The organism is Paraburkholderia sp. HD33-4, from assembly GCF_021390635.1.
Classification (GTDB): Bacteria; Pseudomonadota; Gammaproteobacteria; order Burkholderiales; family Burkholderiaceae; genus Paraburkholderia.
On sequence record NZ_JAJEJS010000001.1, the window covers coordinates 3,328,300 to 3,384,943 of the forward strand.

Annotated in this window: 56 protein-coding genes and 1 other RNA gene (1 of these 57 cut by a window edge); 20 read left to right on the top strand and 37 right to left on the bottom strand. The window is 64.0% G+C overall.

The features are described 5' to 3' along the window. Positions 1–96: 96 nt before the first annotated feature. The 5 genes from L0U84_RS14750 (at position 97) to L0U84_RS14770 (ending at position 5,308) form a co-directional block, all read left to right on the top strand. Complete coding sequence (locus tag L0U84_RS14750) at positions 97–810, top strand: C39 family peptidase (RefSeq protein WP_233850788.1); 714 nt, start codon at positions 97–99, stop codon at positions 808–810. Between the two features lie 7 nt (positions 811–817). Then, positions 818–1,627 carry a peptidase C39 gene (locus tag L0U84_RS14755; RefSeq protein WP_233850789.1) on the top strand — a complete coding sequence of 270 codons (810 nt, stop codon included), beginning with the start codon at positions 818–820 and terminating at the stop codon, positions 1,625–1,627. A gap of 95 nt (positions 1,628–1,722) precedes the next feature. Continuing rightward, on the top strand, positions 1,723–3,159 hold the full coding sequence (locus L0U84_RS14760; RefSeq protein ID WP_233850790.1) for a hypothetical protein: 1,437 nt from the start codon (positions 1,723–1,725) through the stop codon (positions 3,157–3,159). Positions 3,160–3,183: 24 nt separating this feature from the next. Further along, the gene (locus tag L0U84_RS14765) at positions 3,184–4,746 is read left to right on the top strand and encodes a sigma-54 dependent transcriptional regulator (protein ID WP_233850791.1); all 1,563 of its coding nucleotides are present in this window, start codon (positions 3,184–3,186) and stop codon (positions 4,744–4,746) included. Positions 4,747–4,807: 61 nt separating this feature from the next. Beyond that, a complete protein-coding gene (locus L0U84_RS14770) occupies positions 4,808–5,308 on the top strand; it encodes a dihydrofolate reductase (protein WP_233850792.1) in 501 nt (166 codons plus the stop codon). A gap of 96 nt (positions 5,309–5,404) precedes the next feature. Here L0U84_RS14770 and pmbA read toward each other — a convergent pair whose 3' ends face one another. Beyond that, positions 5,405–6,775, bottom strand: a complete 1,371-nt coding sequence (pmbA, locus tag L0U84_RS14775) for a metalloprotease PmbA (protein ID WP_233850793.1) — start codon at positions 6,773–6,775, stop codon at positions 5,405–5,407. A 150-nt stretch (positions 6,776–6,925) separates the two neighbouring features. Between pmbA and yjgA the strand changes: the two genes are divergently transcribed. Beyond that, complete coding sequence (yjgA, locus tag L0U84_RS14780) at positions 6,926–7,543, top strand: ribosome biogenesis factor YjgA (protein WP_233850795.1); 618 nt, start codon at positions 6,926–6,928, stop codon at positions 7,541–7,543. Then, positions 7,524–8,165 (top strand): molybdopterin adenylyltransferase, encoded by a 642-nt coding sequence (gene mog / locus L0U84_RS14785; protein WP_233850797.1) that lies wholly within the window; start codon positions 7,524–7,526, stop codon positions 8,163–8,165. The genes yjgA and mog overlap by 20 nt, the downstream gene beginning before the upstream one ends. A gap of 46 nt (positions 8,166–8,211) precedes the next feature. Here mog and orn read toward each other — a convergent pair whose 3' ends face one another. Continuing rightward, complete coding sequence (orn, locus tag L0U84_RS14790; RefSeq protein ID WP_233850799.1) at positions 8,212–8,823, bottom strand: oligoribonuclease; 612 nt, start codon at positions 8,821–8,823, stop codon at positions 8,212–8,214. 227 nt (positions 8,824–9,050) lie between these two features. Between orn and L0U84_RS14795 the strand changes: the two genes are divergently transcribed. The 3 genes from L0U84_RS14795 to L0U84_RS14805 are packed head-to-tail and all read left to right on the top strand — an operon-like array spanning position 9,051 to position 11,618. Next, positions 9,051–10,310 (top strand): M48 family metallopeptidase, encoded by a 1,260-nt coding sequence (locus L0U84_RS14795; protein ID WP_233850801.1) that lies wholly within the window; start codon positions 9,051–9,053, stop codon positions 10,308–10,310. Beyond that, on the top strand, positions 10,307–11,296 hold the full coding sequence (gene rsgA, locus L0U84_RS14800) for a ribosome small subunit-dependent GTPase A (protein WP_233850803.1): 990 nt from the start codon (positions 10,307–10,309) through the stop codon (positions 11,294–11,296). The genes L0U84_RS14795 and rsgA overlap by 4 nt, the downstream gene beginning before the upstream one ends. Position 11,297: 1 nt before the next feature. After that, positions 11,298–11,618, top strand: a complete 321-nt coding sequence (locus L0U84_RS14805) for a putative signal transducing protein (protein ID WP_233850805.1) — start codon at positions 11,298–11,300, stop codon at positions 11,616–11,618. A 74-nt stretch (positions 11,619–11,692) separates the two neighbouring features. Here the strand turns inward: L0U84_RS14805 and L0U84_RS14810 are convergent, their stop codons facing one another. The 6 genes from L0U84_RS14810 to rpsP form a co-directional block, all read right to left on the bottom strand. Further along, a complete protein-coding gene (locus L0U84_RS14810) occupies positions 11,693–12,631 on the bottom strand; it encodes a CobD/CbiB family protein (RefSeq protein WP_018421341.1) in 939 nt (312 codons plus the stop codon). 158 nt (positions 12,632–12,789) lie between these two features. Beyond that, on the bottom strand, positions 12,790–13,548 hold the full coding sequence (locus L0U84_RS14815; RefSeq protein ID WP_233850807.1) for an NUDIX hydrolase: 759 nt from the start codon (positions 13,546–13,548) through the stop codon (positions 12,790–12,792). An 87-nt stretch (positions 13,549–13,635) separates the two neighbouring features. Beyond that, the gene (gene rplS / locus L0U84_RS14820; RefSeq protein ID WP_167050256.1) at positions 13,636–14,022 is read right to left on the bottom strand and encodes a 50S ribosomal protein L19; all 387 of its coding nucleotides are present in this window, start codon (positions 14,020–14,022) and stop codon (positions 13,636–13,638) included. 150 nt (positions 14,023–14,172) lie between these two features. After that, positions 14,173–14,940, bottom strand: a complete 768-nt coding sequence (gene trmD / locus L0U84_RS14825) for a tRNA (guanosine(37)-N1)-methyltransferase TrmD (RefSeq protein ID WP_233850809.1) — start codon at positions 14,938–14,940, stop codon at positions 14,173–14,175. Between the two features lie 25 nt (positions 14,941–14,965). Then, entirely contained in the window at positions 14,966–15,700 is a 735-nt protein-coding gene (gene rimM / locus L0U84_RS14830) for a ribosome maturation factor RimM (protein WP_233850811.1), read from the bottom strand. A gap of 134 nt (positions 15,701–15,834) precedes the next feature. Then, a complete protein-coding gene (rpsP, locus tag L0U84_RS14835; protein ID WP_013090118.1) occupies positions 15,835–16,089 on the bottom strand; it encodes a 30S ribosomal protein S16 in 255 nt (84 codons plus the stop codon). Between the two features lie 222 nt (positions 16,090–16,311). Here rpsP and L0U84_RS14840 point away from each other — a divergent pair, with 222 nt between their 5' ends. Beyond that, positions 16,312–17,445: a PQQ-dependent sugar dehydrogenase gene (locus L0U84_RS14840; protein WP_442794037.1), complete on the top strand. Its 1,134-nt coding sequence runs from the start codon at positions 16,312–16,314 to the stop codon at positions 17,443–17,445. A gap of 197 nt (positions 17,446–17,642) precedes the next feature. Beyond that, a complete protein-coding gene (locus L0U84_RS14845) occupies positions 17,643–18,110 on the top strand; it encodes an NINE protein (RefSeq protein ID WP_233850813.1) in 468 nt (155 codons plus the stop codon). A gap of 36 nt (positions 18,111–18,146) precedes the next feature. On the opposite strand, the gene L0U84_RS14850 is transcribed toward L0U84_RS14845, so the two are convergent. Then, complete coding sequence (locus L0U84_RS14850) at positions 18,147–19,298, bottom strand: PA0069 family radical SAM protein (protein WP_233850815.1); 1,152 nt, start codon at positions 19,296–19,298, stop codon at positions 18,147–18,149. Between the two features lie 145 nt (positions 19,299–19,443). After that, on the bottom strand, positions 19,444–19,932 hold the full coding sequence (locus L0U84_RS14855; RefSeq protein WP_062127950.1) for an Lrp/AsnC ligand binding domain-containing protein: 489 nt from the start codon (positions 19,930–19,932) through the stop codon (positions 19,444–19,446). 180 nt (positions 19,933–20,112) lie between these two features. Between L0U84_RS14855 and L0U84_RS14860 the strand changes: the two genes are divergently transcribed. Then, the gene (locus L0U84_RS14860) at positions 20,113–21,399 is read left to right on the top strand and encodes a D-amino acid dehydrogenase (RefSeq protein WP_129958117.1); all 1,287 of its coding nucleotides are present in this window, start codon (positions 20,113–20,115) and stop codon (positions 21,397–21,399) included. A gap of 136 nt (positions 21,400–21,535) precedes the next feature. On the opposite strand, the gene L0U84_RS14865 is transcribed toward L0U84_RS14860, so the two are convergent. The 6 genes from L0U84_RS14865 to L0U84_RS14890 form a co-directional block, all read right to left on the bottom strand. Further along, the gene (locus L0U84_RS14865) at positions 21,536–23,326 is read right to left on the bottom strand and encodes an acyl-CoA dehydrogenase (RefSeq protein WP_233850817.1); all 1,791 of its coding nucleotides are present in this window, start codon (positions 23,324–23,326) and stop codon (positions 21,536–21,538) included. Between the two features lie 98 nt (positions 23,327–23,424). Beyond that, positions 23,425–24,360: an electron transfer flavoprotein subunit alpha/FixB family protein gene (locus L0U84_RS14870; RefSeq protein ID WP_233850819.1), complete on the bottom strand. Its 936-nt coding sequence runs from the start codon at positions 24,358–24,360 to the stop codon at positions 23,425–23,427. Positions 24,361–24,437: 77 nt separating this feature from the next. Then, positions 24,438–25,187 carry an electron transfer flavoprotein subunit beta/FixA family protein gene (locus L0U84_RS14875; protein ID WP_233850821.1) on the bottom strand — a complete coding sequence of 250 codons (750 nt, stop codon included), beginning with the start codon at positions 25,185–25,187 and terminating at the stop codon, positions 24,438–24,440. A 236-nt stretch (positions 25,188–25,423) separates the two neighbouring features. Beyond that, positions 25,424–26,221, bottom strand: a complete 798-nt coding sequence (locus L0U84_RS14880) for a MetQ/NlpA family ABC transporter substrate-binding protein (protein ID WP_233850823.1) — start codon at positions 26,219–26,221, stop codon at positions 25,424–25,426. A gap of 49 nt (positions 26,222–26,270) precedes the next feature. Next, positions 26,271–26,924, bottom strand: coding sequence for a methionine ABC transporter permease (locus tag L0U84_RS14885; RefSeq protein ID WP_008924321.1), 654 nt, complete (start codon positions 26,922–26,924; stop codon positions 26,271–26,273). After that, positions 26,914–27,948: a methionine ABC transporter ATP-binding protein gene (locus L0U84_RS14890; protein ID WP_233850825.1), complete on the bottom strand. Its 1,035-nt coding sequence runs from the start codon at positions 27,946–27,948 to the stop codon at positions 26,914–26,916. The genes L0U84_RS14885 and L0U84_RS14890 overlap by 11 nt, the downstream gene beginning before the upstream one ends. 239 nt (positions 27,949–28,187) lie before the next feature. On the opposite strand from L0U84_RS14890, the gene L0U84_RS14895 reads away from it, so the two are divergent. Further along, the gene (locus tag L0U84_RS14895; RefSeq protein ID WP_233850826.1) at positions 28,188–29,093 is read left to right on the top strand and encodes an alpha/beta hydrolase; all 906 of its coding nucleotides are present in this window, start codon (positions 28,188–28,190) and stop codon (positions 29,091–29,093) included. Positions 29,094–29,120: 27 nt separating this feature from the next. Here L0U84_RS14895 and L0U84_RS14900 read toward each other — a convergent pair whose 3' ends face one another. Both L0U84_RS14900 and L0U84_RS14905 read right to left on the bottom strand, forming a co-directional pair. Then, positions 29,121–29,930: an enoyl-CoA hydratase gene (locus tag L0U84_RS14900; protein WP_233850827.1), complete on the bottom strand. Its 810-nt coding sequence runs from the start codon at positions 29,928–29,930 to the stop codon at positions 29,121–29,123. A gap of 79 nt (positions 29,931–30,009) precedes the next feature. Continuing rightward, a complete protein-coding gene (locus L0U84_RS14905; protein WP_233850828.1) occupies positions 30,010–30,933 on the bottom strand; it encodes a histone deacetylase family protein in 924 nt (307 codons plus the stop codon). Between the two features lie 337 nt (positions 30,934–31,270). On the opposite strand from L0U84_RS14905, the gene mltB reads away from it, so the two are divergent. Next, a complete protein-coding gene (gene mltB / locus L0U84_RS14910) occupies positions 31,271–32,449 on the top strand; it encodes a lytic murein transglycosylase B (protein WP_233850829.1) in 1,179 nt (392 codons plus the stop codon). 112 nt (positions 32,450–32,561) lie between these two features. On the opposite strand, the gene cysM is transcribed toward mltB, so the two are convergent. From cysM to gyrA, 17 genes are all read right to left on the bottom strand, one after another. Further along, positions 32,562–33,464, bottom strand: a complete 903-nt coding sequence (cysM, locus tag L0U84_RS14915; protein ID WP_129961444.1) for a cysteine synthase CysM — start codon at positions 33,462–33,464, stop codon at positions 32,562–32,564. A 237-nt stretch (positions 33,465–33,701) separates the two neighbouring features. Then, on the bottom strand, positions 33,702–34,076 hold the full coding sequence (locus L0U84_RS14920; RefSeq protein ID WP_233850830.1) for a ComEA family DNA-binding protein: 375 nt from the start codon (positions 34,074–34,076) through the stop codon (positions 33,702–33,704). A gap of 78 nt (positions 34,077–34,154) precedes the next feature. Continuing rightward, positions 34,155–35,147: an ADP-glyceromanno-heptose 6-epimerase gene (rfaD, locus tag L0U84_RS14925; protein ID WP_233850831.1), complete on the bottom strand. Its 993-nt coding sequence runs from the start codon at positions 35,145–35,147 to the stop codon at positions 34,155–34,157. A gap of 98 nt (positions 35,148–35,245) precedes the next feature. Continuing rightward, positions 35,246–36,253, bottom strand: a complete 1,008-nt coding sequence (gene rfaE1 / locus L0U84_RS14930; RefSeq protein ID WP_326491177.1) for a D-glycero-beta-D-manno-heptose-7-phosphate kinase — start codon at positions 36,251–36,253, stop codon at positions 35,246–35,248. Continuing rightward, complete coding sequence (locus L0U84_RS14935; RefSeq protein ID WP_233850832.1) at positions 36,219–37,622, bottom strand: UDP-glucose dehydrogenase family protein; 1,404 nt, start codon at positions 37,620–37,622, stop codon at positions 36,219–36,221. Before L0U84_RS14935 ends, rfaE1 begins: the two co-directional genes overlap by 35 nt. 126 nt (positions 37,623–37,748) lie before the next feature. Next, positions 37,749–38,924 carry a lipopolysaccharide assembly protein LapB gene (lapB, locus tag L0U84_RS14940; protein ID WP_233850833.1) on the bottom strand — a complete coding sequence of 392 codons (1,176 nt, stop codon included), beginning with the start codon at positions 38,922–38,924 and terminating at the stop codon, positions 37,749–37,751. 69 nt (positions 38,925–38,993) lie between these two features. Then, complete coding sequence (locus L0U84_RS14945; RefSeq protein ID WP_233850835.1) at positions 38,994–39,287, bottom strand: LapA family protein; 294 nt, start codon at positions 39,285–39,287, stop codon at positions 38,994–38,996. 297 nt (positions 39,288–39,584) lie between these two features. Next, positions 39,585–39,908 (bottom strand): integration host factor subunit beta, encoded by a 324-nt coding sequence (locus tag L0U84_RS14950; protein WP_129961450.1) that lies wholly within the window; start codon positions 39,906–39,908, stop codon positions 39,585–39,587. 21 nt (positions 39,909–39,929) lie between these two features. Continuing rightward, on the bottom strand, positions 39,930–41,663 hold the full coding sequence (gene rpsA, locus L0U84_RS14955; protein ID WP_008921410.1) for a 30S ribosomal protein S1: 1,734 nt from the start codon (positions 41,661–41,663) through the stop codon (positions 39,930–39,932). Positions 41,664–41,826: 163 nt separating this feature from the next. After that, positions 41,827–42,513, bottom strand: a complete 687-nt coding sequence (cmk, locus tag L0U84_RS14960; RefSeq protein ID WP_233850837.1) for a (d)CMP kinase — start codon at positions 42,511–42,513, stop codon at positions 41,827–41,829. A gap of 46 nt (positions 42,514–42,559) precedes the next feature. After that, a complete protein-coding gene (aroA, locus tag L0U84_RS14965; protein ID WP_233850839.1) occupies positions 42,560–43,864 on the bottom strand; it encodes a 3-phosphoshikimate 1-carboxyvinyltransferase in 1,305 nt (434 codons plus the stop codon). Positions 43,865–43,882: 18 nt separating this feature from the next. Beyond that, on the bottom strand, positions 43,883–44,824 hold the full coding sequence (locus L0U84_RS14970; RefSeq protein WP_233850841.1) for a prephenate dehydrogenase: 942 nt from the start codon (positions 44,822–44,824) through the stop codon (positions 43,883–43,885). A 61-nt stretch (positions 44,825–44,885) separates the two neighbouring features. Further along, positions 44,886–46,007, bottom strand: a complete 1,122-nt coding sequence (gene hisC, locus L0U84_RS14975; protein ID WP_233850843.1) for a histidinol-phosphate transaminase — start codon at positions 46,005–46,007, stop codon at positions 44,886–44,888. Between the two features lie 81 nt (positions 46,008–46,088). Further along, positions 46,089–47,168, bottom strand: a complete 1,080-nt coding sequence (gene pheA, locus L0U84_RS14980; RefSeq protein WP_233850845.1) for a prephenate dehydratase — start codon at positions 47,166–47,168, stop codon at positions 46,089–46,091. A gap of 63 nt (positions 47,169–47,231) precedes the next feature. Further along, positions 47,232–48,314 (bottom strand): 3-phosphoserine/phosphohydroxythreonine transaminase, encoded by a 1,083-nt coding sequence (gene serC / locus L0U84_RS14985; protein WP_233850847.1) that lies wholly within the window; start codon positions 48,312–48,314, stop codon positions 47,232–47,234. 204 nt (positions 48,315–48,518) lie between these two features. Beyond that, positions 48,519–49,124: a DUF2059 domain-containing protein gene (locus tag L0U84_RS14990; protein ID WP_233850849.1), complete on the bottom strand. Its 606-nt coding sequence runs from the start codon at positions 49,122–49,124 to the stop codon at positions 48,519–48,521. A 126-nt stretch (positions 49,125–49,250) separates the two neighbouring features. Then, complete coding sequence (gene gyrA, locus L0U84_RS14995) at positions 49,251–51,884, bottom strand: DNA gyrase subunit A (RefSeq protein WP_233850850.1); 2,634 nt, start codon at positions 51,882–51,884, stop codon at positions 49,251–49,253. Positions 51,885–52,359: 475 nt separating this feature from the next. Here gyrA and ompA point away from each other — a divergent pair, with 475 nt between their 5' ends. The 5 genes from ompA to L0U84_RS15020 all read left to right on the top strand — a co-directional run bounded on the left by ompA (position 52,360) and on the right by L0U84_RS15020 (position 55,802). Next, on the top strand, positions 52,360–53,007 hold the full coding sequence (gene ompA, locus L0U84_RS15000) for an outer membrane protein OmpA (protein WP_233850851.1): 648 nt from the start codon (positions 52,360–52,362) through the stop codon (positions 53,005–53,007). 229 nt (positions 53,008–53,236) lie between these two features. Next, positions 53,237–53,935: a bifunctional 2-polyprenyl-6-hydroxyphenol methylase/3-demethylubiquinol 3-O-methyltransferase UbiG gene (gene ubiG, locus L0U84_RS15005; protein ID WP_233850852.1), complete on the top strand. Its 699-nt coding sequence runs from the start codon at positions 53,237–53,239 to the stop codon at positions 53,933–53,935. 41 nt (positions 53,936–53,976) lie between these two features. After that, a complete protein-coding gene (gene gph / locus L0U84_RS15010) occupies positions 53,977–54,690 on the top strand; it encodes a phosphoglycolate phosphatase (RefSeq protein WP_233850853.1) in 714 nt (237 codons plus the stop codon). A gap of 143 nt (positions 54,691–54,833) precedes the next feature. Continuing rightward, positions 54,834–55,203: a transfer-messenger RNA gene (gene ssrA, locus L0U84_RS15015) on the top strand. A gap of 230 nt (positions 55,204–55,433) precedes the next feature. Continuing rightward, positions 55,434–55,802: a COG4315 family predicted lipoprotein gene (locus L0U84_RS15020; protein WP_233850854.1), complete on the top strand. Its 369-nt coding sequence runs from the start codon at positions 55,434–55,436 to the stop codon at positions 55,800–55,802. A gap of 115 nt (positions 55,803–55,917) precedes the next feature. Here L0U84_RS15020 and L0U84_RS15025 read toward each other — a convergent pair whose 3' ends face one another. After that, complete coding sequence (locus L0U84_RS15025) at positions 55,918–56,184, bottom strand: hypothetical protein (RefSeq protein WP_233850855.1); 267 nt, start codon at positions 56,182–56,184, stop codon at positions 55,918–55,920. Positions 56,185–56,314: 130 nt separating this feature from the next. Continuing rightward, positions 56,315–56,644, bottom strand: the end of a protein-coding gene (locus tag L0U84_RS15030; protein WP_233850857.1) for a substrate-binding domain-containing protein. 750 nt of this gene lie beyond the right edge of the window; 330 of the gene's 1,080 nt are visible here — the last part of the coding sequence; its start codon lies off the right edge, out of view — the gene reads right to left on this strand; the stop codon is at positions 56,315–56,317.

Genomic DNA, 56,644 nt, shown 5'->3' on the forward strand with positions numbered 1-56,644 from the left:
GCGACGGGCGCAGGCAAGCAGAAGAAGCACAAAGCAGTCGGAAGGACGCGCCGGCAGCCGCAGAAGCTGCCGGCGCAAATCGGGTGGGAGACCAGCATGACCGGGTCCAAGGGGTTTCCGGCGCTACCGTTCGCCGTAGCGCTGGCAGGCTGTGCGCTGTGCGCGGGTCACGCCGCCGCACAGTCGAGCATCGACACGTCCACGTTCGCCGGCGTGCCATTGACGAAGACGGTCCGGTCGATGAAGGACCTGCGCTACAACCACATCGTCAGTCAGCAGTTCGATTACAGCTGCGGCGCGGCGGCGCTCGCCACCCTCCTCAAGTACGGCTACGGCATCGATATTCCGGAGACCGAACTGATTCGCCGGATGATGGTTTTCTCGACGCCCGAAGTCGTCGTCAAGAACGGCTTCTCGATGCTAGACATGAAGCACTTCGTCGAGACCATCGGACTGCGCGGCCGCGGCTTTCGCGTCAACGTCGACGCGCTCCACCATCTGCAGATCCCCGTGATGGTCCTGATGAACATCGACGGCTACGAGCATTTCGTGATCGTCAAGCATGCGCAGGACGGCCGCGTGTTCATTGCGGATCCGGCGCTCGGCAATCGCATCGTGCTCGAAGAGGACTTCGCGAAGACCTGGAACGGCCTCGTGTTCGCGGTCCTCGGCAAACCCTTCAGGGAGGATTCACCGCTGTTGCAGGACAACGAGTCGCTTGCGCTGAAGCTGCGCGCCGCCGCGCTGGCGGCCGGCACCGCCGCGACTCCCTTTTTCGAGTACGGCTTGAACAAGGCAGACATGTTCTGATCCCGCCATGAAGTCACACTTCACACAGCTTGGGTTCGTGCTCTGCGCCATCGCCTGCGGCGCAAGCAGCGTTGCCCATGCTTCGGAGGGCGCCGCCTCGCCACCGGCCCCCGAACTTTCGATACCGCCCGAGCCAGGCGCCGCGCCGCTGCGGGTGCAGCTCGTCGGCGACGACGTGCTCGCGGCCCAGACCGGCAAATACGCCGGCGCGACGATGATCTCCGGCTTCGTGCTGAACGTCATTTCGCAATGGCAGCTGCCCAACGGCGCGAGCGCGCTCGCCCAGGGATCGCTGAGCGCGGTGCAGAACGGCAGCGGCCAGCTCACGAGCTCCGTCAGCACGTTCGCGAGCGTGAGCGGCGGCGCGCACGGCCATGCGGGCGATTCGGGCGCCAACCCGAATGCCCAGGCACGCGGCGGCCAGAGCATCGGCGTCAACGGCGTGTCGCAGGTCACCCAGGTCGCGGGCGATCGTAACAGCGGCAGCAACTCCGCGCTGATCGACTTCAACAACAGCGCCGTGACGCTGACGGGCACCGCCAACGCGCCGTCGGCATCGGCCAGCAATTCGAGCGGCTCCGTGAAGGCCGGCATTTCGTTCGGCAGCAACGGCGTGAACGTCGCGCTGCAAACACCCGCTGGGCTCGCCACCCAGACCATCGCGCCGAGCAACGGGCAGATCGCCCAGTTGCTGCAGATTGCAGGCAATAACCAGCAAGTCGCCAATGCCCTGCAACTGCATCTGCAAACCCAGCAGATGTCGGCTTCGATGCTTCGACAGTTGGGCGTACTGCAGGCACTGCAAAACAGGAGATAACGAGGCGGGCCGCCACCCGCCAACTGCATCACAAGCAGTAAAGAGACGGCCGCGCAGTCAGCACCGCGCGACCGGACCACCGGGGGAGCAAAAAAATGAAAAAAGTGTCATCGACCAGGGCGCCGCGCATGGCTCTCGCGGCCATCCCGGCCGCCGTCATGCTTTGGGCTCTTTCTCAGTCGGCGAACGCGCAGGCGCTCGCCGGTCAATCCGTGGAGGACCGTCTGAACACGCTGATGCGCGTCGTCGACGAGCAGCAGCGGCAGATCCATTCGCTCGAACGCCAGGTCACCGACCTCGAGATGGCGCAACGCGGACGCGGCGTGCCGGGTGCCGGCGCCCCAGCGGGCACCGACACGGTGGCCGAGCAGCCCGGCGCCGACGGCTTGCCGGTGCCGCTGCCGCCGCTCGCGCAGATCGTGCCCGGCGCGCCCGTACCGGGCGGCGCCACCGGCACCGCGACCGGCGTGCCGGTCAACCCGCCGACGCCGGACGGCAGCAACGCGGGCGGCCTGCCCGCCGCCACCGACGGCAGCGGCGCGGTCGGCCAGACCCAGCGCGCGAACGAACCGGTGCGCACCCAGGCCGAGCAGGCAGTCGTACAACGCGAGCATGCGCCGCTCTTCGACCATAAGCTGACGATGGACCTCGGCATCAGCGACACCTACTACGACCGTCGCCAGTTGCAGTTGTCGGGCTTCCTCGCGCTCGATGCGATTTTCCTCGGCAACATCAACCTCGGCCAGACCAAGGCGCACCAGGTGATGGCGGACCTCGACACGCGCTACGGCGTGTCCGACCGTATCAACGTCGACGTCGACGTGCCGTACGTGTACCGGCGCAGCAACTTCATCGTCGGCGGCGCGGGCGGCGCGGCGAGCACGCTGTCGGACGCGACGGTGTCGAGTCACGACATCGGCGACGTGAACTTCGGCATCTACTACCAGTTCGTCAGGGAAACCAATGCCATGCCGGACGTGGTCGGCAGTCTGCGCGTGAAGGCGCCGACCGGCAGCTCGCCGTTCGGCGAGAAAGTCGTGCAGGTCACCCCGGACAACACCAATCTGGTCGCGCCGACCACCCTGCCGACCGGCACCGGTTTCTGGAACATCACCGCGGGTCTGTCGATGCTGAAGACCTACGACCCGGTCGTGCTGTTCGGCAGCGTTTCCTATACCTACAACATCGCGCGTTCGTTCGCGGACATCTCGTCGGTGCAGGGACAAACCGAGCCGGCGACGGTCAAGCTCGGCGACATCGTGCAGTTCGGCGGCGGCGTCGCGCTCGCGTTCTCCGACAAGGATTCGGCCAGCGTGTCGTTCACGATGGCGCTCGAACCCGAATCGCAAACCAAGGCTCCGGGCGGCACCTACCAGAGGGTGCCAGGCAGCGAGACCACGGCCGCGGTGATGAATTTTGGCCTGAACCACGTCGTGAACAAGCATCTGACCATCAACGGCTCGGTATCGATCGGACTCACACCCGACGCGCCGAACTTCGTGGTCGGCATGCGCTTTCCGTACACCTTCTGACGTGCCAACGATACGAGGTCGAACGTGCGTGAATCACCTCATCTGACTAGTGTGGCTTCCGTCGCGGCAGCGGGATCGCATCTGTCGCTCGCGGTGCCGAAGCAGCACGCCGCCGTGTCATCCGCGGCGGCGCCAGCGATTGCCCCACCGGCAAGCAACGAAGCCGATGGCCCGGCGAGTGCCACGGTGCGCGGCCTCGAGCGACAGCTGCTGTACGTCGCGCGCACGCCCGACGAAACGCTGATCGCGCATCTGAAAAGCCGTGGCTGGCAGGTCGCGACCGCGCGCTCGGCGCACGAACTCGGGCGGCTCGTGAAGCCCGACATCGCGTGCGCGGGCATCGTCGATCTGGCGAGCTTCGCGCCGCGCGATATCGGCGGGCTCGAGGCAAGCCTGCGTCAGCAGCAGATCGGCTGGATCGCGCTCGCGACCGGCGAGCGGCTCAACGATCCGCTCGTGCGACGCCTCGTGCGCCACTACTGCTTCGACTTCGTGAAACAGCCCGTCGCGCACGCGACGATCGACTATCTGGCCTGCCACGCGTTCGGCATGGTCACGCTGTGCGACCCGGAACTCCCCCCGCCCGTCAGCGAAACGGGCGATGAGGAAATGGTCGGCACCTGCGAGGCGATGCAGCAGCTCTTTCGCACGATCCGCAAGGTCGCGAACACCGACGCGAGCGTGTTCATCGCGGGCGAATCGGGCACCGGCAAGGAGCTGACCGCGCTCGCCATTCACGAGCGCTCGCCGCGCCGCAAGGCGCCGTTCACGCCGATCAACTGCGGTGCGATTCCGCATCATCTGCTGCAATCCGAGCTGTTCGGCTACGAGCGCGGCGCCTTCACCGGCGCGAATCAGCGCAAGATCGGCCGCGTCGAGGCGGCCGACGGCGGCACGCTGTTTCTCGACGAGATCGGCGATCTGCCGCTCGAAAGCCAGGCGAGCCTGCTGCGCTTTCTGCAGGAAGGCAAGATCGAGCGGCTCGGCGGCCGCGAATCGATTCCGGTCGACGTGCGCATCATCTCGGCGACCCACGTCGATCTGGACGGCGCGATGCGCGAAGGCCAGTTCCGCGCGGACCTGTTTCATCGCCTGTGCGTGCTGCGCGTCGACGAGCCGCCGCTGCGCGCGCGTGGACGGGACATCGAAATTCTCGCGTACCACATCCTGCACAAGTTCAAGACCGACAACGCGCGCAAGATTCGCGGCTTCACGCCGTCGGCGATCGAGGCGCTCTACAACTACAACTGGCCCGGCAACGTGCGCGAGCTGATCAACCGCGTGCGCCGCGCGATCGTGATGGCCGAAAACAAGCTGATCTCCGCCGACGACCTCGACCTCGCCGGTTTCGCCGAGCAGGAGAGCATGACGCTCACGCAGGCGCGCGAGGCCGCCGAGAAGCGCGCGATCGAGGCGGCGCTGCTGCGCCATCGCCACCGCTTGAACGAGGCGGCGGTGGAGCTGAACATTTCGCGCGTGACGCTGTATCGGCTGATGGGCGTGCACGGTTTGCGCGAACCGGGTGCCGTCGACGACAAGGGAGCGTTCGCGGCGGACGGGCCGGCGCGGGGGGTGAGCGGTAAATGAGAGGCGGGTGAGCGTAGGCGCGTCGGGTAGAATCGTCGGATTACCTTCCACTTACCATTCGATGACGACGCTCACCCTGATCGTCGCTCGCGCCAGCAACGGCGTGATCGGCCGCGACAACCAGTTGCCCTGGCGACTGCCCGAAGACCTCAAGTTCTTCAAGCGCACGACGATGGGCGCGCCCATCATCATGGGCCGCAAGACGCATGAATCGATCGGCCGGCCGCTGCCGGGTCGCCGCAATATCGTCGTTACGCGCGATGGCGCGCGGCGCTTTCAGGGCTGCGACACCGCGACCAATCTCGACGAAGCGCTCGAGCTCGCCGCGCAGGACCAGGCGCCGCAGGCGTTTCTGATCGGTGGCGCGCAGCTGTACGACGAAGGCCTGCGCCATGCGGACAAACTGATCGTCACCGAAATCGCCGCCGACTTCGACGGCGACGCGACCTTTCCCGCGATCGACCGCCATGTGTGGGAAGAAATCGCGCGCGAGGCGCATCACTCGAATGCGCCGAACGACTTCGATTACGCATTCGTCACGTATCAACGCAAGGACGTCTGACGGGTCGCGCAACGCGGGCGATAAAAAACGCCACGCAACATGAGTTGCGTGGCGTTTTCGTTTGATACGGGGCGCCGTAGGAACGGGCCGCGGGGCTTACTGCCCTGCGATCGTCATCCGCTCGATCAGTACCGAGCCGGTCTGCTTGGTGCCGCGCGTGATCGTATCCGCGCCGATCGCGACGATATGGCGGAACATCTCCTGCAGCGTGCTCGCGACCGTGATCTCCTCGACCGGATACTGGATCTTGCCGTTCTCGACCCAGAAACCCGACGCGCCGCGCGAGTAGTCGCCGGTCACGTAGTTGACGCCCTGCCCCATCAGCTCGGTCAGCAGCAAGCCCGTGCCGAGCTTCTTCAGCATGGCCTCGAAATCGTCGTCGGCACGCGTGTTCGAACTGAGCAGCGACAGGTTGTGCGAGCCGCCCGCGTTGCCGGTGGTCTTCATGCCGAGCTTGCGCGCAGAGTACGTGGACAGGAAGTAGCCCTCGACGACACCGTCCTTCACGACCGAGCGCTGGCGCGTGCGCACGCCTTCCTCGTCGAACGGCGCGCTGCCCATCGCGCGCGCGACGTGCGGGTCTTCGACCACCTGCACGTGCGGCGCGAACACCGGCTTGCCGAGGCTGTCGACCAGAAACGAGGTCTTGCGATACAGCGCGCCGCCGCTCGTCGCCTGCACGAACGCGCCGAGCAGGCCCGCCGCGAGCGGCGCCTCGAACAGCACCGGCACCTTGCGCGTATCGAGGCCGCGCGCGCCGATGCGCGCAAGCGCGCGCTGCGCCGCGTAACGGCCGACCGCTTCAGGATCGGCGAGCTCGTCGGCACTGCGCGTCGACGTGTACCAGTCGTCGCGCTGCATGTTGCGGCCGCTGCCGGCGATCGGCGCGCACGCGATGTAGTGGCGCGAATACGGATAACCGGCGAGGAAGCCTCGCGAGGTCGCCAGCACGAACTGCGAATGCTGCGCCGACACGCTCGCGCCTTCCGAGTTCTTGATCTGCGGATCGGTCGCGAACGCGGCATCTTCGGAGCGGCGCGCAATTTCCACCGCTTCGTCGGCGGACAGATTCCACGGGTGATACAGATCGAGATCGCGCGGCGCGGTTTCAAGCAACTCGGCTTCGGCGAGGCCCGCGCAATCGTCCTCGGCGGTGAAGCGCGCGATGTTGTAGGCGGCCGCGACCGTGTCCTTCAATGCCTGCGGCGAGAAGTCCGAGGTGCTCGCGTTGCCGCGTTTGTTGCCGATGAACACCGTCACGCCGACCATCTTGTCGCGATTGTGCTCGATCGTCTCGACTTCGCCGCGCCGCACCGAGACGGACAGGCCGTCGCCTTCGGAGATTTCGGTTGCGGCGTCGGTGCCGCCGAGCGCCTTCGCGTGACGGAGGATGTCCGAGGCGATTTCCTTCAGCTCATCCTGGGTATGCGGAAAAAAGCGCTGCTTGACGTCCATGTCTGCTGCCATTGTGGTTGCCGTCCTGTTGGGGCCGCGCGGCCCTTGGTATGCGCACCGTATTCGGCGCGGGCGCACGGGTGCGGAATAAATGCATCCCGCGATCATAGCAAGGTACGCGCCGCCGCGGGTCGGGCCGGCGCGGCAAGTTACAATACCGGCATGACACGCAAAACCCGCATTCAACCGATCGAATCCGTCGTCACGGAAGTCGACGAAAACGGCTACGATCGTCCGAGCAAGTCTCAGGTCAAGCGCGAAATGCAAGCGCTGCAGGACCTGGGCTCGGAGCTCGTCGCCCTGCCGAAAGACGCGCTCAAGCGCATGCCGATGCCCGAAAAGCTCGACGAAGCCGTGCGCGAAGCACGCCGCATCACCGACTTCGAAGGCAAGCGTCGCCAGGTCCAGTATGTCGGCCGGGTGATGCGCTCGCTGCTCGAGACCGAAATCGCCGCTCTGCGCACCGCGCTCGACACCTACAAGGGCATCAACAAGTCGGAAACGGCGAAGCTGCACTGGATCGAGCGCACCCGCGAAAAACTGCTCGCCGACGACGCCGCGCTGACCGAATTCATCCGCCGGCACCCGGGCGCCGATCCGCAGCAGGGCCGCACGCTGATCCGCAACGCGCGCAAGGAAGCGGAGCAAAGCAAGCCGCCGCGCTACTTCCGTGAACTGTTCCAGTGGATCAAGAACGCTGCCGGCACGAACGACGAAGCCGAAGACGCGCACGACGCCGACCTCTCCGCGGAAGACGACGATGACGACCGCGACGCCTGATCAACGTCAGCAACGCAACCATCCCGACGAAATCGTGATCGGCCTCGTGTCGATCAGCGATCGCGCATCGACGGGCGTGTACGAGGACAAGGGCATTCCGGCGCTGCAGGAATGGCTCGGCGCGGCCTTGAGCTCGCCGTGGCAGGTCGTCACGCGGCTGATCGCCGACGACGCGCCAACCATCTCCGCGACGCTCGTCGAACTGGTCGACGCGGTGGGTTGCGATCTGGTGCTGACGACCGGCGGCACCGGCCCATCGCGCCGCGATGTGACGCCCGAGGCGACGCTCGCGGTCGCAACGAAGGAGATGCCCGGCTTCGGCGAGCAGATGCGGCAGATCAGCCTGAATTTCGTGCCGACCGCGATCCTGTCGCGCCAGGTCGCGGTGATCCGGGAAACTGAAAAGCACGCCGCGCTGATCATCAACCTGCCCGGTCAGCCGAAATCGATCCGGGAAACGCTGGAAGGTCTGCGCGATGACGGCACGGTCAAGGTGCCGGGAATTTTCGCGGCGGTGCCCTACTGCATCGACCTGATCGGCGGGCCTTACGTGGAAACCAACGCCGACGTGGTCAAGGCGTTCCGGCCGAAAAGCGCGCAACGCGCGCCGCGGCAGGACTGAGGTCGGTGGTCTGAGGTTCGAGGCCTGCGGTGTGCAGGCCAACGCTTTACTTAGCGCTCGCGGCGGCGTCCGGCGCCGACGGCACCAGGAAATGCTCGCGGTAGTACTTCAGTTCGTCGATCGACTCGTGGATATCGGCCAGCGCCGTGTGCATCGCGCGCTTCTGGAAGCCCTTGTAAATGGCGGGCTGCCAGCGCCGGCACAGCTCCTTCAGCGTGCTCACGTCGAGGTTGCGGTAGTGGAAGAAGCTCTCCAGCTCCGGCATCCAGCGCGCCATGAAGCGGCGGTCCTGGCAAATCGAGTTGCCGCACATCGGCGACTTGCCCGGCGGCACGTACTGACCGAGGAACTCGCGGATCTGCGCGGCCGCGTCGGCCTCACTGACCGTCGACGCCTTCACGCGATCGATGAGCCCCGATCGACCATGCGTGTTCTGGTTCCACTCGTCCATCTTCGCGAGCGTCTCATCGCTCTGATGAATCGCGAGCACCGGACCTTCGACCATCCTGTCGAGCGTCGAATTCGTCACCACCACCGCGATTTCGATGATGCGGTCGGTGTCGGGCTCGAGCCCGGTCATTTCCATGTCCAGCCAGACGAGATTCATGTCGCTGCGCACGAGCGGCGGCTGTTCGGTGGATGCGAGGATGTCAGTCATGAAGGCAACCCTGAGGGCCGCGCGGCGGGCTTCGCTGGAAACCCGTGCGACGCGGCATGTGTTCGTTTGAAATGGATTCGCGCGGTTCGAGCCGGGCCGGCTGCGCTGAAGCGACGCGTTGAACCGCTACCCGCAACCAATGCGTTGAACCGCTGCGTTAAACCGTATCTCCGCCGCGAGGCGGGAAGAAACATATAATTCTCGCATAGATACCACGGAATCCCCGGATGCCTACCCTGTACTTCACCGCCCTGTTCGTCATCGCCGTCGTCGCGATGGTCGGCACCAAACTCTGGCTCGCGTCGCGGCAGATCCGCTTCGTCGTCGCGCATCGTGAACAGGTGCCGAGCCAGTTCGCGAACACGATCGCGCTCGCCGCACATCAGCGCGCGGCCGACTACACCGTCGAGCGCACCCGGCTCGCGATGGTCGAGATCGTCGTCGGCGCGGCCGTGCTGATCTGGCTCACTCTGCTCGGCGGCGTGCAGACGCTCGATCTCGCGCTCTCCGACTGGCTCGGCCGCGGCTACCTCGGCCAGATCGCGCTGGTTGCCGCCGTGATCGCGATCACGAGCGCGATCGACCTGCCGTTCGATTACTACCGGCAGTTCGTCGTCGAGCAGCGCTTCGGCTTCAATCGCATGAGCAAAAGCCTGTTCTTCTTCGACCGTCTGAAGGGCGCGCTGCTCGGCATCGCGTTCGGTCTGCCGCTGCTGTTCGTCGTGCTGTGGCTGATGAACCGCGCCGGCAACCTGTGGTGGCTGTGGGCGTGGGTCGTGTGGGTCGCGTTCCAGATGTTCGGCCTGCTGATTTTCCCGACCTTCATCGCGCCGCTGTTCAACAAGTTCGAGCCGCTGAAGGATGAAGCGCTCGTGACCCGCATCGAGGCGCTGATGAAGCGCTGCGGCTTCGCCGCGAAGGGCCTGTTCGTGATGGACGGCAGCCGCCGTTCGGCGCATGGCAACGCGTACTTCACCGGTTTCGGCGCGAGCAAGCGCATCGTGTTCTTCGACACGCTGCTCGCGCGCCTGTCGGGCCGCGAGATCGAAGCGGTGCTCGCGCACGAGCTCGGCCACTTCAAGCGCCGTCACGTGATGAAACGCATGCTCGTCACGTTCGCGATCAGCCTCGCGATGCTCGCGCTGCTCGGCTGGCTGACGCAATGCGTGTGGTTCTATGAGGGGCTCGGCGTGCGGCCGTCGCTGGTTGGCGGCAATAGTGGACTCGCGCTCGTGCTGTTCTTCCTCGCGCTGCCGGTGTTCATGTTCTTCGTCACGCCGCTTGGCAGCCTCAGCTCGCGCAAGCACGAGTTCGAAGCCGACGCGTTCGCGGCGACGCAAACCGATGCGCACGACCTCGTCAACGCGCTCGTCAAGCTGTACGAGGACAACGCGTCGACATTGACACCCGATCCGCTCTACACTGCGTTCTATTACTCGCATCCGCCGGCCTCGCAGCGGATCGACCGACTGCTGCAGCACGCATGAGCAGCCGCGCCCCGAAGAAAGCGTCGCGCGGCACACAAGCCTCAGCGTCCAACCTGCATGGCGCGCGCATTGGCGGCCTCGTGGTGGCCGCGCACGGCCGCCACTATCTGGTTGCCCCCGAAGATGGCGGCGCAATGCTGCAATGTTTCCCGCGCGGCAAACGCAGCGAGGTGGCGGTCGGCGATCGCGTGATCTACGAGCCGACCTCGGCGGATCAAGGCGTGATCGTCGAGATCGGCGAGCGGCGCAATCTGCTGTATCGCTCGGATCAATACAAGTCGAAGCTGTTCGCCGCGAACCTCGATCAGTTGCTGATCGTGCTCGCGACCGAGCCGCATTTCAGCGAGGATCTGCTCGGCCGTGCGCTCGTCGCCGCCGAGGAAAACGAGCTGAAGCCGTTGATCGTGCTGAACAAGATCGACGTCACCGCTGCTTTGGACGGCGCGCGCAAGCGGCTCGAGCCGTATCGCGCGCTCGGCTATCCGGTGCTCGAAGTGTCGATCCGCATGCAGCCCGAGGCGGCACGTGCCACGCTGACCGAACATCTGCACGGTCACGCGACGCTGCTGCTCGGCCAGTCCGGCATGGGCAAATCGACGCTCGTGAACCTGCTGATTCCCGATGCCGAAGTCGCGACGCGCGAGATCTCGACCGCTTTGAACAGCGGACGCCATACGACCACGTTCACGCGTCTTTATCCGCTGCCGGAGTTGGATGGCACGGTCACCGTGAACGGCCCGGCAGGCGCGCTGATCGACTCGCCGGGCTTCCAGGAATTCGGCTTGCACCACCTGACCGAAGGCGGGCTCGAACGCGCGTTCCCCGAGTTCCGCCCGCTGCTGCCGAACTGCCGCTTCTATAACTGCCATCATCTGCATGAGCCTGGCTGCGCGATCCTCGAAGCGGTCGCCGACGGCCGCATCCGCCGCGAACGGCATGCGCTTTATGCGCAGCTCGTGCACGAGGCGAGCCAGATCGTCCGCTGACATGAAACTGATGCGCGCGCCAAACCTGATCATCGGACAGCATTGGGTCAACGTGCTGGAGACCGCGGGCATCGCGTGCGAGTTGCATAACCGCTATCTGAACGGCGCGCTCGGCGAGATTCCGGCCGATCAGTGCGCGCCGGAGCTGTGGCTCGTCGATGAACGCGATGAGGCGATCGCCCGGCGGTTGATCGAAGCGGCGTCGCGCGGACCGGCGCCGGGCGCGCCTCTATGGCAATGTCAGCAGTGCGGCGAGATGCTCGAGGCGCAGTTCACCGTGTGCTGGCAATGCGGGACGGTGCGCGATCCGTTGAAGGGCTGAAGCGCGGTCGGGAAATGAAAAAGCCGGGCGATCTGCCCGGCTTTTTCTTGTGCCGCTCGCGTGGCGTGGCCGCTTCAGGCGAGCCACACCGCGATGGTCAGCATCAACAGCAGGATCATCCACAGGACGACCGCACGCCACACGAGCCCCACCGCCGATTGCAGCGTGCGCGGCGTGCAGTCGTCGCCGACCTGCATCGGACCGCCGTCGCCGGTGGCGAGCGCGTCGAGGCTCGACGGCTCCGCGAGCGGTCCGGCCAGCCGAGCGCCGAGCGCTCCGCTGCCCGCGGCGAGCAACACGCCGTCGTTCGTGTCGGGCCACTGCCGCGCATGATTGCGCCACGCGTAAATCGCATCCTCGAAATTGCCGACGATCGCAAAGCCCAGCGACGTCAGCCGCGCCGGCACCCAGTCGATCACGAAGAACGCGCGCTGCGCGAAACTGGAGAACGCGACGGTGCGATCGTCGGCTGGCCGCGCCCACGCCCGAGCGAGATATTCCGCGCAACGATACAGCACCGCGCCGGCGGGACCGACCGGAATCAGGAACCAGAAGAACACGCCGAACACGTGACGATGCGAGGCCACCACCGCATGGATCAGCGTGTGACGCACGATCTCGCTGACCGGCATGTCGACGGTCTCGAGCCCGGTCCATTCATTGAGAATTTCGCGCGCGCGCGGCACGTCGTCGTTGTTCAACGCGAGATGGATGTCGGTGAAGTAATGGCTGAACTGCCGGAAGCCGAGCGTGAAGTACAGCACCACGACGTTCCACAGGAACGCGAGCATGAAGTGAATGTGATACAGCACGTAGTAGACGAGCGCGACAACGAGCGTCCAGGGCACCACCACCACGAGCCACGCGAGCAGGCCGTGACGTTGCTTGCCGGCATCGAATCCGTGCGCCGCCGACTCCGCATGGTATTGAAGCAACGCGGACACCGGATTGTTCGGCGACAGCGCGCGCACCTGTTCAATGATCAGAGCCAGCAAAACGGAGAAAAAAGTCATGCGATGCGCCGTGCTTTTTAAGTTTTTACGATTGTTTTATAACGATAGCACAGGGTCGGATGAGTCTGAACGCGGAAGCTGACAAAGGGCCGACAAGTGCGTCGTTCGCGCAACTGCGCATCGCTGGCGTGTCGATGCGTCGATGCGAGTCGTGTAACTCATGCGGCGAGGAACCGATACAGGTTGCGAAGCATCGCAGCCGTCGCCCCCCAGATGAAATGATCGCCGCCTTGCACGGCTGCTGGCGCGGCCGTCTGCGTGCGTTGCGCGCCGCGCTGCTCGGCAGCTTCGGGAGTCACCGTCAATTCGCCACGCGGATACGGCATCGCGAAGAAGCGGCGCTCTCCGCCTTCGTAGCGGAACAGGCGCTCTTCGTGGTTGGACGGGTCCATCAGGAACGCGAGCGGCACCTCGAAAACCTCTGCCACTTCGAGCGTATCGATCGCCAGCGAGAACGGCGGGTGCACGAGAGCAATGACCGGCGACACGCAAAAGCCGGTGCCAGTCAGATAGTCGGGCAACGCGCCCAGCACTTCGACGCGTGACGCGTCGAGGCCTACCTCTTCGCGTGCCTCGCGCAGCGCCGTGGCAGTCGCGTCGGCGTCGAACGGTTCCTGGCGGCCGCCGGGAAAACTCACCTGGCCGGCGTGATCGTTCAGATGGTCAGCGCGCTGCGTGAGCAACACGGTCAGGCCACGCGCGCGCACGACGAGCGGCACCAGCACCGCGGCCACGCGCGGATCGAGTTCGGTATTGCGCCACGGCGCATCGGCGATTTTCTCGGGCGTCCAGGCAAGCTGCCGCTCGAAGCGCGCCCGCAGTGCATCGGGCGTCAGACGCTCGCCCGCGACCAGTGGCAGACCGGCGCCCGTCGCGATGACAGGCAGAGATTCGGGCTCAAAGACGGGGCGGATCAACGGGTCTCTCTAATGAGCGGGGACATGCCGCTATTTTGACCTGGCCAACAAAAAAGCACCCGCGAGGGGTGCTTTTTCTTACAGCATTTACGCTTCGGAAGCAGCGCGGTCCTTCGAGACCAGCTTTTCCTTGATTCGAGCCGACTTGCCCGAACGCTCGCGCAGGTAGTACAGCTTCGCACGACGCACATCGCCGCGACGCTTGACGACGATGCTTGCCAGCAGCGGCGAATACGTCTGGAACGTACGCTCGACGCCTTCGCCCGACGAAATCTTGCGGACGATGAACGACGAATTCAGACCACGGTTACGCTTGGCGATCACGACGCCTTCGTAAGCCTGCACACGCTTACGCGTGCCTTCAACCACGTTCACGCTGACGATGACCGTGTCGCCCGGACCAAAATCCGGAATGGTCTTTTCGCCGAGGACGCGCGCGATTTCTTCCTGCTCAAGTTTTGCAATCAGATTCATTACTGACTCCTGGATCCATCTTGTCGGCGTTCGTACCTGCCTCACGCGCTTACTGCGTTCGGCTACGGCCCCGATAGAGGATGGGTTCACATCTGGCGCCGCACACGCATGTACGGCACCGCCTTGTGTCCGCTCGAAAGACCCTGGGCCTCAGGCCTTCGGTTCTTCCTTCGCGAGACTTGCAAGCCACGCCTCGTCGGCGCGGCTCAGCATTCTGTTCTTTCGGGCCTTCACGATCAGATCGGGCCGTTTGTGAAACGTGTTGCGCAATGCTTCGCGCCGCCGCCACGCTTCGATTTCCGCATGGTGGCCGCCGAGCAGCACATCAGGCACCCGCACGCCCTCGTATTCTTCGGGACGCGTGTAGTGCGGGCAATCGAGCAGCACGTCGACGAAACTATCCTGCACCGCCGACTGCGAGTCGTTCAGCACGCCGGGCAACTGACGCACGACCGCATCCATCAACGCCATCGCGGGCAACTCGCCACCCGACAGCACGAAGTCGCCAAGGCTGACTTCCTCGTCGACGACACGGTCGAGCAGACGCTGGTCGATCGCTTCGTAGCGCCCGCACAACAAGATCAGACCAGGTTCGGCCGCGAACTTCATCACGCGCTCGTGATTCAGCGTGGCGCCTTGCGGCGACATCATCACGACGCGCGACGCGCCAATGCCCTGCTCCGACTGCGCCGCTTTCGCGGCACTGATCGCGTCTTCGAGCGGCCGGGCCAGCATGACCATGCCGGGGCCGCCGCCGTATGGGCGATCGTCGATCGTGCGGTAGTTATCTGTCGTGAAATCGCGCGGATTCCACGTACGCAACCCATAGCGCTGCTGCTTCGCGGCCCGACTGGTGATACCCCAGTCGGTCAACGCGCGGAACATTTCTGGAAAGAGCGTCACGACATCGAACTGCATCGCTCTCCCCATTCAACGATAGATTTCAATAGTCAGCTTCCCAGTCGACGACGATCTGCTTTGCCGTCTGGTCTACCGTTTTGACAAAGACGCCGACGAACGGGATCAAACGCTCGCCTGCGACCGGCTTGCCGTTTTTGTCGGTAGCCGGATATTCGATGCGCAGCACCGACTGCGCACCGTTGTCGATCATGCTGGCGACCTTGCCGAGATTGAGCCCGGCGAGATTCACCACGTCCAGGCCGATCAGATCGACCCAGTAGAATTCGTCGGCTTCGAGCGCCGGAAATTCGCTACGGCTGACGTACACGCGAGAGCCGCGCAAAGCGAGCGCCACATCGCGGTCAGCGACGCCACCCAGCCGGGCGACCACGCTGTCGCTATGCGTTTTGGACTGCAAGGACGGCGCCGACTTGCGCTCCTCGCCCTTCAGCAGCCACCAGCGCTTCGCGCTCAGCAAGGCGTCGCCACCGTGCCCGGTATCCGCGTGCGCGGCTACCTTGACCCAGCCTTTGAGCCCGTAAGCGTCGACAATTGCGCCGATTTCGACCGCATCGGCCGGCCAGCTTGCCACCGTTTCGATGCGCATTTCTGCAGCTTCGGAACCAGCGTTCGCGACATTGGCTTGCGCCTCTTTCGCCTTGCCGTCGGTTCGTTCGACCGGCTTGCGGACGAATGCACCGAACGACGCCTGACCAGACGCCTTTGCGCGCGAAGCTGCCTTGGCGCTACCAGAACTGCCGGAATCACGCTCAGACATCGAATAACCTCGACAACAACTTCGCAGCCTGCTTTGGCGTCTGCTTCAGTAAAACAAATTGCGCATCGGACTGCTCACGCGAGCCGCACGAGCCGCCGGCCGAACCGACGACGATACGCCTGCGGGCCGCCATATCAAGCAGCCGGCTGCGCCTTTTGCGCTTCCTTCACGAGACGCTCGACGGTCGGCGACAGTTGCGCGCCAACACCTTGCCAGTACGTCAGGCGATCCTGAGCGATACGCAGGGACTCGCCCTTCGTAGCGACCGGGTTGTAGAAACCGACGCGCTCGATGAAGCGGCCGTCACGACGGCTGCGCGAATCGGTGGCGACGATGTTGTAGAACGGGCGCTTCTTGGAGCCGCCACGAGCCAAGCGGATGATGACCATACTAGAATCCTTGAAAACCGGGGTTCGGAACGACTGAAACACGCGATTATAGCGGGAAACCGACGCCATAACAAACACTTACCGGGATAAACTGCGGAACCGGAGTGCACCGGCCTTCCACAAGAGCTGCGTGAGCCGGCTCAAACGCCCGCATTACTTGAAGGAGCGCCTGTGCGACGCCAGCCGAACCTCTCGTTTCCGTTCGCCTTTTTTGCCTTTTTCGTGCGCTCTGCTGGACTTTTGCGCACCTCGTGCAGCCGGATTCTACGCGTAGCGGCGTGCGTGTTACTCGCCGCCCAGGCGTTGACGGCAAACGCCGCACTGCCCATCGAGAAAATCACGCTGCCGCCGGGCTTTCACATCGAAGTGTTGTCGGACGACGTGCCGAGCGCTCGCGCGATGACGTTCTCGCCCAAGGGCATTCTCTACGTAGGCAGCCAGGATGGGCACGTCTATGCGCTCGAGCTGCGCAACGGCCGCGTGACGGGCCGCCACGTGATCGCGTCAGGGCTGCAGATGCCAGCCGGCGTCGCGTGGCACGAAGGCGCACTGTACGTGTCGGCCGTGTCGAAAGTCGTGCGCTTCGATGCGATCGACGCGCACCTGACCGATCCGCCGAAACCCGTCGTCGTCACCGACAAGCTGCCCACAGAAACGCATCACGGCTGGAAATTCATCGCGTTCGGCCCGGATGGCAAGCTGTATGTGCCGCAGGGCGCGCCGTGCAACATTTGCGAGCGAGACCCGGACCGCTTTGCGCTGATTGGCCGCATGGACCCGGACGGCAGCCACTACGAGGTCGTCGCACGCGGCATCCGCAATTCGGTTGGCTTCGCGTGGCATCCGGTCACGCACGAACTGTGGTTCACCGACAACGGCCGCGACCTGCTCGGCGACGATATCCCGAGCGACAAGCTCAACCGCGCGCCACGGCTCGACATGAATTTCGGCTTTCCGTACTGTCACGGTGGCGACACGCCCGACCCCGAGTTCGGCAAGGACCATCCGTGCAGCGAATTCACGCCGCCGGTCGTCCAGCTTGGCGCGCACGTGGCGGCGCTCGGCATGCGCTTCTACGACGGCCCGATGTTTCCAGCCGACTACCGGAACAATATCTTCATCGCCGAACACGGCTCGTGGAATCGCAGCAAGAAGGTCGGTTACCGCGTCGTGCGCGTGATCACCGATCCCGACGGCAGCCACGCACGCCAGCAGGTCTTTGCCGAAGGCTGGCTGCAACCCGGCGAATCGGTCTGGGGCCGCCCCGCCGACGTGCTGCCGTTGCCAGACGGTTCGCTACTGATCAGCGACGACACCGCCGGCGCGATCTATCGCGTCACTTACTCAGCGCCGTAACGCGCGGATGCCTGCGTGCCAGGCCGAGCTGCCGCACTCGCCTGGAGCCACGCCCGGCGCATCCCGCCACCCCACTTTCAGACCGGGCGCCCGCCCGCCACGTGACCGCCCGCCCGCCACAGGCGTAGAATGCGCGTCGGTTCGCGCCCCGCGGCGCACCGCTCCTTTCGACCGCCTGTCACTCTGCCCACGCGTTCATGTCCACCGTTGCCTCGACTTCCCCTCGCTTCAGATCCAAGACGCTCACCGCCGCGTTGGCGTTCCTGTTCGGTAGCCTCGGCGCCCATCGCTTTTATTTGTACGGCACACGGGATATCTACGGCTGGGCGCATCTGCTTGGCACGCTGATCGGCATTCCCGGCGTGATGCTGCTGATCGCGACCGAGCGCGCGTCGATCCTCGGCTGGGTGCTCGCGTCGATCGGCGCGGTGTCGTTGTTTTCCGCGTTTCTGGCCGCGCTTGTCTACGGGCTGCGTCCGGATCAAAAATGGGACGCGCAATTCAACGCTCACACGCAACGCAAAAGCCGCTCAGGCTGGACGGTCATCTTCGTCGTAATCTTTTCGCTGCTGATTGGCGCGTTTCTGCTGATGACCGGCCTCGCGCTGGCGTTCCAAACCTACTTCGAAAGTCAGGTCGAAGCGGCTAAAGCGATTTCTCAGTAGCGCCCTCGGCACCGGACCAGCAAACGCGCCGGCACGCTAGAAAAGCCTCAGTTGCGGATTGTCGCGCGCCGGTGCGCTCGCCTGCTCGGCGGGCGGCGGCTCGATGCGACGGAAGTGCGACATGTCGAGAATGCCGCGGTCGCGCCCGGTCAGCCCCAACCGGCGCACGGCCTTGTGAAAGCGCTGCCTCAGCAGATCCGCCCATAATCCCTCTCCCTTCATGCGAGTCGAGAACGACGAGTCGTAATCCTTGCCGCCCCGCATGTCGCGCACACGGCTCATCACGCGCTCGGCCCGATCCGGGAAATGCGCGCTCAGCCAATCCTTGAACAGCGGCGCGACCTCCCATGGCAGCCGCAGCACGATATAGCTCGCATTGCTCGCACCCGCTTGCGCGCACGCTTCGAGCACGCGCTCCATGTCCGGTTCGGTGACGAACGGGATCACCGGCGCGATGCTGACGCCGACCGGAATGCCCGCCTCGCTAAGCGTGCGGATCGTGCGCAGCCGGCGCGACGGCGTGGCCGCGCGCGGTTCGAGCGTCCGTGCGATGTCGGCGTCCAGCGTCGTGATGGTGATAGCCGCCATGAACTGCCCGCGTTCCGCCATCGGCGCGAGCAGATCGATGTCGCGCTCGATCAGCGACGATTTGGTGATCGCCGCGAACGGGTGATTGCGCTCGCTGAGCACCTCGACCACACGACGCGTCAGGCGCAAGTCGCGTTCGGCGGGTTGCCATGCATCGGTCGCGACGCCGAGCGCGATCGGCTCCGGCACATAGGATTTTTTCGATAGTTCCCGCTCGAGCAGTTCGGGCGCGTTGATCTTCGCGTAGATACGGCTTTCGAAATCGAGCCCCGGCGACAAGCCCAGGTAGCTGTGCGTGGGCCGTGCGAAGCAATAGATGCAGCCGTGCTCGCAGCCGCGATACGGATTCAGCGACACATTGAACGGAATGTCCGGCGACGCGTTGCGGGTGAGGATGGTTTTGGCGCGCTCCTCGAACACCTGCGTGCGCAGGACCTTCGGCTCACCGTCTTCGTCGGCCGTCTGCCAGCCGTCGTCGACGGCCTCGCGCTGGTCGACTTCGTAGCGGCCTTGCAGGTTCGTGACCGCGCCGCGCCCCTTGCGAGGCGCCGGCGGCGCGATCGGAAATTCGGGAATGTCAGGGGTGTCGGGGTCATCCACGGCAGGCCACGCAATGCAAACGCAAACAGGGAAGCGCCAAAAGAAAACGGCGCAAAACACCTGTATAAATATACAGTGTTTACGCCGTTTGTCGAGCACTTCGTCGAGCTGCAATGGGCGGCCAGCGCCGTCAGTTAGTCGGCACTTACTCGCCCACCGCGATCGTCAGCGTTTCCTTGATTTCCTCCATCACCACATAGCTCTTCGACTGCACCGCGCCCGGCAGCTGCAGCAGGATGTCGCCGAGCAATTTGCGGTAGTCGGCCATTTCGCCGATGCGCGCCTTGATCAGATAGTCGAAATCGCCCGACACGAGGTGGCACTCGAGCACCTCGGGGATCTTTTGCACCTCGCGCCGGAACTGGTCGAACATGTTGCCGCTCTTGTGATCGAGCGTGATCTCGACGAATACGAGCAGCGCCGCGCCCAGCTCGGCCGGGTTCACGCGCGCATAGTAGCCGGTGATCACGCCGTCGCGCTCCATTCGCTTGACGCGCTCGATGCACGGCGTCACCGACAGTCCGACCTGCTCGGCCAGGTCCTTCATCGCCATACGACCGTCCTGCTGCAGGAGCCGCAGGATCTTGTGATCGAGCTTGTCGAGAGCCCGCACGGGCTGGCGCTGGGTACGCATGGTGTTTTTTCTAAAAATGATGAAAATACGATAACAAAACCTGTCCCACTGTTAATAGTATAGCGGTTAACACTGGGCAAACAGCATTTCACCTCACGTTGCAGCTCGTTGAATCGAATCAGATCGAATCCAGCGAAGAACGCCTTGCCCTCACACAATTTTTGGATACCTGGAGCAGCTATGCGAGTCGTCGTTTTGGGCAGTGGCGTCGTCGGCGTAACGAGTGCGTATTACCTCGCACGCGCCGGTCACGAAGTGACCGTCATCGATCGCGAGGCCGGCCCGGCGCTCGAAACCAGCTTTGCCAACGCAGGCCAGATCTCGCCGGGGTACGCGTCGCCGTGGGCCGCACCGGGCGTGCCGCTGAAGGCCGTCAAGTGGATGTTCCAGAAGCACGCGCCGCTCGCGATCCGCCTTGACGGCACCGCGTTTCAGCTGCAATGGATGTGGCAGATGCTGCAGAACTGCACGGCACCGCGCTATGCGGTGAACAAGGGCCGCATGGTGCGGCTCGCCGAATACAGCCGCGACTGCCTGCAGGCGCTGCGCGCCGACACCGGCATTCAGTACGAAGGCCGCACCGGCGGCACGCTGCAGGTGTTTCGCACGCAGCAGCAGTTCGATGGCGCCGCGAAAGACATCGCCGTGCTGCAGGAAGCCAACGTGCCGTACGAACTGCTGACGGCGGACCAACTGGGCAAGGCCGAGCCGGCGCTCGCCGCGGTGTCGCACAAGCTCACCGGCGGCCTGCGCCTGCCCGGCGACGAAACCGGCGACTGCCAGATGTTCACGACGCGCCTCGCGGCGCTTGCCGAAGAACTAGGCGTCAAGTTCCGCTACAACACGTCGATCGACGCGCTCGCGATGGCGGGCGGCCGCATCGCCGGCGTGCAGTGCGGCGGCGAACTGGTGCGCGCGGATTCGTTCGTGGTTGCGCTCGGTTCGTATTCGACGCGTTTCCTCGACGGCATCGTAAAGATCCCGGTCTATCCGCTGAAGGGCTATTCGATCACCGCGCCGATCGTCGACGCGGCTGCCGCGCCGGTGTCGACCGTGCTCGACGAAACCTACAAGATCGCGATCACGCGCTTCGACGACCGGATTCGCGTCGGCGGCATGGCCGAGATCGTCGGCTTCGACAAATCGCTGCGCCAGGCGCGCCGCGAGACGCTGGAGCTTTCCGTGAACGACCTGTTCCCGGGTGGCGGCGACACGTCGAAGGCGACGTTCTGGACCGGTTTGCGCCCGATGACGCCGGACGGCACGCCGATCGTCGGCCGCACGCCGGTACCGAACCTGTTCCTGAACACCGGCCACGGCACGCTCGGCTGGACGATGTCGTGCGGCTCGGGCCAGCTGCTGGCCGACCTGATGTCGGGCAAGCAGCCCGCGATTCGCGCGGACGATCTATCCGTGCATCGCTACCTCGGCGAGACCGCGGGCGAGCATCGGCCGGCGTATGCGTGAGTTTGAGTGCGTGCGCTGACGTGGTCTCGGCCACGGCGTAGGCCGTATCAGCAGCAGCAAACACAAACGGCGCCTCGCGAGGCGCCGTTTGCATTTGGTCGTGCCGCCGCCGCACGCGGCCGACATCGACGCATCTTCAGAATTGATCTTCCGACAACGCCAGCACGCCCTCGCCGCCCTTCGCGCTGACGACCGCCACTTCGAGCGCCGCGGCCTGCGGCAGCACATGCTCGGCGTAGAACCTCGCGGTCGCAATCTTCGCGTCGTGAAACGCTGGATCCTCGTTGCGCTTCGCCGCCGCGGCAAGCTGCGCACGCGCCATCTGCCAGCCGCCTAACACGATGCCCGCAAGCTTCAGATAGGGCACGCTGCCGGCGAACACCGCATTCGGATCGCCCTTCGCATTCGCGACGACGAAATCGACGACCGCGCCAAGCGAGCGTTGGCCCTGCGCGAGTTGCGTCTTCATCGAGGCGAACGCCGCACCCTGCTGCGCGCCAAGCGCTTCGATGGTTTCGGCGATACCAGCAAGCAGTTCCTTCGCAACCTTGCCACCATCGCGCAGCGTCTTGCGACCGATCAGGTCGTTGGCCTGAATCGCGGTCGTGCCTTCGTAGATCGGCAGAATGCGCGCGTCGCGGTAGTACTGCGCGGCGCCGGTTTCCTCGATGAAGCCCATGCCGCCATGCACCTGCACGCCGAGGCTCGCCACGTCGATCGACAGCTCCGTGCTCCAGCCCTTCACGATCGGCACCAGGTATTCGTAGATCGCCTGATGCTTCTCGCGGGTCGCCTCGTCCGGATGACGATGCGCGATATCGCAGTGCGAGGCCGCGACGTACGCGAGCGCGCGAGATGCCTCGGTGAGGCTGCGCATCGTCGACAGCATGCGGCGCACGTCCGGGTGCTGGATGATCGCGACCGACTGCTTCGCGGAACCATCCACGGGACGACTCTGGACACGCTCCTTCGCGTACGCGACCGCCTTCTGATACGCGCGATCCGAGATCGCGACACCTTGCATGCCGACCGCGAATCGCGCCGCGTTCATCATGATGAACATGTATTCGAGGCCGCGATTCTCTTCGCCGATCAGTTGACCGAGCGCGCCGCCGTGATCGCCGAACTGCAACACCGCCGTCGGGCTCGCCTTGATGCCGAGCTTGTGCTCGATCGACACGCAATGCACGTCGTTGCGTTCACCGAGCGAGCCGTCCTCGTTGACGAGAAACTTCGGCACGAGAAACAGCGAAATGCCCTTCACGCCCTCAGGCGCATTGGGCGTGCGCGCGAGCACGAGATGGGCGATGTTCTTCGCCATGTCGTGCTCGCCCCAGGTGATGAAAATCTTCGTGCCGAACAGCTTGAACGAACCGTCGCCCTGCGGCTCGGCGCGGGTGCGCACGAGCGCGAGATCGGAGCCGGCCTGCGGCTCGGTCAGGTTCATCGTGCCGGTCCACTCGCCTGAAATCAGCTTCGGCACGAAGGTCTGTTTCTGCGCTTCGCTGCCGGCGGTCAATAACGCTTCGATCGCGCCGTCGGTCAGCAACGGACACAACGCGAACGACAGATTCGACGCGTTCAGCATTTCGACGCAAGGCGTGCCGATCAGCTTCGGTAGCCCCTGCCCTTCGTAGTCGAGCGGATGCTGGACACCCTGCCAGCCACCTTCGGAGAACTGGCGGAATGCATCCTTGAAACCCGGCGTCGCGGTGACGACGCCGTCCTTCCAGCTGCTCGGATTGCGATCGCCGTCGACGTTCAGTGGCGCGAGCACTTCGCCGCACAGTTTCGCCGACTCGTCGAGCACGGCCTGCGCCGTGTCGAGGTTTGCGTCTTCGAAGCCGGGCAGCTTCGCGATGTCTTCGAGTCCGGCCAGTTCTTTCATCACGAACAACATGTCCTTGATGGGCGCCGTATAGCTCATTCTGGTTCTCCTCCCTTGATATGAAAAAAGGGCGCGGGACTTGGTCGGTCCAGCGCCCTTCGCTTGCTTTCGGCGGCCTCTTTCAGGCGCCGCGGCGCTTAGCCGAGTTCGCTCACGAGATCCGGCACGACGGTGAACAGGTCACCGACGAGGCCGTAATCCGCCACGCTGAAAATCGGCGCTTCTGCGTCCTTGTTGATCGCGACGATGACCTTCGAGTCCTTCATGCCGGCGAGATGCTGGATCGCCCCCGAGATGCCGACCGCGACGTACAGTTGCGGCGCGACGATCTTGCCGGTCTGGCCGACCTGATAGTCGTTCGGCACGAAGCCCGCGTCGACCGCCGCGCGCGATGCGCCCAGTGCCGCGCCGAGCTTGTCGGCGAGCGGCTCCAGAACCTTCGTGTAGTTCTCGCCGTTACCCAGACCCCGGCCGCCCGACACGATGATCTTCGCGCTCGTCAGTTCCGGACGGTCCAGCTTCGTCACTTCACGGCTCACGAACTGGGAGATGCCTGCGTCGGCTGCCGCTTCGATCTTCTCGACCGCTGCGCTGCCGCCTTCGGCCGCAACTGCGTCGAAGCCCGTCGAGCGCACGGTGATGACCTTGATCGGGTCAGCCGATTGCACGATCGCGATCGCGTTGCCCGCGTAGATCGGGCGTTCGAACGTGTCGGCGCTATCCACTGCCGTGATGTCGCTGATCTGCGCGACGTCGAGCTTCGCGGCGATACGCGGCGCGACGTTCTTGCCGTAGGCGGTGGCCGGCGCGAGGATATGCGTGTAGTTCTTCGCGATGTTCAGCACCGTCGCTTCAACGTTCTCTGCGAGACCCGCTTCGAGCTGCGGCGCGTCGGCCAGTAGCACCTTGCTGACGCCGGCGATCTTCGCGGCGGCATCGGCCGCGGCCTGCGCGTTGTGACCCGCGACCAGCACGTGAATATCACCGCCGATCTTCTGTGCCGCTGCGACCGTGTTCAGCGTCGCGGCCTTGATCGACGCGTTATCGTGTTCTGCAATTACCAGATTCGTCATTTGCTCTGTCTCCGTGTCGACTGGAGTTAGCGCTTTAGCGCTTACTCCAGTCCCATGCAACATAGTTGCAGTTCAACTTAAAGCACCTTCGCTTCGGTCTTCAGCTTCTCGACCAGCGTCTTCACGTCCGGCACCATCACACCGGCAGAGCGCTTGGGCGGCTCGGCGACTTTCAGCGTCTTCAGACGCGGCGTGACATCCACGCCGAGATCTTCGGGTTTGATCGTTTCCAGCGGCTTCTTCTTCGCCTTCATGATGTTCGGCAGCGTCACGTAGCGCGGCTCATTGAGGCGCAGGTCGGTCGTAACCACGGCCGGCAGCGTCAGCGACAGCGTTTCCGCGCCGCCATCCACTTCACGCGACACCGTCGCCTTGCCGTCCGCCACCACAACCTTCGAAGCAAACGTCGCCTGCGGCAGATTCGCGAGCGCCGCGAGCATCTGGCCGGTCTGATTGGAGTCGTCGTCGATGGCCTGCTTGCCGAGGATCACCAGTTGCGGCTGTTCCTTGTCGACCAGAGCCTTGAGCAGCTTCGCAACGGCCAGCGGCTGCAGGTCTTCGTTCGATTCGATCAGGATCGCGCGGTCCGCGCCGATCGCGAGCGCGGTGCGCAGCGTTTCCTGCGATTGCGTCACGCCGGCCGATACGGCGATCACTTCGGTCGCGACGCCCGCTTCCCGCAGACGCACCGCTTCTTCAACCGCGATTTCGTCGAACGGGTTCATCGACATTTTCACGTTCGCGATGTCGACACCCGTACCGTCCGATTTCACGCGGACCTTCACGTTGTAGTCGACCACTCTTTTCACTGGCACCAGAATTTTCATGCACACGCTCCAAAGTTACGAATACGTCAACCCGACGAACATTATAGCGACTGCCCTCATGACAGCCGTGTCGCGGGCGCTCTGCGGGAGGATATCGCTCCTCAGCGGCGTGACGGCAATATCGAACGGTCGTTCTATTTTAATCCCCAAAAAACCCGGGAGACAACCCCGGGTTCCGACTCAGACCTCTAATTTCGCATTGCCGTCGTGTTCTGCAAGGTCCATGGGCCATTGTCTCACCAGGAGGTGATCACCGAGCCACCGAACTTGCTGTCAACGAACTGCTTCACTTCCGGCGAGTGATACGCCGCGACGAGCTTCGCGACCCACGGTTTGTTCTTGTCCGCTTCGCGAATCGCGATCACGTTCACGTACGGACCCTTCGGGTCTTCGATCGCGATGGCGTCCTGCTTCGGCTTGAGGCCCGCTTCCATCGCGAAGTTGGTATTGATCGCGGCGGCGTCGACGTCGCCCAGCGAACGCGGAATCTGCGCCGCATCGAGCTCGACGATCTTCAGCTTCTTCGGATTGTCGACGATGTCGAGCGGCGTCGCCTTCAATCCCGCATCGGCGCGCAGCTTCAGCAAGCCCTGCTTCTGCAGCAGCAGAAGCGCGCGACCGCCGTTGGTCGGGTCGTTCGGCACCGCGATCTTCGCGCCCGGCTGCAGTTCGGCGAGCGACTTCACCTTCTTCGAGTAGATACCCATCGGGTACGTGACCGTATCGGCGATACGGATCAGCTTGTAGCCGCGGTCCTTCACCTGCGCCTGCAAGTACGGGTCGTGCTGGTAGCTGTTCGCGTCCAGATCGCCGCTCGCGAGCGCAGCGTTCGGCTGCACGTAGTCGGAGAATTCGACGATCTTGATCGTGAGGCCGTTCTTCGCGGCGACCGTCTTCACGACGTCCATGATCTGCGCGTGCGGGCCGCCGGTGACGCCGACCTTGATCGTGTCTTCGGCCTGCGCCGCGCCGGCGGCGACGAGCGATGCCGCGCCGAGCAAGGCGGCCAGCTTGAGAATGAAGCGACGTTGCATGATGGACCTTTTTGCGAATCTCTATTGGCGGGCTTCCGAACGCCCTTGTTTATTTATGGCTCAAGCGACGCACGAGCCAATCCCCAAACGACTGCACCAGTTGCACGAACACGATCAGGATCAGCACGACTGCCAGCATCACTTCCGGCAGGAAGCGCTGGTAGCCGTAGCGGATGCCGAGGTCGCCAAGACCGCCGCCGCCGATCGCGCCGGCCATCGCCGAATAGCCGACCAGCGACACGAACGTGATCGTCAACCCGGCGACCACGCCGGGCAGCGATTCCGGCAACAACACCTTGAAGACGATCTGACTGGTGGTCGCGCCCATCGCCTGAGCGGCCTCGATGAGCCCGCGATCGACTTCGCGCAGCGCCGTCTCGACCAGACGCGCGATGAACGGCGCGGCGGCGATCGTCAGCGGCACGATCGCCGCCGCGGTGCCGATCGACGAACCGACGACGAGCCGCGTAAACGGAATCACCGCGACCAGCAGGATGATGAACGGCGTCGAACGGACCGCATTGACGATCACGCCCATCACGCGGTTCACCGCGACGTTTTCGAGCACACCCTGGCGGTCGGTCAGATACAGCAGCACGCCTAGCGGCACGCCGACCACAGCGCCAATCAGTCCGGAGATGCCCACCATGATGAGCGTCTCCCAGAACGACTGGACGAACATATCGAACATTTCACTCAACATGCGAGAGCTCCTCCACTACGACACCCTGCTCGCGCAGAAACGTGATCGCCTGCGCGACCTTCACCGGTTCGCCGCCCGCGAGCACCGCGAGCGAGCCGAACGCCTGGCCCTGGATCTCGTCGATCTGGCCGTGCAGGATGTTGAAGTCGAGTTCGTAGCGGCGAATCGTCTCCGACAGGATCGGCTGATCGACGCCCGAGCCGGTGAACGCGAGGCGCAGCAGATGGCCGCTGCCGGTCTTCAGGCGCTCTGCGACGCGCGCCTTCATGGCGGGCGGCAGTTCCTGCGCGATCACGTCGCCGATCAGCGCGCGCGTGACTTCGTGGCGCGGCTGCAGGAACACGTCGATCACCTTGCCCTCTTCGACGACGCGCCCCGCGTCGAGCACCGCGACGCGATCGCAGACCTGCTTGATCACGTCCATCTGGTGCGTGATCAGCACGATCGTCAGGTTCAATTCGCGGTTGATGCGTTTGAGCAGGTCGAGAATCGCGCGCGTGGTTTCGGGGTCGAGCGCGGAGGTCGCCTCGTCCGACAGCAGCACCTTCGGCTTGCTCGCGAGCGCACGCGCGATGCCCACGCGCTGCTTCTGTCCGCCGCTGATCTGCGCCGGATAGCGGTCCTTCTGCGCCGACAGACCGACGAGTTCGAGCAGCGGCAGCACGTTCGCCTCGATTTCGTCGCGCTTCATGCCGGCCAATTCGAGCGGCAGCGCGACGTTCTCATACACGGTGCGCGACGACAACAGATTGAAGTGCTGGAAGATCATGCCGATCTCGCGACGCGCGTCGCGCAATTGCGCGGCGGGCAGCGTCGTCAGATCGCGGTCGTTGACGACGATGTTGCCCTCGGATGGGCGCGTCAGCAGATTGATGGTGCGCACGAGCGTGCTCTTGCCCGCGCCGCTGCGGCCGATGATGCCGAACACCTCGCCCGCGGGAATCGTCAGATTGACGTTGTGCAGCGCCTCGACCCAGCCCCGGGGTCCGGCGAACCGCTGGGAAACATTGCGTATTTCGATCATGTACAAACGAAAACGGCGGAGGCTGCCGGCGAGCATCGTGCTCCCGACAAGCGGCCGCCGTTTCTTTTATTGGGATTTAAGGTCGCCATTCTACCGCAGCGTCGACATACCCTTTAATAATCAATTCCGATCTTTTCATAACCTGAAGGAATTAGAGCCGCGCCTTGTGCGCAAAGCTCGCGTGCCTCACGCCGCTACGACTATGATCGGGCCACCCTCCTTCCGCACAGGCCGTCGCCATGCAGACTTCCCCGAGCCCCACCGTGCGCGCGAGTGCCAGCAGTCTGAATAAAGACGCGCCGCAGCGCGCATCGGTCACGACCAGCGATGGCATCGAGTTGCCGCTCTATCGCTGGCGGCCGAGTGGGCCGCTACGCGCGACGGTCGCGCTCGTGCACGGCCTCGCCGAACACGCGGGGCGTTACGCGGCCGTAGCGGGCCGGCTCAATGCAGCGGGCATCGAGCTCGTCGCGATCGATCTGCGCGGCCACGGCCACGCGCCCGGCAAGCGCGCCTATGTGAAGCGCTTCGACGACTACCTGCTCGATGCGCAGGCGCTGCTCGACGCCGCCGCGCAAAGCTGCGCGCCGTTGTTTCTGATGGGTCACAGCATGGGTGGCGCGGTGGCCGCGCTGTATGCGATCGAGCGTCTCGATGCGAGCGGGCGGCGCCTGGCCGGCCTGATCCTGTCGAGCCCCGCCCTCGCGCCGGGTCGTGACGTACCGAAGTGGATGCTCGCGCTAAGCCAGCTGATCAGCCGTGTCTACCCGGGCTTCCCGGCAATGAAGATCGACCCCGCGCTGCTCTCGCGCCTTCAGCCGGTGGTCAATGCCAATATCAACGATCCGCTCGTGCATCACGACGCGATTCCGGCGCGCACCGGCGCCGAACTGCTGCTCGCGATGGCGCGTATCGAACGCGGTCGCGCGGGGCTGCGCATGCCGCTGCTGGTGTTTCATGGCACCGACGACAAACTGACCGAGCCCGACGGCAGCCGTGCGTTCGGCGCGCACGCGGGCTCGCCCGACAAGACGCTCACGCTTTACGAGGGCAGCTATCACGAGACGATGAACGACCTCGATCGCGATCGGGTGATCGAGGCATTGGTCGAGTGGATTGAACGGCGGGCGGTGGGAAGGAGTTGAGAAGACGCGGCGCTGGGCAGCCACCGGCTACCGCTTCCACTCCGGCGCGCGTTTGTCGATAAAAGCCTGCACGCCTTCGAGCGCCGAGTCGTCCATCATGTTGCACGCCATCGTCTGCCCGGCCAGCTGGTAGGCAGCCTCGATGCCCATTTCGAGCTGCCGGTAGAACAGGCCCTTGCCCGCGCTGACCGCTTCGACCGGCTTTGCGCAGATGCTCGCGGCGAGCCGCGCGACTTCGTCGTCGAGCGCATCGGCAGGGGTGACGCGGTTCACGAGCCCCTGCTTGCGCGCTTCGGCGGCGTCGATGAAATCGCCGGTCAGCAGCATTTCGAGCGCAGCCTTGCGCGACAGATTGCGCGACAGCGGCACCGACGGCGTCGCGCAGAACAATCCGAGGTTCACGCCCGATACGGCGAAGCGCGCGGTATCGGCGGCGACAGCGAGATCGCACATGGCGACGAGCTGGCAGCCGGCCGCGGTCGCGATGCCATGCACGCGCGCGATCACCGGCTGCGGCATGCGCTGGATCGTCATCATCAGCTTCGTGCAGCGCGCGAACAGCCGCTGGTAATACCCGAGCGATGGCGCCGCGCGCATTTCCTTCAGGTCGTGGCCCGCGCAGAACGCGCGGCCCGCGCCGGCGATCACGACGACGCGCGCAGCGGTCTTCGCGATGTCGGTCAGCGCCTGCTGCAGTTCGTCGAGCAGCGCTTCGGACAGCGCGTTGAACGCATCGGGCCGGTTCATCGTCACGCGCACGACGCCCGGCACGCGATACGCGTCGGGTTCGATCGTGATCAGCGACGCGTCGCCGGCGCTGGCTGGACTAGCGTTCATGGCTCGCTCCTCAGTGCGTGAATGTCGATGTTTGCTCGCCGGCTTTCGAGCCGTTGCCACGGCGCGCAGGCGGGTGACCTCAGATCTCCGCCAGCGACCGCACGTGCGCCACCACGCTGCGCCCGAGCGCCGACAGGTTGTAGCCGCCCTCGAGACAACTGACGATGCGCCCGCGCGCGTAGCGCCGGGCGATCTCGCGCATCTGGTCGGTGATCCACGCGTAATCGTCTTCGACGAGGCCCATGTTGCCGAGGTCGTCCTCCCGATGCGCGTCGAAGCCGGCCGAAATGAACAGCATCTCCGGCCTGAACTCGTGCAGGCGCGGCAACCACAGCATGTCGACCGCTTCGCGCACGGCCATGCCGTTCGAGCGTGCCGGCATGGGCACGTTGCACATGTTGGGCGCCTGGTTGTCGGCGCCCGTGAACGGATAGAACGGGTGCTGGAAGATGCTGCACATCAGCACGCGCGGGTCGCCCGAGAACGCGGCCTCGGTGCCGTTGCCGTGGTGCACATCGAAGTCGATGATGGCAACGCGCGCGAGGCCATGCACGTCGAGCGCGTGGCGCGCGGCGATCGCTACGTTGTTGAAGAAGCAGAAGCCCATCGCGCGCGCCGGCTCCGCGTGATGGCCCGGCGGCCGCACACTGCAGAACGCGTTGTCGTAACGGCCTTCGATCACCGCATCGGTGGCGGCGACCGCCGCGCCCGCCGCGCGCAATGCGGCCTGCCACGTGTGCGGGTTCATCGTCGTGTCCGGATCGATTTCGGCGACGCCCTCGACGGGCGCGCGGCCGCGGATGTAATCGACGTGCGCCTGCGTGTGCACGCGCAGCAGCGCGGCCTCGTCGGCGAGCGGCGGCGACTCGCGCTCGATCAGCGCGTCGATGCGGCTCGCGATCAGCTGATCCTCGATCGCCTGCAGGCGCGCGGGACACTCGGGATGCCATTGCCCCATGTCGTGCAGCAGACAGTCGGGGTGGGAATAGAAGCCTGTTGCCATAGTTCGTGTTGTGCGTCTTTTTACGGCGCGGCGCATGGACCGCGTGCGCGCGCGGCGTGTCTCCGTCGAGCGGCGCGCGCCCCGGCGCGCCAACATTCGTCAAGTTACCACACGACGCCGCTGTCGCTGATTCAGCACGGTTTTGCGGAAGCCGTCGGGTATACTTCCCCGACCCGTAACTCGCCGTTTCGTTCCTGCCGCTTTCCGACTGCTTCCAGCCTTTCACGCATCGCGCTCACTGCTCACCATGACCGTCAAGCTTGCTCTGTCCGCAGGATCCCCACGCAACCGGCTTCGCCTCCGCACCCTCGCCGCCTCACTGACCATCGCATCGTGCGTGTTCATCGCAGCAAGTCCCGCGAGCGCGCAAAGCGCCACGAAGAAAGCACCGGTGCAACTCGCGCAGAGCCAGCCGCAGCAGCCAGTACCGCAAGGGCAAACGTTTGAGGAAGAGATCATTCCCCAGCGCTATGCGAATAACGCGAACGTCGATGCGTTCATCAACGAGATGGTCGCGCGCTACGATTTCGACGAAGCGTCGCTGCACGCGCTGTTCGCCGGCGTCAGCTACTCGGCGACTGCGGTGAAGCTGGTCACGCCGTCGCCGACACCGTCGATCAAGAACTGGCGCTCGTATCAGGCGCGCTTCCTCGACCCGGTGCGCGTGAACGCCGGCGTGCAGTTCTGGCGCGAGAACCAGGCCACGCTGCAGCGCGCGTATCAGGAGTTCGGCGTGCCGCCGGAGATGATCGTCGGCATCATCGGCGTCGAGACGATCTACGGTCGCTACATGGGTAATTTCCGCGTGCTCGACGCGCTGACCACGCTGAGCTTCGACTATCCGAACACCGCGAATCGCGCGGACCGTCAGGCGACCTTCCGCAAGAATCTCGAAGACTACCTGGTGTGGACGCGCGACGCGCAGATCGACCCGAACACGGTGCTCGGCTCGTACACGGGCGCGATCGGCATTCCGCAGTTCCTGCCGAGCAGCATCGTCCAGTACGCGGTCGACTACGAGGGTAACAAGCACATCGATCTGCGCACGAGTGATGCCGATGCGATCGGCAGCGTCGCGAACTATCTGCGTCAGAACGGCTGGGAAAGCGGCCGGCCGGTGGTGTGGCGAATCGGCTCGGACGCGGGCAGCCTCGGTGTCGCGCAGGCGGCGGCCAATGGTCAGCCGGAGCCGCACTGGCCGCTCGACCAGTTGCTGCGCGCCGGACTCGTGCTAAACGAGCCGAACGTCGACATCGCTTCCGAGGCGGGAACCCCGGTCACGGTGGTCGATCTGCCGTCGCCGGGACGCGGCACCGAGTTCATGCTCGGCCTGAAGAATTTCTACGTGCTCACGCGCTACAACCGCAGTTTCTTCTATGCGCTCGCGGTGTATCAGCTCGGTCAAAAGGTCAAGGCTCAGATGCAGGCGATCGACGCGGCGAGTGCCGCAAAAGCGGCCAACAACGGCAGCGCGTCGCAAGGTCAGGCGGATCAGTCGAACTCTGATTCGCAGTGAGTCACGCCGCGAGTCGCCGTGCGCGCCTCGCGTTGAAGGACGTAAAAAAAGCGCCGGCTCGACCGGCGCTTTTAATTGGCTCGTGCGCCCGCGAAGGCGCCCGGCGACCCGCTTACGCGGGAAATACCCCCGTGGACAGATAACGGTCCCCGCGGTCGCAGACGATGAACACGATCGTCGCATTCTCGACCTGACGCGCGATGCGCAGCGCGACTTCGCACGCGCCGCCCGACGATATGCCAGCGAAAATGCCTTCGACCGACGCCAGCCGGCGCGCCATCGCCTCGGCCGCGGATTGACTGACGTTCTCGACGCGGTCGACGCGGCTGCGGTCGAAGATTTTCGGCAGATACGCTTCCGGCCACTTGCGAATGCCCGGAATACGCGAACCCTCTTCCGGCTGCGCGCCGATGATTTCGATCTGCTGATTCTGCGTTTTCAGATACGTCGACACGCCCATGATCGTGCCGGTCGTGCCCATCGACGACACGAAGTGCGTGATGCGCCCTTCCGTGTCACGCCAGATTTCCGGGCCCGTGCCTTCGATGTGCGAGGCCGGATTGTCCGGGTTCGCGAACTGGTCGAGGATGATGCCCTTGCCTTCGCGCTGCATCTGCTCGGCGAGATCGCGCGCGTACTCCATGCCGCCTTTGACCGGCGTCAGGATGATTTCCGCGCCGTAGGCGGCCATGCTCTGGCGGCGCTCGACTGACAGGTCTTCCGGCATGATTAGCACCATCCTGTAGCCGCGGACCGCGGCGGCCATCGCGAGCGCGATGCCGGTGTTGCCGCTCGTCGATTCGATCAGCGTGTCGCCCGGCTTGATGCGCCCGCGGGCTTCGGCCTTCTTGATCATCGACAACGCCGGCCGGTCCTTCACCGAGCCCGCTGGATTGTTGCCCTCGAGCTTCGCGAGGACCACATTGTTGCGGCTGCGGATCTCGTCGTCGGGGAGCCGGACGAGTTGTACGAGCGGCGTATTGCCGATCGTGTCTTCAATCGTTTTGTATGCCATATGGGGTCTAGCGATCGATGCGCGAAAGAGTGTCTTCAATTCATCGATTCTAAACCACGATCTGCGGCGCTGCCCTGCAGCCCTAATGCCCGCATGGATGCATGGAGCTTGCTGCGCAGGAAACCCGCGGCGACGAGCCGCGGGAAATCGTGTGTACCAGTCGAAGCCATGGAAGGTGCGCGAACCCTGCGCGCCGCACGCCGCCCGTCGGCATGACACGCGCAGGGCTCGCGGCGCTTACTTCTTCACCGCCACCGCGGCGCCCCCCTTCTGCGTGGCGGCGGAAGCGGCCGTAGCGGCCGGGTCCTTACCTGTTGCAGTTGCCGCAACCTGCGTGCTAGCAGCCGCGCCAGCCGGTCCGACAGCGAGACCCTCCGCCTGCAGGCGCTCGATGGTGTGCCCGCCCATGCCCTTGACGCGTTTGCCGAGATCGGCCGCGTCCTTGAACGGGCCGTGCGCATTACGTTCGTCGACGATCGCTTTGGCTTTTGCCGCACCGATGCCCTTGATGCCGCGCAGCGCGTCTTCGTTAGCCGTGTTGACGTCGACCGCCGCATACGCGTGGCCGAAAGCGGCGAGCATCGCCGCGGTAACCAGAACTTTTCGAAACATATTGGAATCTCCCTGTTGCCACTGGCCGGCGACCATCACCGACCAGGAGATTCCAGTTTAAAGAGGATGACGTACTAATTACACCTGGCCGAACAGCCAACGCACGTAACGATCGACGCCTTCCTGCACGCTCAGAAACGGCGCCTCGTAGCCGGCAGCACGCAGCTTCGACTGATCGGCCTGCGTGAAGCACTGATACTTGCCGCGCAGCGCGTCCGGGAACGGAATGTATTCGATCAGCCCGCGTTGCACCTGATCCGCGAGCGACAGCGCCGGCTCGTTGTTCAGCGCGCGCAGCGTGTTGACCACGGTGCTCGCGATATCGTTGAACGGCTGCGCGCGTCCTGTGCCGAGATTGAAAATGCCCGACTTTTCCGGATGATCAAAGAAGAACAGGTTGACCTTGACGACGTCTTCGACCGAGATGAAATCGCGCGTCTGCTGACCAGCCGCATAGCCGTTGTATTCACCGAACAGCTTGACCTTGCCCTCGGCGCGGAACTGGTTGAAGTTGTGAAACGCGACCGACGCCATGCGCGCCTTGTGCGTTTCGCGCGGACCGTACACGTTGAAATAACGGAAGCCCACGATCTGGCTTTTCGCCGTGGGCAGCACGCGGCGGATCACCTGGTCAAACAGGAACTTCGAATAGCCGTACACGTTCAGCGGCTGCTCGACCTCGCGCTCCTCGACGAAGCGGCTCGAGCCGCCATAGGTCGCCGCCGACGACGCGTACAGGAACTGGACGTTCTGCGCGAGACAGATGTCGAGCACGTCGCGGCTATAGCGGTAGTTGTTGTCCATCATGTAGCGGCCGTCGGTTTCCATCGTGTCCGAGCAGGCGCCTTCGTGAAAGATCGCGCGCACCTTGCCGAAGTCGCCGCGCCTGAAGCGCTCGACGAATTCGGTCTTGTCGAGATAGTCGTCGATCTCGCAGTCGACCAGATTCCTGAACTTGTCCGCGCGCGTGAGGTTGTCGACGGCGATGATGCGTTGTTCGCCGCGCTCGTTGAGCGCCTTCACGAGATTGCTGCCGATAAAACCGGCCGCGCCGGTGACGATGACGGTCATGATGATCCTGCCGTAGTGAGCTTTGTAGTGAGCTTCGTTCAGTCAACGCCGCGCGGGGCGCGCTGGTCCGTCAGGACGACCGCGCCCCGCGGGCTGCATCAGGAAAAGAGTTCGTCGTAGTCGACGGTGGCGGTGCCCAGTTTGCCGACCACGATGCCGGCCGCGCGATTCGCGAGCCCGACCGCTTCGACGAGCGAAAGACCCGCGCCGAGCATCGCGGCGAGCGTGGCGATCACGGTGTCGCCCGCGCCCGACACATCATACACTTCGCGCGCAACGGCCGACGCGTGCAGGATGCCGTCGTCGGAGAACAGCGTCATGCCCTCTTCCGAGCGCGTCAGCAGCAGCGCCTTGAACTGGAGTTCGGCGCGCAGCTTCGTGACGCGCGCGATCAGATCGTCCTCGGACTTCCACTGCCCGACTACCTCGCGCAATTCGGCGCGATTCGGCGTGATCAGCGTCGCGCCGCGATAGCGCTCCCAGTCATCGCCCTTCGGATCGACCAACACCGCTTTGCCGGCCGCGTGCGCCTTCGCGATCATTTGCGTGACGTGCGTGAGGCCGCCCTTCGCGTAGTCGGACATCAGGATCACGTCGTACGACGGCAGCAGCTCGTCGAAACGCGCGAGACCCGCGAGCAGCACTTCGTGCGCCGGCGAGTTTTCGAAATCGACGCGCAGCAATTGCTGCTGACGCGACAGCACGCGCAGCTTGATCGTCGTCAGCAACGCCGGGTCGCGTTCGAGATGCGGCGTCACGCCGCTTTCGCCGAGCAACTGCACGATGCGCTCGCCGGGCTCGTCATGACCGACCACGCACAACAGACCCGCCTGCGCACCGAGCGCGACCGCGTTGCGCGCGACGTTCGCCGCGCCGCCCAGTCGATCTTCCTGGCGCTGCACGTGCACGACCGGCACGGGCGCCTCCGGAGAAATGCGGTTGACGTCGCCGAACCAGTAACGGTCGAGCATCACGTCGCCGACCACCAGCACGCGCGCCGCGTCGAGCTGCGCGCGCGGCACGACCGTGAGCTTCTGCGCCGTGGTGGACGCGGGCGCCGCGGGCATGGTCTCAGGCATCGGCCGGAAGTTCAGTGGGTTGGGCATAGGGGCGTCCAATCGCGTGGTAGTCGATACCGAGCTCGGTCATCGCGTCCGGCTCGTACAGATTGCGGCCGTCGAAAATCAGCGGTGTCTTCAGCACCGATTTCAGATGCACGAAATCAGGACTCTTGAACTCCTTCCATTCGGTCACGATCACGAGCGCGTCGGCGCCGGTCAGCGTTTCGTCCTGGGTGCCCGTGAACGTGAGGCGCGCGAGCTGCTCAGGCGCCGCGTGCAGATCCATCGCGAATACGCGACGCGCCTCGGTCACGGCAACCGGATCGTACGCGCGCACTTTCGCGCCGCGCGCGAGCAGCTCGCCAATCACGCGACGGCTCGGCGCCTCGCGCATGTCGTCGGTATTCGGCTTGAACGCGAGGCCCCACACCGCGAACGTGCGACCGCTCAGATCCTCGCCGAGTTTCGCGGCGATCTTGTTCACGAGCACGTCCTTTTGCTGGTAGTTCACTTCCTCGACCGCCTCGAGAATGCGCAGGTTATGGCCGCTCTCGCTCGCGGTGCGAATCAGCGCCTGCACGTCCTTCGGGAAGCACGAGCCGCCATAGCCGCAGCCTGCATACAGGAAGTGATAGCCGATGCGCGGATCGGAACCGATGCCGCGGCGCACGGCTTCGATATCGGCGCCGACCTTGTCCGCGAGATTCGACATCTCGTTCATGAACGAGATGCGCGTCGCGAGCATCGCGTTGGCCGCGTACTTCGTGAACTCGGCCGAGCGCACGTCCATGTACAGCGTGCGTTCGTGATTGCGGTTGAACGGCGCGTACAGACGCTTCATCATTTCGCGCGCGCGCACGCCCGGTTCGTCTTCGTCGATGCCGATCACGATACGGTCGGGACGCATGAAGTCGTCGACGGCCGCACCTTCCTTCAGGAACTCGGGATTCGACACGACCGAGAAGCGATGCTGCGCGCTGCCCGCGAGCCCGCGCTTCGCGAGCTCTTCTTCGATCACCGCGCGTACCCGTTGCGCGGTGCCGACCGGCACCGTCGATTTGTCGACGATCACCTTGAATCCGTTCATCGTGCGGCCGATGTTGCGCGCGGCCTCGAGCACGTACTGCAGGTCGGCGGAGCCATCTTCGTCGGGCGGCGTGCCGACCGCGATGAACTGCACGTCGCCGTGCGCGACGCTCGCGGCGACATCGGTCGAGAACGTGATGCGGCCGGCCGCGCGTGTGCGGGCGATCATCTCCTGCAAGCCCGGTTCGTGAATCGGCACGCCGCCTTTGTTGAGGATGTCGATCTTGCGCTGATCGACGTCGAGGCAGAAGACGTCGTTGCCGATTTCGGCGAGACATGCGCCGGTGACGAGGCCCACATAGCCGGTGCCGATAATGGTGATTTTCATACGCTTTCCGGTAGATGGTTCCGGTGATGAATGCCGCTCATGAGGCCGGCGATAAACTCGTTGCGATATTCACGGGCGATTGCGTGGCAATGCAACACCGACGCGGCCAGCGCCGCCCGTGCGGCGTCAGTTCGACGCGGTAATCGGCTCGACGCGGCGCGGCGCATAGGTTTCCCAACCGCTGCATCCCGGGCACTGCCAGTAGAAAAGCCGCGCCCTGAAGCCACAATTCTGGCACGTATAGCGTGGCAGATTCTTGGTGCGCTGGCGGATCAGTGTGCGCATCAGCTCGAGCTCGCTGCGGCGTGGCTCTTCGGCGACAGCCTGCTGCGCTTCGAGCAGACGCGTCATGCCGGCCAGATTCGGCGACTTCTGCATCTGCGTGCGCGCGAGCGCATGCGCGGCATCGGCGCCGCGCAGCGACGCGACGTGCTGATACGCGACGTCGAGCAGATCGTTGCTCAGATGACGGTCGACCCACGTGGTCAACAGGTCGGCGCCCTCCTGCGCGCGGCCGAGCGCTTCATACGCCTTCATGATCTTCTCGGCGACGAGCGGCAGATACGCGGGGTTCTGCTCCTCGACGCGGCGCCATTGTCCGATCGCCGCTTCCGGCGCACCGCCGGTCGCGTCAACATCGCCGAACAGGATCGTCGCGCGCACGTTGGTCGGGTTCGCCTTCAGCGCGAGACCGAGCTGACGGCGCGCTTCGTCCGCGTTCTTCTGCTGCAACGCTTCCTGCGCGAGTTCGCAGTGAAACTGCGCGATTTCCTTATCGAGCGACGGCGCACCCATCGTTTCAAGGTGGCGCGCGGTATCGATCGATTTGACCCAGTCCTTCTCGATCTCGTAGATCGTCAACAGCGCGCGTTGAGCGCCCAGTGCGTAATCTCCAGCCTGCAGCGAGCGGAAGGTTTCTTCGGCACGGTCGAGCAGACCGGCTTTCAGGAAGTCCTGGCCGAGTTCGTACAGCGCGTGATCGCGCTCGCTGACCGGCAGGTCCGCGCGGCTCAGCAGATTTTGATGCACCCGGATCGCGCGGTCGGTTTCGCCGCGCCGGCGGAACAGATTGCCGAGCGCGAAATGCAATTCGACCGTTTCAGGGTCGAGCTTGACCACTTCGATGAATGCGTCGATCGCCTGGTCGGGCTGCTCGTTGAGCAGGAAGTTCAGGCCGCGAAAATACGACCGCGGCAGGTTGGCGCTCTCGGACAGCAGCGTCTTGAGGTCGTAACGCGCCGCCATCCAGCCGAACGCGAACGCGACGGGTATGACCAGCAGCCACCAGAAGTCTAGATCCATGCGATTAATGCAAATGTGCGGGAACGCGAAAACGAAAAGCCGCGCTCAGAGTGCGCGGCGCAAAACAGCTCAGATCAGCGGCGGCATCGGCGGCTGTTCGACGACGGCCGGGGTTTCGCGCGCCACCCGCAACTCGCGCCTGAGCCGGCCATTCTCCATGCGCAGACGCACGACCGCCGGCATCGACGACACGAGCCCCGCGAGCAGGCCGATCACGAAAAACGCGAGGCCAATCAGAATCAGAGGCGCCGACCACACGTATCCGGCGAGGAAATTCAGCGTAGCGGGTTGCGTGTTGGAGAGCGCCAGCACCAGCAGCAGCACGAACACCAGCACACGGATCAGCCAGACGATAAATTTCATGAATAGATCTCTTGACGGCAGTTGCGGGGTGACGCCGGCTTGATGACGCGTCGCGCCACGGTGTTGCCCGCGCCGAAGTGACCCGTATTGTAATGGATGCCCTCGCGGCTGGGCAGCAACTGGCGGGATGCCGCACTTACGGGTGATTCGCAAAATGCAACGGCCGCAGCGGGAGGCACCCCTCCTCAAATGATGGACGAAAAAAAAGCGCCCGAAGGCGCTTTTCCTGGTCTTTTGCCGACTGGCTTTGGCCGCTGACGCTAGCTATGCCACGCTGCAACACGCACAGCGGAGTCATTAAAGGTCGTCATCCGGCTCTTCGGCCTTCAGCGGCTCGCCCGCGCGACGATCCACCCGCTCGCGCAATTCCTTGCCTGGCTTGAAGTGCGGTACGTACTTCTCGGGTACCAGCACCTTTTCGCCCGACTTCGGATTGCGTCCGACGCGGGAGGGACGGCGGTTGAGGCCGAAGCTGCCGAAGCCACGAATTTCGATGCGATGACCTTTGGCAAGCGCCTCCGACATCGCATCGAGCATCGTCTTCACCGCAAAATCCGCATCTTTGAGAACAAGTTGCGGAAATCGCGCAGCCAGCTGGGCGACCAATTCCGATTTGGTCATACTGCAGCAGACCTCTCAGGCTTACTGGTTCTGGCCGTCGAGCTTGGCCTTCAGCAGCGCGCCGAGGTTCGTCGTGCCGGTAGCGGCTGCGCTCGAATCCGAAGCAGCGAGACCGCGGATGGCTTCCTGCTGCTCAGCCGAATCCTTCGCCTTGATCGACAGGTTGATGCCACGCGACTTGCGATCGATGTTGATGATCATCGCGTTGACCTTGTCGCCTTCCTTCAGCACGTTGCGAGCGTCTTCCACGCGGTCTTGCGCGATTTCCGAAGCACGCAGGTAGCCTTCGACTTCACCCGACAACTGGACCACAGCACCCTTCGCGTCGACCGACTTGACGGTACCGTCAACGACCGAACCCTTGTCGTTCATTGCAACGTAGTTGCTGAACGGGTCGCCTTCGAGTTGCTTGATACCCAGCGAAATACGTTCCTTCTCGACGTCGATGCCGAGAACGATCGCTTCCACTTCGTCGCCCTTCTTGTACTTGCGGACGGCTTCCTCGCCGGTTTCGCTCCACGATAGATCCGACAGGTGAACCAGACCGTCGATGCCGCCCGGCAGACCGATGAACACGCCGAAGTCGGTGATCGACTTGATGGCGCCGCTGATCTTGTCGCCCTTCTTGAAGTTGCGGCTGAAGTCGTCCCACGGGTTCGGCTTGCACTGCTTCATGCCGAGGCTGATACGACGGCGGTCTTCGTCGATTTCGAGAACCATGACTTCGACTTCGTCGCCCAGCTGGACAACCTTCGACGGAGCAACGTTCTTGTTGGTCCAGTCCATTTCCGACACGTGGACGAGGCCTTCGATGCCCGATTCCACTTCGACGAACGCGCCGTAGTCGGTGATGTTGGTGACCTTACCGAACAGACGCGTGCCCGACGGGTAACGGCGCGAGATGCCTTCCCACGGATCGTCGCCCAGTTGCTTGATACCGAGCGAAACGCGGTTCTTTTCCTGGTCGAACTTGAGGATCTTCGCGGTGACTTCCTGGCCAACCGACAGAACTTCGCTCGGGTGACGCACGCGACGCCATGCGATGTCGGTGATGTGCAGCAGGCCGTCGATACCACCGAGGTCCACGAACGCGCCGTAGTCGGTGATGTTCTTGACCACGCCTTCGACGATCGCGCCTTCCTTCAGCGTTTCGAGCAGCTTCGCACGCTCTTCGCCTTGCGTTGCCTCGATGACAGCGCGGCGCGACAGCACGACGTTGTTACGCTTGCGGTCGAGCTTGATGACGCGGAATTCGAGGGTCTTGCCTTCGTACGGGGTCGTGTCCTTGACCGGACGCGTATCAACCAGCGAACCCGGCAGGAACGCGCGGATGCCGTTGACCATCACGGTCATGCCGCCCTTGACCTTGCCCGTGATCGTGCCGGTCACGAGTTCGTTGTTGTCCAGCGCCTTTTCCAGCGACAGCCACGAAGCCAGACGCTTCGCCTTGTCACGCGACAGGATGGTGTCGCCATAGCCGTTTTCCAGCGCGTCGATCGCGACGGAAACGAAGTCGCCCGCCTGCACTTCTACCTCGCCCGCGTCGTTCAGGAACTCTTCGAGCGGGATGTAGGCTTCGGACTTCAGACCAGCGTTCACGACCACGAAGTTGTGGTCGACACGCACGACTTCGGCGGAGATCACTTCGCCAGCGCGCATGTCCTGCTTGGTCAGCGACTCTTCGAACAGAGCCGCAAAAGATTCGGTATTCGGGGTAGAGGTTTGCAGGTCGGACATAAAAATCAGAGTTTGCATGGTCTTCGCAACGCCTGGCTCACCGGACCGGTCAGCAACTGCGGCAATTACACGAACGCCACGCGGGGTTAAAGGGTTGAAAACAACGCTTCGCGACCATCGCGAAGCACCTACCAACAACGGGACTGCCACTGTCTGGCCACTACTGCGAGACTGTTTTCAGTTACGCATGCGGGACCAGTGCTTCATACCATTGCACCACCTGCTCGACCGCCTGCTCGACCGACAATGCGGAGGTATCAAGCAGCTTTGCATCCGCCGCGGGCCTGAGCGGTGCGGCCGCGCGTTGACTGTCACGCTCGTCGCGCTCACGCAAATCCCGGAGCAAGTCATCTATATTAGCAGAAAATCCTTTTTGGATCAATTGCTTATGCCGGCGCGTGGCGCGGGCCTCGACGCTCGCGGTCATAAAGACCTTCAGTGCGGCGTCCTGGAAGATCACGGTGCCCATATCGCGACCGTCGGCGACCAGCCCCGGCTCCTTGCGAAACGCCCGCTGACGCGCCACCAGCGCGGTTCGCACGAGCGCGTGCACGGCGATCGCCGAGGCACGGCTGCCCACTTCCTCGGCGCGAATTTCGGTCGACACATCGACACCGTCGAGCTGCGCGAGCCCCTCGCGGAACGTGATATGGAGGTCGTCGATCAGTTTGACAAGCGCGTCGACGTCGTCCGCCGCGATGCCGTAGCGCAGGCTCGCGAGCGCCGCGAGCCGGTACAGCGCGCCGCTGTCGAGCAGGTGAAAGCCGAGGTTGGCGGCCACCATCGCGGCCACCGTGCCTTTGCCGGAGGCGCTGGGGCCGTCGATCGTAATGACGGGCGTCTGGTGAAAGGGACGGGTCGGTTTCATCGAAAAAGTCGCACTTCGGGCGATTCGCATGCGAATCTGGGTTGCATCAGGGTTGTGCGAGCGCAGTGAAGCGCTCGAAATAATCCGGGAACGTCTTGCCGACGCACTTGGGGTCGTTGATGCGGATCGGCACGCCACCGAGGCTCACGAGCGAGAAGCACATTGCCATGCGGTGATCGTCGTAGGTGTCGATCGCGGCATTCCTGATCAGTTGTTCCGGCGGCGTGACGACGAGGAAATCTTCGCCCTCCTGCACCTTCGCGCCGACCTTGCGCAGCTCGGTCGCCATGGCGGCGATGCGGTCAGTTTCCTTCACGCGCCAGCTCGCGATGTTGCGCAGCGTGGTCGTGCCGTCCGCGAACAGTGCGGCGACCGCGATCGTCATCGCGGCGTCGGGGATCAGATTGAAGTCCATGTCGATCGGATCGAGCTTGCCGTGGTCGTTGCCGACGCCGCGCACTTCGATCCAGTCGTCGCCCATCTGCAGATTCGCGCCCATCTTGATCAGCGCGTCCGCAAAGCCGACGTCGCCCTGGATGCTCGCGCGGCCCACCCCTTCCACTTTCAGCGGGCCGCCGCCGAGTGCGCCCGCGGCAAGGAAATACGACGCGGACGACGCATCCCCTTCCACCATGATCGTGCCCGGCGACTGATACCGCTGCCCCGCCGGCACGACGAACTGATGCCAGCCGTGACGCTCGACCTTGATGCCGAAACGCTCCATCAGCTTGATCGTGATCTCGATGTACGGCTTCGAGATCAGCTCGCCGTCAACCTGCACGGTGGTGACGCCGCTCGCGGTGCGCAAGAGTGGCAGCGTCATCAGCAGCGAAGTCAGGAACTGGCTCGACACATCGCCGCGCACGCGGATCGGCGCGTCGGCCGTAATCTGCGCGGGCCGGATGCGCAGCGGCGGATAGCCTTCGTTCTGCTCGTAGTCGATCTTCGCGCCGATCTGACGCAGGCCGTCGACGAGATCTCCGATCGGTCGCTCGTGCATGCGCGGCACACCGTGGATCCGGTAGTCGCCGCCGTTCACGGCGAGTGCCGCGGTCAGCGGGCGCACCGCCGTGCCGGCGTTGCCGAGGAACAGGTCGGCCGTGCGCGCGGTGAACGCGCCGCGCGTGCCGGTCACGACGCAGGTGTCGCCGTCGCGCTTCAGACGCACGCCAAGCTTTTCGAGCGCGTCCAGCATCACACGGGTGTCGTCGGAATCGAGCAGGTTCGTGATCGTCGTCTCGCCTTCGGCGAGTGCGGCCAGCAGCAACACTCGGTTCGAGATGCTCTTCGAGCCGGGCAAACGAACCGTGCCGGACGCACGGGAAAAAGGTCCGAGATCGAGGAATTCCATGATGTGTCCAGTTTCCGGTTATTTCGACGCGTCGCTGCCGGCCACGCCAGCCGCGCGCTGCTCCTGCCACTGACTGCGTGCGACGCGCGAGCGTGCGAACACCGCTTCGAGCGCGGCGCCGTCGCCGGCTTCGATCGCCGCGCGCAGGCGCGCGAGCACCGCGGTGTACGCGTCGAGCTCGTCGAGCAGCGCCGCGCGATTGGCCACACATACGTCGCGCCACATCTCCGGACTCGACGCGGCGATGCGCGTGAAATCGCGGAAACCGCCCGCCGCGAACGAGAACTTCAACGCGGCATCGGGCGAATTGAGGATCTGCTCGACGAGCGCGAACGACAGCACGTGCGGCAAATGACTGACCGACGCGAACACACGGTCGTGCTGCTGCGGCGTCATGTCCCGCACCAATGCGCCGGTAACGCGCCACATCGCCGCGACGCGCTCGACCGCTTCCGGGGTGTTCTCCGGCAGCGGGCACAGCACGACGTTGCGATTCACGTACAGATCGGGCAACGCGGCATCGACGCCGCTCGACTCGCGGCCGGCGATCGGGTGGCCCGGCACGAATTGGCCGATCCGCGCACCGAGCGCCGCGCGCGCGGCGGCGACCACGTCGGACTTGGTGCTGCCCGCATCGGTGATGATCGTGTTGGCGTCGAGATGCGGCGCAATGCGTTCGAGCAGCGGCTGCGTTTGCGCGACCGGCGCCGCAAGCAGCACGAAGTCCGCGCCCGCGAGCGCGTCGCGCAGCGCGGCGTCGTCGTCGAGCGCCGCGGCGCCGTCGATCACACCGAGGGCCAACGCACGTTCGCTCGACCTGGACGTCCGTCCTACCCCAACCACCGTGCGCGCCCCGCCGGCCCCGCCGCGCTCACGCAACGCGCGCGCGAGCGAGCCGCCGATCAGGCCGACACCGAAAATCACCAGCTTGTTAAAAGAAAACGCGGCCACGTCGTTCACACAATACGGACAATATGCGCGCCGCTCCTGCCGGCCGACGCGCGGGGTCAAGGGTCAATACTTACGCTGCGGCAGGCTCGGCAAGCGTCTTCTCGAGCGCCGCGAGGAACGCTTCGTTTTCCTCCGGCAAGCCGATCGTGATGCGCAGCCACTGCGGCAAGCCGTAGTTGTCGACCGGTCGCACGATCACGGCCTGTTTCAGCAGCGCGAGGTTCACACGAGCGCCGGCTTTGTCGTCGCTGCCGACACGCACCAGCACGAAGTTGCCTTCGGACGGCACGTATTCGAGGCCGAGCTTGTCGAACGCCCCGGTCAGAAGCTTGTAGCCCTGCGCGTTCAGCGCGGCGCTTTCCTGCAGAAACACGCTGTCGTTCAGCGCCGCGATCGCCGCGGCTTGCGCGAGCGTATTCACATTGAACGGCTGACGCAGACGATTCAGCAGATCGGTCAATCCGGGCTGCGCGATCGCGAAGCCGATGCGCAAGCCCGCGAGGCCGAACGCCTTCGAGAACGTGCGCGACACCAGCAGGTTCGGATAGCGGCGCACCCAGTCAATCGAGTCGTAGCGCTTGTCCGCCGACAGATACTCGGTGTACGCCTCGTCGAGCACCACGACCACATGGCGCGGCACCTTGGCGAGAAACGCCTCGAGCGTCGGCCCTTCGACGAACGTGCCGGTAGGATTGTTCGGATTCGCGACGAACACGAGACGCGTGTCGTCGTCGATCGCGGCGAGCATCGCGTCGAGATCGTGACCATAGCGCACGGCCGGCACGACGATCGCGCGCGCGCCGACGCCTTGTGTAGCGAGCGCATAGACCGCGAACGAATACTGCGAGAACACTACCGCCTGGCCCTTCTCGACGAACGCGTGCGCGGCGAGTTCGAGAATGTCATTGCTGCCGTTGCCGAGCGTGATCCACTCGGCCGGCACGCCGTAGCGCGCGGCAAGCGCCGCCTTCAGTTCGAAACCGTTCGAGTCCGGATAGCGGCCGAGATCGGCGATTGCCTGCGCCATCGCGCGCTGCGCCGATTCCGGCATGCCGAGCGGGTTCTCGTTCGATGCCAGTTTCACGATGCTCGCCTCGTCGAGATCGAACTCGCGGGCCACTTCCGAAATCGGCTTGCCGGCGATGTACGGCGCGATCGCACGCACATAGGAAGGGCCGAAAGACGCTGTCATGAAAATCTCCGAACGACGATGGATAGTGAAATATGCGTTCGGGCAGCGCACTCGGCGCCGCCCGAACCGCGATGCCCGCCGTTAGCGGGCGCGCGGATAAGAGCCGAGTATCTTCAGGAATGCGGCCTTCTCGCCGAGCCCGGCAAGCGCGGCAGCCACGGCCGGGTCGTCGCGATGGCCTTCGACGTCGATATAGAAGTAGTACTCCCATGTGCCGACGCGCGCCGGGCGCGATTCGAAACGCGTCATTGACACGCCGTGGCGCGCGAGCGGCTCGAGCAGCTTGACCATCGCACCCGGTTCGTTCGCGACCGACACGATCAGCGAGGTCTGATCGTAGCCGCTCGGACCGGTCGGCTGCTTGCCGATCATCACGAAGCGGGTACGGTTGTGCGGATCGTCCTGGATCAGCGCATTGGTGACCTGCAGGCCGTAGTGGATCGCGGCACGATCGCCCGCGATGGCCGCGACGGTCGGATCTTCGGCCGCCATCCGTGCGGCCTCCGCATTGCTCGACACCGCCTGGCGCTCGAGATGCGGCGCGTTGGTCGACAGCCAGCGCTGGCACTGCGCAAGCGCCTGCGCATGCGCGCACACGCGCGTGACGCCGGCGAGCCCGTTTTGCGTAAGCAGGTTGTGATGGATCGGCAACGCAAGTTCGCCGCCGATGGTCAGTTGCGTTTGCAGCAGCAGATCCAGCGTGCGGGACACCGCGCCCTCGGTCGAGTTCTCGACCGGCACGACGCCATAGTCGGCGGCACCCGCCTCGACCGAGCGGAACACTTCGTCGATCGACGGGCACGGCAGCCCTTCGATCGACTGACCGAAGTACTCGTGCATCGCCTGTTCGCTATAGGTGCCGACCGGCCCGAGGAACGCGGCCCTGATGGTCTTTTCGAGCGCGCGGCTTGCGGCCATGATCTCGCGCCAGATCGCGCTGATGTGTTCGTCCGCGAGCGGACCCGCGCTCATTTCCTGCAGGCGCGCGATCACCTGCATCTCGCGCTCGGGTCGGAACACCGGCGCGTTGAAATGCTTCTTGACCTCGCCGACTTCGAGCGCAACCGACGCGCGCTCGTTCAGCAGCGCGATCAGTTGCGCGTCGAGCGCGTCGATGCGATCGCGCAGAGGTTTGAGTCGTGTATTGAGTTCGTCGTCCATGCGTAAAACGGCTCTGCCGGGTAACTGCTGGAAAAGATGCGCACGCCTGCAGGTCAGTGTGACTCAGGCGCTGCGCTGTTCGAATTCCTTCATGTATTCGACAAGCGCTTTGACGCCTTCGAGCGGGACGGCGTTATAAATCGACGCCCGCATGCCGCCGACGGACTTGTGGCCCTTTAGCTGCACCAATCCCCGCGCTTTCGCGCCGGACAGGAAATCTTCGTTGCGCGACTCGTCGGCGAGGAAGAACGGTACGTTCATCCGCGAGCGCGAGCCACGTTCGACCTTGTTCAGATAGAAGCTGCTCGAGTCGATCGTGTCGTACAGCAGCTTCGATTTTTCGAGGTTGCGCGCCTCCATTGCCGCGAGGCCGCCCTGCTTCTTCAACCACTTGAACACGAGCCCGGCGATATAGATCGCGTAGGTGGGCGGCGTGTTGTACATCGAATTGTTCTCGGCGACGGTCTTCCATTCGAACGCCGACGGACAGATCGGCATCGCGCGTTCGAGCATGTCCTCGCGCACGATCACGACCGTCACGCCGGCCATGCCGATATTCTTCTGCGCGCCGCCGAACAGCACGCCGTATTTGGCGATGTCCATCGGGCGCGACAGGATATGCGACGACGCGTCCGCGACGAGCGGAATATCGCCGAGGTCGGGAATCTCGAACGTTTCGACGCCGTGAATGGTCTCGTTCGTGCACAAATGCACGTAAGCCGGATCGTCCGACAGTTGCCATTCCGAGCGCGCCGGCGCGCGCGTGAAGCCCTCGGCCGTCTTGCCGGACGCCGCCAGATGCACGGTGCCGTATTTCTGCGCCTCCTTGAACGACTTCTGCGACCACGAGCCGGTGATGACGAAATCCGCGCGCGGTTTCGAGCCGAGCAGGTTCATCGGCACGATCGCGTTTTCGCCAAGCCCGCCACCCTGCAGGAACAGGATGCGGTGGCTTGCCGGCACCTGCAGCAACTCGCGCAGATCGGTCAGCGCTTCCTCGTGGATCGACATGAATTCCTTGCCGCGATGACTCATTTCCATCACGCTCATGCCACTGCCTTGCCAGTTCAGCATCTCGTCGGCTGCCTGGCGAAGCACTTCTTCGGGCATGGCCGCCGGGCCGGCGGAGAAATTAAAGACGCGCATGTGAGGTCCTGGAAGCGGGCGCGAAAATCGAAGTCGCGCAGGAATCGGCGAAAAGAACTGCAAATGGCTCGCCGAAAAAGAAAATGGCCGTCTGCGCCAGTGCGCAAACGACCATTATCGCATTGTCTCCGCCAACCCGCCACGCCGGGTGGCCCAGCGGGCGCGGCGACAGGCTGGCTGTTCAGCGCAGCCTGCGAGCGGAATTTACTTGGCAGCCGGCTTGACCGATGCAACTTCCTTGTCGGCCTGGTCACGCGTTGCCTTGATCGATTCCGGCATGTACTTCTGCATCAGGCCGTTCACGACGTCGCGGCCAACCTGGTCTTGCACCTGGATGAACTTGCGGCCGGTCGGGCTCTTGTAGAACGTGGTCAGATCCTTGATCTCCGACGTGCTGTAGTACTTCGCGTACGCGTCGTACTGTGCCTGCATCGCGTCCTGACGGAAAGAGTCGGTCGCGAACACCTGGCCCGCGCTGTCGACCAGCTTCGGCACTGCATTCTTCTGCAGCGTCGGCACGGCGGCCTGCTTCTGCTTGTCCGTCATCGTCTTGTTCTCGGTCAGCGCGTCCGACAGGATTGCCGGAACGAGCTGCTTGGCCTGCATCTGCGCGCTGTTGCCGATTGCGCCAACCAGCTTCTGCGCGTCAATGGCGTCGAGCAGGTCCTTGATGGCAGCCTGCTTGGCCGGATCAACCGGTGCTGCTGCGGCAGCCGGAGCTGCCGGCGCCTGGTTCTGCAGCGCTTGAGCCATGGCGAAGGTCGGCACGATGGCAGCCAGCAACATCAGTTGTTTGAATCGTTTTTGCATCATTACTCCCTAAGAGAAATTAACTTGAACCGCACGCTGCATGGGAAAGCGTACCGGCCCGATACGCGGTGACCCGCAGCGTAGCTTCAACGTATTAACTGAGACTGAAAGTTCTGCTGGCACGGATCAAGCCGCGCCGTCGCCCTCACCGCCGCCGTTATCACCTTCAGTGGAGCCGTCGGATTCGCTTTCCGACTCGCCCTCGGCCTCAGCTACCTGTTGCAGACCGGACAGCTTGGTCCCTTCGTCAAGGCTGATGAGTGTAACACCTTGCGTTGCGCGTCCCATTTCGCGAATTTCGGACACGCGCGTGCGAATCAGCACGCCTGTCGTGGTGATCAGCATGATCTGCGCTTCCTGGTCCACGAGCGTCGCGGCAACCACTTTGCCGTTGCGCTCCGACGTCTGGATCGCGATCATGCCCTTCGTGCCGCGGCCGTGACGCGTGTACTCGGTGATCGGCGTGCGCTTGCCGAAACCGTTCTCGGTCGCGGTGAGCACCGACTGCTGCTCGTCGCCGGCCACCAGCAATGCGATCACGTTCTGGCCGTCCTCGAGCTGCATGCCGCGCACGCCGCGCGCCTCGCGGCCCATCGGACGGACGTCGTTTTCGTCGAAGCGCACTGCCTTGCCGGAATCGGAGAACAGCATTACGTCGTGCTGGCCGTCGGTGATCGCGGCGCCGATCAGGTAATCACCCTCATCGAGACCGACCGCAATAATACCCTTGCGCAGCGGCCGGCTGAATGCTTCCAGCGGCGTCTTTTTTACCGTTCCTAACGCGGTAGCCATGAACACGAACTTGTCGGCCGAGAACTCCTTGACCGGCAGCACGACCGTGATCTTTTCGCCTTCCTGCAGCGGGAACATATTGACGATAGGCCGGCCGCGCGAGTTGCGCGAACCTTGCGGCACTTCATAGACCTTGACCCAGTACACCCGGCCGCGGTTCGAGAAGCACAGGATGTGGTCGTGCGTGTTGGCAATGAACAGCGTGTCGATCCAGTCGTCTTCCTTCATGGAAGTGGCCTGCTTGCCACGACCACCGCGCTTCTGGGCCCGATATTCCGACAGCGGCTGCGATTTCACGTAACCCGCGTGCGACATCGTCACGACCATTTCCTGCGGCGTGATCAGGTCTTCGGTGTTCAGCTCGGTCGCGTTCAGCTCGATCTTCGAACGGCGCGCATCGCCGAATTCGGCTTTGATCGACGTGAGTTCGTCGACGATGATCGCGGAAATGCGTTCCGGGCGAGCCAGAATGTCCAGCAGGTCGGCGATCTGCGCCATCACCTCGCGGTATTCGCCAATGATCTTGTCCTGCTCGAGACCGGTCAGGCGCTGCAGACGCATTTGCAGGATTTCCTGCGCCTGGGTATCGGACAGTCGGTAGAGGCCGTCGGCCTGCATGCCGAACGACGGGTTCAACCCCTCCGGACGGTAGGCTTCGCGACCGCCCGCCGACGCGTTCTCCGACTCCGCGCGCGACAGCATTTCACGCACGAGCGACGAATCCCACGCGCGCGACATTAACTCCTGCTTGGCGATCGGCGGCGTCGGCGCGGCCTTGATGAGCGCGATGAACTCGTCGATGTTCGCGAGCGCGACCGCGAGACCTTCGAGCACATGACCACGTTCGCGCGCTTTGCGCAGTTCGTAGACCGTGCGCCGCGTCAGCACTTCCCGGCGATGCGACAGGAAGCACGTCAGCATTTCCTTCAGATTCAGCAGCTTCGGCTGGCCGTCGACGAGCGCGACCATGTTCATGCCGAAAGTGTCCTGAAGCTGGGTCGCCTTGTACAGATTGTTCAGCACGACCTCAGGCACTTCGCCGCGCTTGAGCTCGATCACGACGCGCATGCCGCTCTTGTCGGATTCGTCGCGGATGTCGGAAATGCCTTCGAGCTTCTTCTCGTTGACGAGCTCGGCGATACGCTCGAGCAGCGAGCGCTTGTTCACCTGATATGGCAACTCGTCCACGATGATCGCCATGCGCTGGCCGCGGTCGATTTCCTCGAAGTGCGTGAGCGCGCGCATCACAACGCGGCCGCGACCGGTGCGATAGCCGTCGCGCACGCCCGCCACGCCGTAGATGATGCCGGCGGTCGGGAAATCGGGCGCGGGGATGATCTCGATCAGCTCGTCGATCGTCGCTTCCGGGTTTTTCAGCAGATGCTGACACGCATCGACGACTTCATTGAGGTTGTGCGGCGGGATGTTGGTCGCCATGCCGACCGCGATGCCGGACGAGCCATTGATCAGCAGATTAGGAATGCGCGCGGGCAGGATGGCCGGTTCGTTCTCGCTGCCGTCGTAGTTCGGCACGAAGTCGACCGTTTCCTTGTCGATGTCGGCCAGCAGCTCGTGGCCGATCTTCGCCATGCGGATTTCGGTGTAACGCATCGCCGCGGCGTTGTCGCCGTCGACCGAACCGAAGTTCCCCTGGCCGTCGACAAGCATGTAGCGCAGCGAGAAGTCTTGCGCCATCCGCACGATCGTGTCGTAGACAGCAGTGTCGCCGTGCGGATGGTATTTACCGATGACGTCGCCGACGATACGAGCCGACTTCTTGTAGGCGCGGTTCCAGTCGTTATTCAGCTCGTGCATCGCGAACAGCACGCGCCGGTGCACCGGCTTAAGGCCATCGCGGACATCGGGAAGCGCTCGCCCTACGATCACGCTCATCGCGTAATCGAGATACGAACGGCGCATTTCCTCCTCGAGGGAGATTGGCAAAGTCTCTTTGGCGAATTGATCCATTATCCGTATCTTTTACGTGCGAAGGCGGGGGTTCGCCGCATCTTCGCGTAAGCATTGCAGGCGCAACGCATCACGCGATTCTAACATGCCACGCATCCGCGCCCGACGGAGGTACGTATACATATTAGAGGGGCACCCGCCAACACCTCGCCGATCGCACATTTTCAGTGTCATCAGGCTCGATTCCTGCGTGGGGCCAATTCCCCGCTCAGCCAGAGCCAGCGGACCGCTCAGACGAAAACATTTGTTGCGCATGCACCACAATTGGAGGGGGATTTGATGGGGGGCGGATTTTTTTTTCGTCGGAGGGGAACGATATGGCAAAATGCCAACGCACAAAGAGTCAGACACTGCTCGAAGTCTACACAGACGGTTTTTGTTCCGCACCAATGTTATACTTCGAGCAATGTATGACTTGTCTTCGTCAACAGGCTCGCAGTAAACCTGCGGTAATCTCAATTTCGAGAGGAGAAATATGAATAAACTTTCAAAGCTCGCGTTCATTGCAGCTACCGCAGTTATGGCTGCATCCGCCATGGCGCAGTCGGTGCCGGCGTCGCGACAAGCTACCAACGACAACTGGGTGAATGGTACTGGCGAATACGTGTGGATGAACGGCACGAACGAGCTTTGCTGGCGCGATGCATTCTGGACGCCTGCAACGGCTAACGCCAAGTGCGACGGCGCCCTGGTTGCTCAGGCTCCGACCCCGCCGGCACCGGTCGCTCCGGCTCCGGCTATCTCCAGCGAAAAGATTACGTATCAAGCTGATGCGCTGTTCGACTTCGACAAGGCAATCCTCAAGCCGGCTGGCAAGGAACGTCTGGGCGAACTGGCATCGAAGATCCAGGGCATCAACCTCGAAGTCGTCGTCGCTACGGGCCACACCGACCGCATCGGTTCGGACGCCTACAACGACCGTCTGTCACTGCGTCGTGCTCAAGCTGTGAAGGCCTTCCTGGTCAGCAAGGGCGTCGAAGCCAACCGTATCTACACGGAAGGCAAGGGCCGTCGCAACCCGGTTACCACCGGTTGCAACCAGAAGAACCGCAAGCAACTCATCGCCTGCCTCGCACCGGACCGCCGCGTGGAAGTCGAAGTTGTCGGTACGCCGAAGCAGTAAGCTGGAAAATTACCGCAGTATCGAAAGCCCCGCTTCGGCGGGGCTTTTTTTATGCGCGGATACCGCGCGATGGTGTGATGCGTGATGGCGGAACGCCCCCGCTCCGCCACCAGCGACCCGAATCAGCGCCCGCTACCCGACGCGCTTTTGCCGCTCTTTCTCTCGCCCTATATACTCAGGATTTATCCTCGAGCGTCCGCTCACCGCTTTCATCGAGGCAGCCTTCGCCATGACCAACGCCGATCCCCACGAACTACAAAAATTCAGCGACCTCGCGCATCGTTGGTGGGACCCGAACGCCGAATTCAAACCGCTGCACGAACTGAATCCGATTCGCCTGAGCTGGATCGACGCACACGCGCATCTCGCCGGCAAGAAAGTGCTCGATATCGGTTGCGGCGGCGGCATCCTGTCGGAATCGATGGCAGGTTTGGGCGCTCATGTGAAGGGCATCGACCTGTCCACGCAGGCACTCGGCGTCGCCGATCTTCACAGTCTTGAAAGCGGTGTAACCGTCGATTACGAAGAAATCGCCGCCGAGGCGCTGGCCGCGCGCGAACCGGGCACCTACGACGTGGTCACCTGCATGGAAATGCTCGAACACGTGCCCAAGCCGGCCGCGATCGTCGAGGCCTGCAAGAATCTCGTGAAGCCGGGCGGCTGGGTGTTCTTTTCCACGCTGAACCGCAACGTGAAGTCGTATCTGTTCGCCGTGATCGGCGCCGAATACATTGCGCGAATGCTGCCGAAGGGCACGCACGACTACGCGCGCTTCATCCGTCCGTCGGAACTCGCCGGCTTCGTGCGGGCCGCCGAACTGCGCACGGCCGACATCAAGGGCATCGTGTACAACCCGCTTAGCAAACATTTCGCGCTGTCGTCCGACACGAGCGTCAACTACATGCTCGCCTGTCGCCGCGACGCCTGAACTACCCGAACCGCCCCGATCCGCCGCATCCGAAACGAACAATGAGCGACCCAACTCCCCTGCCGCAACGCGAAGACAACGACGACACGCTCGGCTTTTGCCTCGCCGTGCTTTTCGACCTCGACGGCACGCTTGCCGACACGGCGCCCGACCTCGCGGCCGCCGTCAACAAGATGCGCCACGACCGCGGGCTCGAAATGGTGCCGCTCGAAAAGCTGCGCCCGCTGGCTTCGGCCGGCGCGCGCGGACTGATCGGCGGTGCGTTCGGCATCGGGCCCGATCATCATGAGTTCACCTCGATGCGCGAGGAGTTTCTCGCGAACTACGAAGCGGATCTGTGCATCGAGACGACGCTCTTTCCCGGCATCGCCGAAGTGCTCGACGATCTCGACGCGCGCGGCGTGCGCTGGGGCATCGTCACGAACAAGGTCGCGCGGCTCACCGAGCCGCTCGTCGCCCAACTCGGGCTCGAGGAGCGCGCCGGCTGCGTGGTGAGCGGCGACACGACGCCGCATTCGAAGCCGCACCCCGCGCCCCTGCTGCACGCGGCGCGTGAGCTGGACATCGTGCCGGAACGCGTCGTCTATATTGGAGACGATCTGCGCGACGTGCAGGCCGGTTTTGCCGCCGGCATGAAGACCGTCGCGGCGGCGTACGGCTACTGCGGCGATGACATTCCGCCGACACGGTGGCACGCGCAACACGTCGTGCAATCGACGTCCGAGTTGCAGACGCTGCTGCGCGACATCGGCTGACAAAGTCAGACGGATCGACGGAAAGGTCCGTCCGGCGCCCTTGCTAACCAGGTTGCACCAATCAGCGGCCACCGATACACACGACGTGGCCGTCGATCTATTGTAAAATCTGCTTTGGCTCATATATGTGAGCAACGAACCGCGGGGGCGACCTGGTTTCGACAGGGGTTGCGAAGCGGCTAGGGCATGTCGAGGACCCGTCACCTCGTTAATCAATGGGAAAAACGTAACTGCAAACGACGATACGTTCGCACTGGCAGCCTAAGGGCCGCCGTCCTCTGCCTAGTTCACTGACGGGCTAGTGTCGCAAGACCGGTAGCAATACCGACAGAGGTCATATACGTCAGTTAAGCCTTGGCGGCGTCACGACGTCCGGGTCGAAAATTTAGTGAATCGCCGTAGCGCAGCGTGTTCGTCCGCGTCGCTGCGGTTAAATCAAATGACAGAACTAAACATGTAGAACTGGTCGTAGAGGACTTCTGGACGCGGGTTCGATTCCCGCCGCCTCCACCAAACACCCGGAACGTTCGCGATGAACGGTCCCAAGAAACCCCGGTAGCGTAACGCTGCCGGGGTTTTTTATTTTCGGCACCGTCCGCGACGCCTCGCGGGCAAGTCTGACGCCTCCCCTTCCCCCACCGGGACAAACAACACGCCCCGGCAAATCCTCGGCCGCTGCCTATACTCGTAGCTCGAAGCGCGTCGTCGCCCGTCAATCACGTCGTCAAAACAGGAGCCCCGTCATGCGCAAGACCATCTTTTTGCTGGCCCCGCTCGCGCTCGCCGCGCTACACGCCAGCGCGTTCGCCGATCCACCCAAACTGTCCGACGGCCGCTTCGTCACCGCCGACGGTATGACGCTCTATACGTTCGACAAGGACACCACGCCCGGCGTCAGCGCCTGCACCGGCGGTTGCATGAGCAACTGGCCGGCGGCCACGGCGGCGCCGACCGACAAGCCGACGGGGGACTGGACGCTGATCCCCAGCGCGGACGGCAAGCAGCAATGGGCGTACAAGGGCCATCCGCTGTATCACTACGCAGCCGACAAGCAGGCGGGCGATGCAAAGGGAGACGGCTTCAAGGAAGTCTGGCACATCGCCAAGCCATAAGAAGCCGGCCCGGCCGGCAATTGGGCGCGATCTGACTCGCCACAAAGCGCAACGCCGACCCAAGAGCCGGCGTTGCGTCAAACCTCGAAGCTCGGGAAAAACCTCGAGCGCCCCCTTATTCGTCTTTCGGGCACTGCAGATTGCAGCCATTCGGATCGCCCAGGTCGCCACGCTTGCGCGCGTCCGAACGTTTGCCGTGCTGATACTTGTCAGATGGCGCGGACGCGGCGAACGGCATCTGTGGATGCTCGTTGAGGCGGAATTCGTCGTTCAGGATCCCGCCCGGTACGCCAGGTGAGTTTTGTGCGTAAGCGACGGAGACGGTGGCACAGAGCACACCAGCCGCGGCAGCGGCGGCACATGCATGGAGAAGAGCTTTCATGTCGGTTCGGCGCGGCTTGGCGCGCGGTTAAAGCGGATACGAAGCCAAGAGAGTAGCCGAAACCGGCGCGATGCGCAGCGGCACGCGCCGAGCGCTAGCGCATTTCTGGTTACAGGCTCTTACGCCGCCGTTACGCGAGCGCGCCGCCGAGCCCCTCGTCAACATCGACGAGCCTGCCGCAGTCGCACGGATCGTAGCCGGCTAGTTGCTCGACGCGATGGTGAAACGCGCTGCCGCGTAACAGTTCGATCACCGTCGCAAGCGGCGCCCGAGAGAGGTGCGCGCGGTCGCACGCGAAGTAATAGTCCTCGTCGACGATCGGAATGAAGTCGAGCCCGAAATGATGCGCGGCCGGCTCCACGCCGAAGCCAATGTCCGCCATACCGCTCGCGACGAACGCCGCGATCGCCGAGTGCGTCAGCTCGGTCGACGCATAGCCGTTGACGCGGTCCGGGTCCAC

Coding starts and splice junctions, on each gene's coding strand:
- L0U84_RS14750 (WP_233850788.1), top strand. CDS start 97: ATGACCGGGTCCAAGGGGTTTCCGGCGCTACCGTTCGCCGTAGCGCTG.
- L0U84_RS14755 (WP_233850789.1), top strand. CDS start 818: ATGAAGTCACACTTCACACAGCTTGGGTTCGTGCTCTGCGCCATCGCC.
- L0U84_RS14760 (WP_233850790.1), top strand. CDS start 1,723: ATGAAAAAAGTGTCATCGACCAGGGCGCCGCGCATGGCTCTCGCGGCC.
- L0U84_RS14770 (WP_233850792.1), top strand. CDS start 4,808: ATGACGACGCTCACCCTGATCGTCGCTCGCGCCAGCAACGGCGTGATC.
- pmbA (WP_233850793.1), bottom strand. CDS start 6,775: ATGGCAGCAGACATGGACGTCAAGCAGCGCTTTTTTCCGCATACCCAG.
- yjgA (WP_233850795.1), top strand. CDS start 6,926: ATGACACGCAAAACCCGCATTCAACCGATCGAATCCGTCGTCACGGAA.
- mog (WP_233850797.1), top strand. CDS start 7,524: ATGACGACCGCGACGCCTGATCAACGTCAGCAACGCAACCATCCCGAC.
- orn (WP_233850799.1), bottom strand. CDS start 8,823: ATGACTGACATCCTCGCATCCACCGAACAGCCGCCGCTCGTGCGCAGC.
- L0U84_RS14795 (WP_233850801.1), top strand. CDS start 9,051: ATGCCTACCCTGTACTTCACCGCCCTGTTCGTCATCGCCGTCGTCGCG.
- rsgA (WP_233850803.1), top strand. CDS start 10,307: ATGAGCAGCCGCGCCCCGAAGAAAGCGTCGCGCGGCACACAAGCCTCA.
- L0U84_RS14805 (WP_233850805.1), top strand. CDS start 11,298: ATGAAACTGATGCGCGCGCCAAACCTGATCATCGGACAGCATTGGGTC.
- L0U84_RS14810 (WP_018421341.1), bottom strand. CDS start 12,631: ATGACTTTTTTCTCCGTTTTGCTGGCTCTGATCATTGAACAGGTGCGC.
- rplS (WP_167050256.1), bottom strand. CDS start 14,022: ATGAATCTGATTGCAAAACTTGAGCAGGAAGAAATCGCGCGCGTCCTC.
- trmD (WP_233850809.1), bottom strand. CDS start 14,940: ATGCAGTTCGATGTCGTGACGCTCTTTCCAGAAATGTTCCGCGCGTTG.
- rimM (WP_233850811.1), bottom strand. CDS start 15,700: ATGTCTGAGCGTGATTCCGGCAGTTCTGGTAGCGCCAAGGCAGCTTCG.
- rpsP (WP_013090118.1), bottom strand. CDS start 16,089: ATGGTCATCATCCGCTTGGCTCGTGGCGGCTCCAAGAAGCGCCCGTTC.
- L0U84_RS14845 (WP_233850813.1), top strand. CDS start 17,643: ATGTCCACCGTTGCCTCGACTTCCCCTCGCTTCAGATCCAAGACGCTC.
- L0U84_RS14855 (WP_062127950.1), bottom strand. CDS start 19,932: ATGCGTACCCAGCGCCAGCCCGTGCGGGCTCTCGACAAGCTCGATCAC.
- L0U84_RS14860 (WP_129958117.1), top strand. CDS start 20,113: ATGCGAGTCGTCGTTTTGGGCAGTGGCGTCGTCGGCGTAACGAGTGCG.
- L0U84_RS14865 (WP_233850817.1), bottom strand. CDS start 23,326: ATGAGCTATACGGCGCCCATCAAGGACATGTTGTTCGTGATGAAAGAA.
- L0U84_RS14870 (WP_233850819.1), bottom strand. CDS start 24,360: ATGACGAATCTGGTAATTGCAGAACACGATAACGCGTCGATCAAGGCC.
- L0U84_RS14875 (WP_233850821.1), bottom strand. CDS start 25,187: ATGAAAATTCTGGTGCCAGTGAAAAGAGTGGTCGACTACAACGTGAAG.
- L0U84_RS14880 (WP_233850823.1), bottom strand. CDS start 26,221: ATGCAACGTCGCTTCATTCTCAAGCTGGCCGCCTTGCTCGGCGCGGCA.
- L0U84_RS14885 (WP_008924321.1), bottom strand. CDS start 26,924: ATGTTGAGTGAAATGTTCGATATGTTCGTCCAGTCGTTCTGGGAGACG.
- L0U84_RS14890 (WP_233850825.1), bottom strand. CDS start 27,948: ATGATCGAAATACGCAATGTTTCCCAGCGGTTCGCCGGACCCCGGGGC.
- L0U84_RS14895 (WP_233850826.1), top strand. CDS start 28,188: ATGCAGACTTCCCCGAGCCCCACCGTGCGCGCGAGTGCCAGCAGTCTG.
- L0U84_RS14900 (WP_233850827.1), bottom strand. CDS start 29,930: ATGAACGCTAGTCCAGCCAGCGCCGGCGACGCGTCGCTGATCACGATC.
- L0U84_RS14905 (WP_233850828.1), bottom strand. CDS start 30,933: ATGGCAACAGGCTTCTATTCCCACCCCGACTGTCTGCTGCACGACATG.
- cysM (WP_129961444.1), bottom strand. CDS start 33,464: ATGGCATACAAAACGATTGAAGACACGATCGGCAATACGCCGCTCGTA.
- L0U84_RS14920 (WP_233850830.1), bottom strand. CDS start 34,076: ATGTTTCGAAAAGTTCTGGTTACCGCGGCGATGCTCGCCGCTTTCGGC.
- rfaD (WP_233850831.1), bottom strand. CDS start 35,147: ATGACCGTCATCGTCACCGGCGCGGCCGGTTTTATCGGCAGCAATCTC.
- rfaE1 (WP_326491177.1), bottom strand. CDS start 36,253: ATGCCCAACCCACTGAACTTCCGGCCGATGCCTGAGACCATGCCCGCG.
- L0U84_RS14935 (WP_233850832.1), bottom strand. CDS start 37,622: ATGAAAATCACCATTATCGGCACCGGCTATGTGGGCCTCGTCACCGGC.
- lapB (WP_233850833.1), bottom strand. CDS start 38,924: ATGGATCTAGACTTCTGGTGGCTGCTGGTCATACCCGTCGCGTTCGCG.
- L0U84_RS14945 (WP_233850835.1), bottom strand. CDS start 39,287: ATGAAATTTATCGTCTGGCTGATCCGTGTGCTGGTGTTCGTGCTGCTG.
- L0U84_RS14950 (WP_129961450.1), bottom strand. CDS start 39,908: ATGACCAAATCGGAATTGGTCGCCCAGCTGGCTGCGCGATTTCCGCAA.
- rpsA (WP_008921410.1), bottom strand. CDS start 41,663: ATGCAAACTCTGATTTTTATGTCCGACCTGCAAACCTCTACCCCGAAT.
- cmk (WP_233850837.1), bottom strand. CDS start 42,513: ATGAAACCGACCCGTCCCTTTCACCAGACGCCCGTCATTACGATCGAC.
- aroA (WP_233850839.1), bottom strand. CDS start 43,864: ATGGAATTCCTCGATCTCGGACCTTTTTCCCGTGCGTCCGGCACGGTT.
- hisC (WP_233850843.1), bottom strand. CDS start 46,007: ATGACAGCGTCTTTCGGCCCTTCCTATGTGCGTGCGATCGCGCCGTAC.
- pheA (WP_233850845.1), bottom strand. CDS start 47,168: ATGGACGACGAACTCAATACACGACTCAAACCTCTGCGCGATCGCATC.
- serC (WP_233850847.1), bottom strand. CDS start 48,314: ATGCGCGTCTTTAATTTCTCCGCCGGCCCGGCGGCCATGCCCGAAGAA.
- L0U84_RS14990 (WP_233850849.1), bottom strand. CDS start 49,124: ATGCAAAAACGATTCAAACAACTGATGTTGCTGGCTGCCATCGTGCCG.
- gyrA (WP_233850850.1), bottom strand. CDS start 51,884: ATGGATCAATTCGCCAAAGAGACTTTGCCAATCTCCCTCGAGGAGGAA.
- ompA (WP_233850851.1), top strand. CDS start 52,360: ATGAATAAACTTTCAAAGCTCGCGTTCATTGCAGCTACCGCAGTTATG.
- ubiG (WP_233850852.1), top strand. CDS start 53,237: ATGACCAACGCCGATCCCCACGAACTACAAAAATTCAGCGACCTCGCG.
- gph (WP_233850853.1), top strand. CDS start 53,977: ATGAGCGACCCAACTCCCCTGCCGCAACGCGAAGACAACGACGACACG.
- L0U84_RS15020 (WP_233850854.1), top strand. CDS start 55,434: ATGCGCAAGACCATCTTTTTGCTGGCCCCGCTCGCGCTCGCCGCGCTA.
- L0U84_RS15025 (WP_233850855.1), bottom strand. CDS start 56,184: ATGAAAGCTCTTCTCCATGCATGTGCCGCCGCTGCCGCGGCTGGTGTG.